General features: G+C 62.7%; 50 protein-coding genes and 2 pseudogenes (1 of these 52 only partly in view). 24 read left to right on the forward strand and 28 right to left on the reverse strand.

From position 1 onward, the window contains the following. Positions 1–147 precede the first annotated feature (147 nt). The gene (rssB, locus tag CWR53_RS07775) at positions 148–1,332 is read left to right on the forward strand and encodes a two-component system response regulator RssB (RefSeq protein ID WP_100852599.1); all 1,185 of its coding nucleotides are present in this window, start codon (positions 148–150) and stop codon (positions 1,330–1,332) included. Beyond that, complete coding sequence (gene rssC / locus CWR53_RS07780; protein WP_023534190.1) at positions 1,329–1,811, forward strand: anti-sigma factor antagonist RssC; 483 nt, start codon at positions 1,329–1,331, stop codon at positions 1,809–1,811. The genes rssB and rssC overlap by 4 nt, the downstream gene beginning before the upstream one ends. 226 nt (positions 1,812–2,037) lie before the next feature. On the opposite strand, the gene CWR53_RS07785 is transcribed toward rssC, so the two are convergent. Continuing rightward, complete coding sequence (locus CWR53_RS07785; RefSeq protein ID WP_100851179.1) at positions 2,038–3,621, reverse strand: rhodanese-related sulfurtransferase; 1,584 nt, start codon at positions 3,619–3,621, stop codon at positions 2,038–2,040. Further along, complete coding sequence (locus CWR53_RS07790) at positions 3,618–4,226, reverse strand: cysteine dioxygenase (protein ID WP_058605695.1); 609 nt, start codon at positions 4,224–4,226, stop codon at positions 3,618–3,620. Before CWR53_RS07790 ends, CWR53_RS07785 begins: the two co-directional genes overlap by 4 nt. 297 nt (positions 4,227–4,523) lie before the next feature. Here CWR53_RS07790 and CWR53_RS07795 point away from each other — a divergent pair, with 297 nt between their 5' ends. Then, entirely contained in the window at positions 4,524–5,480 is a 957-nt protein-coding gene (locus tag CWR53_RS07795) for an ABC transporter substrate-binding protein (RefSeq protein WP_058605694.1), read from the forward strand. Between the two features lie 9 nt (positions 5,481–5,489). Then, positions 5,490–6,809 carry an LLM class flavin-dependent oxidoreductase gene (locus tag CWR53_RS07800; RefSeq protein WP_058605693.1) on the forward strand — a complete coding sequence of 440 codons (1,320 nt, stop codon included), beginning with the start codon at positions 5,490–5,492 and terminating at the stop codon, positions 6,807–6,809. A gap of 82 nt (positions 6,810–6,891) precedes the next feature. Here CWR53_RS07800 and CWR53_RS07805 read toward each other — a convergent pair whose 3' ends face one another. The 9 genes from CWR53_RS07805 to CWR53_RS07845 all read right to left on the reverse strand — a co-directional run bounded on the left by CWR53_RS07805 (position 6,892) and on the right by CWR53_RS07845 (position 17,303). Next, positions 6,892–7,992 carry an LLM class flavin-dependent oxidoreductase gene (locus CWR53_RS07805; RefSeq protein WP_058605692.1) on the reverse strand — a complete coding sequence of 367 codons (1,101 nt, stop codon included), beginning with the start codon at positions 7,990–7,992 and terminating at the stop codon, positions 6,892–6,894. A gap of 92 nt (positions 7,993–8,084) precedes the next feature. Further along, positions 8,085–9,704 (reverse strand): ABC transporter ATP-binding protein, encoded by a 1,620-nt coding sequence (locus CWR53_RS07810; RefSeq protein WP_100851180.1) that lies wholly within the window; start codon positions 9,702–9,704, stop codon positions 8,085–8,087. Beyond that, the gene (locus tag CWR53_RS07815) at positions 9,701–10,615 is read right to left on the reverse strand and encodes an ABC transporter permease (RefSeq protein WP_058605690.1); all 915 of its coding nucleotides are present in this window, start codon (positions 10,613–10,615) and stop codon (positions 9,701–9,703) included. The genes CWR53_RS07810 and CWR53_RS07815 overlap by 4 nt, the downstream gene beginning before the upstream one ends. 1 nt (position 10,616) lies before the next feature. Further along, positions 10,617–11,567 (reverse strand): ABC transporter permease, encoded by a 951-nt coding sequence (locus tag CWR53_RS07820; protein WP_078478275.1) that lies wholly within the window; start codon positions 11,565–11,567, stop codon positions 10,617–10,619. Continuing rightward, positions 11,564–13,183, reverse strand: a complete 1,620-nt coding sequence (locus tag CWR53_RS07825) for an ABC transporter substrate-binding protein (RefSeq protein WP_100851181.1) — start codon at positions 13,181–13,183, stop codon at positions 11,564–11,566. Before CWR53_RS07825 ends, CWR53_RS07820 begins: the two co-directional genes overlap by 4 nt. 149 nt (positions 13,184–13,332) lie before the next feature. Beyond that, positions 13,333–14,127 (reverse strand): class II aldolase/adducin family protein, encoded by a 795-nt coding sequence (locus tag CWR53_RS07830; RefSeq protein ID WP_100851182.1) that lies wholly within the window; start codon positions 14,125–14,127, stop codon positions 13,333–13,335. Positions 14,128–14,145: 18 nt separating this feature from the next. Further along, a complete protein-coding gene (locus CWR53_RS07835) occupies positions 14,146–15,090 on the reverse strand; it encodes a D-isomer specific 2-hydroxyacid dehydrogenase family protein (RefSeq protein ID WP_100851183.1) in 945 nt (314 codons plus the stop codon). Beyond that, entirely contained in the window at positions 15,087–16,220 is a 1,134-nt protein-coding gene (locus CWR53_RS07840; RefSeq protein WP_100851184.1) for an acyl-CoA dehydrogenase family protein, read from the reverse strand. Before CWR53_RS07840 ends, CWR53_RS07835 begins: the two co-directional genes overlap by 4 nt. A gap of 177 nt (positions 16,221–16,397) precedes the next feature. After that, positions 16,398–17,303: a LysR family transcriptional regulator gene (locus tag CWR53_RS07845; protein ID WP_100851185.1), complete on the reverse strand. Its 906-nt coding sequence runs from the start codon at positions 17,301–17,303 to the stop codon at positions 16,398–16,400. Between the two features lie 198 nt (positions 17,304–17,501). Between CWR53_RS07845 and CWR53_RS07850 the strand changes: the two genes are divergently transcribed. Then, a complete protein-coding gene (locus CWR53_RS07850; RefSeq protein WP_100851186.1) occupies positions 17,502–18,467 on the forward strand; it encodes an ABC transporter substrate-binding protein in 966 nt (321 codons plus the stop codon). Positions 18,468–18,482: 15 nt separating this feature from the next. Beyond that, complete coding sequence (locus CWR53_RS07855; protein WP_058605682.1) at positions 18,483–19,439, forward strand: aliphatic sulfonate ABC transporter substrate-binding protein; 957 nt, start codon at positions 18,483–18,485, stop codon at positions 19,437–19,439. Between the two features lie 301 nt (positions 19,440–19,740). Here the strand turns inward: CWR53_RS07855 and tal are convergent, their stop codons facing one another. Continuing rightward, on the reverse strand, positions 19,741–20,667 hold the full coding sequence (tal, locus tag CWR53_RS07860; RefSeq protein WP_100851187.1) for a transaldolase: 927 nt from the start codon (positions 20,665–20,667) through the stop codon (positions 19,741–19,743). A gap of 177 nt (positions 20,668–20,844) precedes the next feature. Next, positions 20,845–21,855 carry a tRNA dihydrouridine(20/20a) synthase DusA gene (gene dusA, locus CWR53_RS07865; protein WP_375335475.1) on the reverse strand — a complete coding sequence of 337 codons (1,011 nt, stop codon included), beginning with the start codon at positions 21,853–21,855 and terminating at the stop codon, positions 20,845–20,847. Positions 21,856–22,155: 300 nt separating this feature from the next. On the opposite strand from dusA, the gene CWR53_RS07870 reads away from it, so the two are divergent. Next, positions 22,156–23,034, forward strand: a complete 879-nt coding sequence (locus CWR53_RS07870; RefSeq protein ID WP_100851189.1) for an EthD domain-containing protein — start codon at positions 22,156–22,158, stop codon at positions 23,032–23,034. Positions 23,035–23,168: 134 nt separating this feature from the next. Here CWR53_RS07870 and CWR53_RS07875 read toward each other — a convergent pair whose 3' ends face one another. The 6 genes from CWR53_RS07875 to CWR53_RS07900 all read right to left on the reverse strand — a co-directional run bounded on the left by CWR53_RS07875 (position 23,169) and on the right by CWR53_RS07900 (position 28,484). Further along, entirely contained in the window at positions 23,169–23,939 is a 771-nt protein-coding gene (locus CWR53_RS07875; RefSeq protein WP_100851190.1) for an amino acid ABC transporter ATP-binding protein, read from the reverse strand. An 88-nt stretch (positions 23,940–24,027) separates the two neighbouring features. Beyond that, positions 24,028–24,768 carry an amino acid ABC transporter ATP-binding protein gene (locus CWR53_RS07880; protein ID WP_100851191.1) on the reverse strand — a complete coding sequence of 247 codons (741 nt, stop codon included), beginning with the start codon at positions 24,766–24,768 and terminating at the stop codon, positions 24,028–24,030. Continuing rightward, positions 24,765–26,267: an argininosuccinate lyase gene (gene argH / locus CWR53_RS07885; protein WP_058605677.1), complete on the reverse strand. Its 1,503-nt coding sequence runs from the start codon at positions 26,265–26,267 to the stop codon at positions 24,765–24,767. The genes CWR53_RS07880 and argH overlap by 4 nt, the downstream gene beginning before the upstream one ends. Beyond that, complete coding sequence (locus CWR53_RS07890) at positions 26,237–26,956, reverse strand: amino acid ABC transporter permease (protein ID WP_058605676.1); 720 nt, start codon at positions 26,954–26,956, stop codon at positions 26,237–26,239. The genes argH and CWR53_RS07890 overlap by 31 nt, the downstream gene beginning before the upstream one ends. Before the next feature lie 7 nt (positions 26,957–26,963). Continuing rightward, on the reverse strand, positions 26,964–27,626 hold the full coding sequence (locus tag CWR53_RS07895; RefSeq protein ID WP_023534227.1) for an amino acid ABC transporter permease: 663 nt from the start codon (positions 27,624–27,626) through the stop codon (positions 26,964–26,966). Between the two features lie 12 nt (positions 27,627–27,638). Continuing rightward, positions 27,639–28,484, reverse strand: a complete 846-nt coding sequence (locus tag CWR53_RS07900; protein ID WP_100851192.1) for a transporter substrate-binding domain-containing protein — start codon at positions 28,482–28,484, stop codon at positions 27,639–27,641. A 228-nt stretch (positions 28,485–28,712) separates the two neighbouring features. Between CWR53_RS07900 and CWR53_RS07905 the strand changes: the two genes are divergently transcribed. Further along, a complete protein-coding gene (locus CWR53_RS07905; protein ID WP_309147993.1) occupies positions 28,713–29,636 on the forward strand; it encodes a LysR substrate-binding domain-containing protein in 924 nt (307 codons plus the stop codon). 42 nt (positions 29,637–29,678) lie between these two features. Here the strand turns inward: CWR53_RS07905 and CWR53_RS07910 are convergent, their stop codons facing one another. Next, entirely contained in the window at positions 29,679–29,996 is a 318-nt protein-coding gene (locus CWR53_RS07910) for a chorismate mutase (protein ID WP_100851193.1), read from the reverse strand. Between the two features lie 833 nt (positions 29,997–30,829). On the opposite strand from CWR53_RS07910, the pseudogene CWR53_RS23460 reads away from it, so the two are divergent. From CWR53_RS23460 to CWR53_RS07920, 3 genes and pseudogenes are all read left to right on the forward strand, one after another. Further along, a pseudogene (locus CWR53_RS23460) lies at positions 30,830–31,432 on the forward strand (PAS domain-containing protein); the annotation flags it as partial. A gap of 171 nt (positions 31,433–31,603) precedes the next feature. Further along, positions 31,604–31,750, forward strand: a pseudogene (locus CWR53_RS23465) (methyl-accepting chemotaxis protein); the annotation flags it as partial. Positions 31,751–31,813: 63 nt separating this feature from the next. Beyond that, on the forward strand, positions 31,814–33,454 hold the full coding sequence (locus CWR53_RS07920; protein ID WP_100851195.1) for a methyl-accepting chemotaxis protein: 1,641 nt from the start codon (positions 31,814–31,816) through the stop codon (positions 33,452–33,454). Positions 33,455–33,536: 82 nt separating this feature from the next. On the opposite strand, the gene CWR53_RS07925 is transcribed toward CWR53_RS07920, so the two are convergent. Beyond that, positions 33,537–33,866 (reverse strand): hypothetical protein, encoded by a 330-nt coding sequence (locus CWR53_RS07925; RefSeq protein ID WP_058605671.1) that lies wholly within the window; start codon positions 33,864–33,866, stop codon positions 33,537–33,539. Then, the gene (locus tag CWR53_RS07930; RefSeq protein WP_100852602.1) at positions 33,859–34,284 is read right to left on the reverse strand and encodes a GFA family protein; all 426 of its coding nucleotides are present in this window, start codon (positions 34,282–34,284) and stop codon (positions 33,859–33,861) included. Before CWR53_RS07930 ends, CWR53_RS07925 begins: the two co-directional genes overlap by 8 nt. A 403-nt stretch (positions 34,285–34,687) precedes the next feature. Here CWR53_RS07930 and CWR53_RS07935 point away from each other — a divergent pair, with 403 nt between their 5' ends. From CWR53_RS07935 to CWR53_RS07950, 4 genes are read left to right on the forward strand one after another with little or no spacing between them, the layout of a single operon-like run. Beyond that, a complete protein-coding gene (locus CWR53_RS07935) occupies positions 34,688–35,170 on the forward strand; it encodes a formate dehydrogenase subunit gamma (RefSeq protein WP_100852603.1) in 483 nt (160 codons plus the stop codon). Further along, positions 35,164–36,723 carry an NADH-quinone oxidoreductase subunit NuoF gene (locus tag CWR53_RS07940; protein WP_100851196.1) on the forward strand — a complete coding sequence of 520 codons (1,560 nt, stop codon included), beginning with the start codon at positions 35,164–35,166 and terminating at the stop codon, positions 36,721–36,723. The genes CWR53_RS07935 and CWR53_RS07940 overlap by 7 nt, the downstream gene beginning before the upstream one ends. Beyond that, entirely contained in the window at positions 36,720–39,590 is a 2,871-nt protein-coding gene (gene fdhF, locus CWR53_RS07945) for a formate dehydrogenase subunit alpha (protein ID WP_100851197.1), read from the forward strand. The genes CWR53_RS07940 and fdhF overlap by 4 nt, the downstream gene beginning before the upstream one ends. Beyond that, positions 39,587–39,790: a formate dehydrogenase subunit delta gene (locus CWR53_RS07950; protein ID WP_058639388.1), complete on the forward strand. Its 204-nt coding sequence runs from the start codon at positions 39,587–39,589 to the stop codon at positions 39,788–39,790. Before fdhF ends, CWR53_RS07950 begins: the two co-directional genes overlap by 4 nt. A gap of 188 nt (positions 39,791–39,978) precedes the next feature. Here CWR53_RS07950 and CWR53_RS07955 read toward each other — a convergent pair whose 3' ends face one another. Further along, positions 39,979–40,839, reverse strand: coding sequence for a universal stress protein (locus tag CWR53_RS07955; protein ID WP_100851198.1), 861 nt, complete (start codon positions 40,837–40,839; stop codon positions 39,979–39,981). A gap of 156 nt (positions 40,840–40,995) precedes the next feature. Here CWR53_RS07955 and CWR53_RS07960 point away from each other — a divergent pair, with 156 nt between their 5' ends. Next, on the forward strand, positions 40,996–41,613 hold the full coding sequence (locus CWR53_RS07960) for a tRNA-(ms[2]io[6]A)-hydroxylase (protein ID WP_058605665.1): 618 nt from the start codon (positions 40,996–40,998) through the stop codon (positions 41,611–41,613). A 24-nt stretch (positions 41,614–41,637) separates the two neighbouring features. On the opposite strand, the gene CWR53_RS07965 is transcribed toward CWR53_RS07960, so the two are convergent. Further along, positions 41,638–41,958, reverse strand: coding sequence for a YqjD family protein (locus tag CWR53_RS07965; RefSeq protein ID WP_027914998.1), 321 nt, complete (start codon positions 41,956–41,958; stop codon positions 41,638–41,640). A 122-nt stretch (positions 41,959–42,080) separates the two neighbouring features. On the opposite strand from CWR53_RS07965, the gene CWR53_RS07970 reads away from it, so the two are divergent. Beyond that, entirely contained in the window at positions 42,081–42,344 is a 264-nt protein-coding gene (locus tag CWR53_RS07970; RefSeq protein ID WP_058605664.1) for a hypothetical protein, read from the forward strand. Between the two features lie 18 nt (positions 42,345–42,362). On the opposite strand, the gene CWR53_RS07975 is transcribed toward CWR53_RS07970, so the two are convergent. Beyond that, a complete protein-coding gene (locus CWR53_RS07975) occupies positions 42,363–42,845 on the reverse strand; it encodes an LEA type 2 family protein (RefSeq protein WP_100851199.1) in 483 nt (160 codons plus the stop codon). Between the two features lie 132 nt (positions 42,846–42,977). Here CWR53_RS07975 and CWR53_RS07980 point away from each other — a divergent pair, with 132 nt between their 5' ends. From CWR53_RS07980 to zapE, 5 genes are all read left to right on the forward strand, one after another. Next, entirely contained in the window at positions 42,978–44,102 is a 1,125-nt protein-coding gene (locus CWR53_RS07980) for a sigma-70 family RNA polymerase sigma factor (protein ID WP_100851200.1), read from the forward strand. A gap of 141 nt (positions 44,103–44,243) precedes the next feature. After that, a complete protein-coding gene (locus CWR53_RS07985) occupies positions 44,244–46,670 on the forward strand; it encodes a TonB-dependent receptor (protein WP_100851201.1) in 2,427 nt (808 codons plus the stop codon). Positions 46,671–46,831: 161 nt separating this feature from the next. Then, positions 46,832–47,149, forward strand: a complete 318-nt coding sequence (locus CWR53_RS07990; RefSeq protein WP_058605660.1) for a hypothetical protein — start codon at positions 46,832–46,834, stop codon at positions 47,147–47,149. A 34-nt stretch (positions 47,150–47,183) separates the two neighbouring features. Next, positions 47,184–48,335 (forward strand): PQQ-dependent sugar dehydrogenase, encoded by a 1,152-nt coding sequence (locus CWR53_RS07995; RefSeq protein ID WP_100851202.1) that lies wholly within the window; start codon positions 47,184–47,186, stop codon positions 48,333–48,335. Positions 48,336–48,378: 43 nt separating this feature from the next. Further along, positions 48,379–49,482: a cell division protein ZapE gene (gene zapE, locus CWR53_RS08000; protein WP_100851203.1), complete on the forward strand. Its 1,104-nt coding sequence runs from the start codon at positions 48,379–48,381 to the stop codon at positions 49,480–49,482. A 15-nt stretch (positions 49,483–49,497) separates the two neighbouring features. Here the strand turns inward: zapE and CWR53_RS08005 are convergent, their stop codons facing one another. The 3 genes from CWR53_RS08005 to yegQ all read right to left on the reverse strand — a co-directional run bounded on the left by CWR53_RS08005 (position 49,498) and on the right by yegQ (position 52,483). Beyond that, complete coding sequence (locus tag CWR53_RS08005; protein ID WP_100851204.1) at positions 49,498–50,496, reverse strand: alpha/beta fold hydrolase; 999 nt, start codon at positions 50,494–50,496, stop codon at positions 49,498–49,500. A gap of 100 nt (positions 50,497–50,596) precedes the next feature. Beyond that, on the reverse strand, positions 50,597–51,025 hold the full coding sequence (locus CWR53_RS08010) for a DUF411 domain-containing protein (RefSeq protein ID WP_100851205.1): 429 nt from the start codon (positions 51,023–51,025) through the stop codon (positions 50,597–50,599). Between the two features lie 123 nt (positions 51,026–51,148). Further along, a complete protein-coding gene (yegQ, locus tag CWR53_RS08015) occupies positions 51,149–52,483 on the reverse strand; it encodes a tRNA 5-hydroxyuridine modification protein YegQ (protein ID WP_100851206.1) in 1,335 nt (444 codons plus the stop codon). A 132-nt stretch (positions 52,484–52,615) separates the two neighbouring features. On the opposite strand from yegQ, the gene CWR53_RS08020 reads away from it, so the two are divergent. Together CWR53_RS08020 and CWR53_RS08025 are read left to right on the forward strand one after the other, a co-directional pair. Next, positions 52,616–53,680, forward strand: a complete 1,065-nt coding sequence (locus CWR53_RS08020) for an AI-2E family transporter (protein ID WP_058605654.1) — start codon at positions 52,616–52,618, stop codon at positions 53,678–53,680. Positions 53,681–53,851: 171 nt separating this feature from the next. Further along, a protein-coding gene (locus CWR53_RS08025) for an NEL-type E3 ubiquitin ligase domain-containing protein (RefSeq protein WP_100851207.1) crosses the window boundary here: on the forward strand, positions 53,852–56,703 show its 5' portion. 1,621 nt of this gene lie beyond the right edge of the window; 2,852 of the gene's 4,473 nt are visible here — the first part of the coding sequence; its start codon is at positions 53,852–53,854; its stop codon lies beyond the right edge, outside the window.

Consider the following 56,703-nt stretch of genomic DNA (forward strand, 5'->3'; position numbering starts at 1 on the left):
GCGCCTTACACCGCATATCTCGCAGTTGCCGGGTAGGCTTTCTTGCCCTACAACTGCAAAGAGCCTGCGACCTGTTCAGTATTCCCGCAGCTGTTGGTCTGCCTTACCGGCTCGCTGCACAAACCCCAATCGGCGCCGTTCGCCCACATGCAGAAAACCAGTGCAACGCTGCTGATCATCGATGACGACGACGTGGTCCGTGCAAGCCTCGCCGCGTATCTTGAAGACAGTGGCTTCAGCGTTCTCCAGGCTGGCAATGGCCAGCAGGGGCTTCAGGTCTTCGAAGAACACCAGCCTGATCTTGTGATCTGCGATTTGCGCATGCCGCAAATGGGCGGGCTCGAACTGATTCGTCAAATCAGCGCGCGTGCACCGCAGTTACCCGTGATCGTGGTGTCGGGTGCCGGTGTCATGGCCGATGCGGTGGATGCATTGCGCCTGGGCGCTGCGGACTACCTGATCAAGCCACTCGAAGACCTGGCGGTGCTGGAGCACTCGGTACGCCGTGCGCTGGATCGCGCCCACCTTGTGCTGGAAAACCAGCGCTACCGCGAGAAGCTCGAGGCTGCCAACCGCGAGCTGGAGGCCAGCCTGCACCTGTTGCAGGAAGACCAGACCGCCGGTCGGCAAGTGCAGATGAACATGTTGCCCCAGAGCCCTTGGCATGCGGGTAATTTTGCCTTCGAGCACCAGATCATCCCGTCGCTGTATCTGTCAGGTGACTTCGCCGACTACTTCCGTGTGGATGAGCGGCGCATTGTTTTTTACCTGGCCGACGTATCCGGGCACGGTGCTTCTTCGGCCTTTGTCACCGTGCTGCTGAAGTTCATGACCACCCGCCTTCTTTTCGAATTCAAGCGTGGCGGGAACATGCGCGAGTTCCAGCCTTCTGAAGTGCTCAGCCATATCAACCGTGGGTTGATCAACTGCAAGCTGGGCAAGCATGTGACCATGGTGGGCGGGGTGATCGATGAGGACACCGGGTTGCTGACCTATGCCGTAGGTGGGCACCTGCCGCTGCCGGTGCTGCACACGCCCGAGCACACCCGCTACCTTGAAGGCCGCGGCTTGCCAGTGGGGCTGTTCGAGGAGGCCCGCTACCAGGACCTGGTGATCGAACTGCCACCGCGTTTTAGCCTGAGCCTGATGTCCGATGGCATCCTGGACCTTTTGCCAGGTGATACGCTCAAAGATAAAGAAGCCGCGTTGCCTGAAATCGTCAGGGCGGCAGAGGGTAGCCTGGATGGGCTGCGTCAACGTTTTGGATTGGCTACGCTAGGGGAGATGCCGGATGATATCGCCCTATTGGTGTTGAGCAGGAACCTTCAATGAGTACCGGTAGAATCCAGTTCGCCGAGCAGGACGGTACCTTCGTACTGAAATTCGTCGGTGAAGTGCGCCTGACTTTGTGTTCGGCGCTCGATGCAACGATCGAGCGAATATTCACCGCGCTGAATTTCTCGACCATCGTGATCGACCTGACCGAAACCGAAAGCATCGACAGCACCACCCTTGGCTTGCTCGCCAAGCTGTCGATCCTGTCGCGACAGAAAGTGGGTCTGCTGCCGACCGTTGTGACCACCAACCCGGATATTTCCCGCCTATTGCAATCGATGGGGTTCGATCAGGTATTCAACATCGTCGACCGCCCCATCCCGTGCCCTGAATGCTTATCTGACCTGCCATCCCAGGACCAGAGCGAGGAGGTGGTGCGTTCCAAGGTGTTGGAAGCGCACCGCATTCTGATGGGGTTGAATGAGTCCAATCGCGAGGCGTTTCATGACCTGGTGAGTGCGCTGGAGCGCAGTTGACCCCTTCGCTGCATTGTGACGGGCCAATGGCCGCTTCACCAGAAGTGACCAACGACGCGGTAGCTGTAAGCGTGCGCTGATGGCAGTGCCATCAGGCAACATTGAGCAGGTGGCGCCTCTTTTTGACTGACAGCAGCCGGTGAACACGTGTCGTTTAGCTGCTGCGCTACCTGTATCCCGGTGCAAGCCTACGAGGCACAGGCTGCAGGCCAATGCCTGCGGCAGATCAAACCACCCTGAACCGGTGGGTGCCATCGCGGCCGAGCTGATCGACCAAGCCAAATTCCCAATCCAGATACCCCTGCATGGCCTCCCGCGGATTGTCCGTGCCTTCGTAAGGTCGTCGGTAGCGATCGCTACGCGGCACGGCAAGCCGTGACTCACCGCTCTCCAGCGGATTCCCGGCAGCGATCCACTGTGCAGTGCCGCCTTCAAGCAGGTAGACGGGCGTGCGCGTGAGGGCTTCGAGGTCATGGGCGGCGAAGCGTGCCAGCAGGCCGCTGCCGCAGGTCAGTACAAACCGGCTGCCTTGTGGCACGTTTTCCAGTACCTTCGGCAGTTGGGCACGGATGGCCCAATGGGCACCTGGGATGTGGCGATTGACGTAGTTGGCGCTGGTGGTGAAATCGAGCAATACGGTATCGCCTTCTTCCAACCAGGTTGCCAGTTGCTCCACCTCAACCGTGCTGACCGGTGGTAACGCTGGCAACGGTGGCTGCCACTGGCCGGTGGCGGTGAAGTCAGCAGCGTGCAAACCGTCGAGTACTGCCACCTGCCAGCCCATCTGTGCCAGCCACGAGGCCGTCATGTTCGCGCGCACGCCGTCGTCATCGACCAGCGCGACTCTCGCGCCACGTACACTGGCGACGTGGTCGGTTTCCTGTACCAGCTGGCCACCTGGCACCGAGCGGCTACCTGGCAGGTGGCCTGCGCCATATTCCTCGGGCGTGCGCACATCGAACAGGTAAGTGGTGCGGCTGGTATCAGCCTGCCATTGGGCAAGCCCGGCGCGGTCGATCCTCAGGACACCGGCACGGTCGGCCACTGCGCGAGCCTTGCCTCCAGCCTGGGCCTGGGTGCCTGCCTCGACTTCGCTGAAGCGTCGCTGCTGGCCGTGGGCCAACTGCTGGCCGGCCAGCGTCCAGCCGATGGTACCGTTGCGCAGCGCTGCCACGGGGTTGGGGATGCCCGCATTGACCAATGATTGAGTGCCGATGATGCTGCGAGTACGGCCAGCACAATTGACGATCACCTGGGTGCTCGGGTCCGGCGCCAGCTCAGCCACCCGCAGCACCAGCTCGGCGCCAGGTACGCTGACACTGCCAGGGATGCTCATGGTCTGGTATTCATCGAAGCGGCGCGCGTCCAGCACCACCACGTTGGCTTCTTGCTCCAGCAACGCCTGTACCTGCTCGGCGCTCAGCGATGGCGTGTGCCGCACACTTTCCACCAGTTCACCGAAGGCCTTGCTCGGTACATTCACGTCGCGGAACAGCTCCCCACCGGCAGCCTCCCAGCCAGCCAGTCCCCCTTCAAGAAGCGCCACGTCGCTGTAGCCCAGTGACCGTAGCCGCTGCAAGGCTTCTGCTGCCAGGCCCTCGCCGTTGTCGTATACGGTGATGGCGGTGTCTGCCCGCGGCACTCTGGCCAGCACTTCCAACTCCAGTTTTGACAGGGGAATGTTGGCGGCAAACAGGGGATGGGCTTGGGCAAAGGGGTCTTCTTCGCGCACGTCGATCAGGGCTAGCTCTTCTTGCGCCAGGAGGGCACGGCGGATGTCTTGGTAGTGGCGTGTGCTGACGGTGCTCATCGGGCAGGGTTCTCTTTGGACAGGTCCCAGATATTGGGCAGGTGGGCATTGGAGTAGCCGGAGATGAAGGGTTTTTCGCTTCCGTCCACGGCGTACACGGCGCGCGTGACGGCCCCGATGTTGGCGCCGTAGACGTGGATGCTGATCGACACCTGGTCGGCGAAGGCATTGCTGACTTGATGGATGTCCCCAATGGCCGGCGATACCGCTTCGACCTGGCCAGGCTCCAGGCGTACCGGCGCGCCCTCGGTCTGCAACGCACCGTTTGCCCCGCGCGCGAAGCCTTGAGCGAGCTCAGCGCCACGCAGCATGCCGATCAGGCCCCAGACGCGATGGTCATGGATGGGGGTACGCTGCCCGGGGCCCCAGACGAAGCTGACCACCGAGAAGCGTTGGCGTGAGTCACAGTGCAGCAGGTATTGCTGATAGCGCTCTGGATCGGGTTGGGCAAGATCGACTGGCAGCCAGTCGTCATGGGCTAACAGTTCAGCCAGCAGATGCTTGCCCCGATCAAGCAGGGTTATCTCGTCAGGCTGTTGGTCGAGCAATGTGGCGAATTGGTCGATAAAGCGGCGCAGGCGCTCCGGGCGAAGGGGGTGGGGCATGGGTCAGGCTCGGTGGTCCAGGATTTGAAAGACCCTAACAAATCGGTAATATATTCTCAAAATGCAAAATAGTAATAACCTAATATGTAAATTGAGAATATAAAGATTAGGGGTGTTGCGCTTGCGCAACAGATGAATCTTGCATGAGGTTATGCCTAAAGCGCATTTCACAAGCTGATATTTGCGCATTAGATTATAAAAAACTGAATGTTAATGCTTTGAAGCTATAACCTGACCATCGGCCAGACCGCACGCGCGGATCGCCTCACATCCCCTAATGGGTCTACGGAGACGAACGTGCGCTATCTCAAACACCTGGCAGCCACCGTGCTGGCCACAACCTTCAGCCTCGCCGCCGCTGCCCAGGCGCTGGTCGTGGGTGATCAAAGCTACAACGCCCGCGCCGTCATGGAAGCCGCAGGGGTGCTGGACAATCTGCCCTATTCACTGGAGTGGAAGCAGTTCACCGCAGGCTCGCCGGTGGCCGAGGCGCTCAATGTTGGCAGCCTGGACATCGGCTTGCTCGGCGATGCGCCGCCGCTGTTTCTGGGCGCCCTGGGGGCGCCGATCAAGGTGATCGCCGTCAGTCGGCAGAACCTTGCGGGCGTGGCCATCCTGGTGCGCAAGGGCTCGCCGATACATAGCCTCCAGGACCTGCGCGGCAAACGCGCCGCGATCTGGAAGGGCTCGTGGAGCCAGCAACTGCTGTTCAGCGCCTTGGACAAGGCCGGCGTGCCCCGCGATACCCTCCAGCTGCGCTACCTCAGTGCATTGGACGCCTCCCATGCGTTGGATGGCGGAGCCGTGGATGTGATCGCCACCTGGGAGCCCTATGTCACCCAGCAGGAGCGCCAAGGTGCTCGGGTACTGGCTACCGCCGAGGGTGTGATACCGGCGCAAAGTTTCGTGGTCGCCAATAGCCAGGCCGTGGAGCACAAGCGTGCGCAGATAGCCGACTTCCTCGAGCGCCTGAAAAAAGCCCGGGATTGGGCCCTGAGCGACCCTGCGCATACCGAAGCCTATGCCGACGCCTGGGCTCAGCGCACCCGCGCCGACCGAGACATCGCCCGCGCATGGTTCGCCCGCGCGCGCACTGACCTTGCGCCACTGGACCAGCAGGTGATCGCCGACGCGCAGAAGACCGTGGAGTTCTTCGCAGGATTGGGCCTGATCAAGGCCTATCCGGCGGCAGACCTGTTCGATACCTCGTTTGGTGCGGCCTTGGCGGGCCACGCTTCGACCGCAATTGACTGAAGGTTCCCCATGAGCAAACGACAGATCAAACTCGGCGCGCTGACCATGGGATGCGGTGGTCCGGGTCGGCATAACCTGTGGCTTGACCCCGAGCTGCCCGCAGACGCCAGCGTCAATATTGATTGGTACATCGACATCGCTCGTCAGGCAGAGGCCGCGCTGTTCGACCTGATGTTCATTGTCGACAGCCAGTTCATCACCGAAGGTTCACCCTCGCACTACCTCAATCGCCTGGAGCCGCTGACGCTTCTGTCCGCGCTGGCGGTCAGCACTCGCCACATCGGCCTGGTCGGCACGCTTACCACGTCCTACAACGCGCCATTCAACGTCGCCCGCCGGCTCGCCTCCCTGGATCTGATCAGCAAAGGCCGAGCCGGCTGGAACGTGGTCACCAGCGGCGATGCCGGCACGGCAGGCAACTACGGCCTGGATGAGCACTATGACTACGACACCCGCTACGCCCGCGCCCAGGAGCATGTAGAGGTGGTGCAAGGCCTGTGGCATTCCTATGAGGAGGATGCCTTCCCACGCGAGCGGGCCAGTGGTCGTTTTCTGGACCCCTCGAAGCTGCATCGTCTGGATCACAAAGGGGAACACTTCTCGGTCGAGGGCCCTTTGAACATTCAGCGCTCGCCCCAGGGGCAGCCGGTGATTTTCCAGGCGGGCGATTCCGAGCAGGGCCGCGACCTGGGCGCCGCCACTGCCGATGTGGTATTCACCCACGCCGCCAGCATCGAGCAGGGGCAGGCGTTCTACCGGGACATCAAGGGCCGTGCCCAGCGCTTGGGGCGGGACCCGGAGCAATTGCTGGTGTTGCCCGGGGCGGAGATCTACGTAGGTGATACCGACGAAGACGCCCGAGAGATCGAACGTCACTACCACCAAGTCGACCACAGCTTCGAACTGGCCCTCAAAGAGTTCGGGCGCAATTTCGGGTGGCATGATTTCAGTCAGTACGACCTGGACGCACCCTTCCCCCAGCAGAGTCTGGACTACGCGCGCAGCAGCTTTTATACCAACGCCAAGCGCATTGCCGACCAAGCCCGTGAAAAAGGCTTCAGCTTGCGCCAGGCGGTGGAATTCGGGCGTCAGCTGCGCCCGGGCGCGTTCGTGGGGTCGCCCTCGACCGTAGCCGCCAAGATGGCCGAGTGGTTCGAAGCCAGGGCCCTGGACGGTTTCAACATCTACATCGGGCACCCTGGGCAATTTCGCCGCTTTACCCAGCAGGTGGTGCCGTTGCTGCAAGAGCGCGGGATCTATCGCACGGCTTATGAAGGCAGCACGTTGCGCGAGAGCCTTGGGCTGACCATCCCGCGGTTCAACCGGTAGACCCCAGACACCCACACGCGGGTCTGGCATGACGCCCAGGCGGGTCGGGCACTGTTTGACAGCGCTCGAACCCGCGTACACCCTAGCCCAAGCGTGCCTGGCGCTGCGCCTCGAATCGCTCCACCTGCTGACGAATGCGCGGAATCAGGTCCTGGCCGTATTCCACTGCATCGCGCAGCTGCTCGAACCCCCGAAACAGGAACGTGCTCACGCCCAATTCGTAGTAGGCCAGCGCTGCTTCGGCCACTTGCTCGGCGGTGCCCACCAATGACGTGGAATTGCCGGCCCCGCCGCCCAGGGCTGCGATCTCGGTCCACAGCCGGGTGTCATGCACTTTGCGTTCCTTGGCGAGCTGAACCAGGCGCTCGGACCCTGCATTGCTCTTGCCGAAGTTCTTTTCGCGGCGGTTGCCTTGACGGATGCCGATGGTGTTCTGGGCGTCGGCCAGAATGCGCTCGGCACGCGCCCAGGCTTCTGCTTCCGTGGCGCCGAGGATCGGGCGCAGCGACAGGCTGAAACGAATGTGATGTTCTCGCCCGTAGCGGGCTGCAGCCTTGCGCACCTGTCTAATGCGCTCGCGCACTTGCGCCAGTGGCTCGCCCCACATCATGTACACATCGGCGTGCTTGGCCGCGACCTCCACCGCTGCCTCCGAGGCGCCCGAGAAGTAGACGGGCAATTTGCCGACGGGCTTGACTAGTGTGAGGTTGTCTTCAACTTGGTAATGGGTGCCGTGATGATCGAAGGCAGTGCGCTGCGTCCAGGTGTTGTGCATCACCTCCAGGTACTCGTCGGTGCGGGCGTAGCGGGCATCCTTGTCCAGATAGTCGCCGTCGCGCTGCAGGTCACCGCTGTCGCCGCCCGTGATCACGTTGATCGCGGCGCGGCCACCGCTCAACTGGTCGAGGGTGGCGAACTGCCGGGCGGCGAAGGTGGGCGCCTGAAAACCAGGCCGATGCGCCACCAGAAGGCCAATGCGGTCGGTCAGCGCAGCGACGTAGCTGGCCAGGATCATCGAGTCCGGCGCACTGGTGCTGACCGCCAGCAGCGCTTTGTCGAAACCGGCGTATTCCTGCGCCTGGGCGAATGCCTTGATAAACGCCAGATCGACAAGCGGGCCACGGGGCGCTTGCGATTCACTGCTTTCCTGAGGGCCGATCAGGCCGATGAATTCGAGGGTCATTGGGGTGATACTCCTGCTCCAGTGGGGGAAGACGCCAAGCCATGTGGCTTGACAGGCGTTAGGTAGTGCAGTGGACGGGCGCGGCGCAGTGGTCAGATCGCTACCGGCAGCACGCTGCGCGAGTGCCCTGGTATGGCCTGGATCAGTGCCCGCGTGTAGGCGCTGGCGGGTCGGCCGAACACCTCTGCGGCCGGGCCCTGTTCGACGACCTGCCCGTGTTGCAGCACCAGCACGTGGTCGGCCATGCTTGCCACCACTGCCAGGTCGTGAGAGACCAGCACGTAGGCCATGCCCAGGTCGCGCTGTAGTTCTGAGAGCAGGGCAAGAATCTGTGCCTGCACCGACACATCCAAGGCACTGACCGGTTCGTCCAGCAGCAGTAGATCCGGCTCCAGTGCCAGGGCTCGGGCAATGGCCACGCGCTGGCGCTGGCCACCTGACAGCTCATGCGGCAGGCGATCGAAGAAATGCACAGGCAGGTGCACCTTGGCGATCAACTCCCGCGCCCTGCGCTCCAGTGCCTCACCCTTGCCCAGGCCGAACGACACCAGCGGCTCGACGATGCTGTCGTACACGGTGAAGCGTGGATCCAGCGCGGCAAACGGGTTCTGTTGCACCAGCTGGATGCGCCTGCGTAAGGGACGCAACTGCTGCCAACTCAATGCGCTGACAGGTTGCCCTGCCAATTCCACATGGCCTTGGCTCGGCGTTTCCAGCCCCAAGGCAATACGCAGCGCTGTGCTTTTACCCGAGCCAGACTCGCCTACGATGGCCAAGGTCTGGCCCGCGTGCACGGTAAGGTTCAGGTCATGCAGGGCGGTGAACGGGCTGGGCTGCCCAGGCAAGACAAAGCGTTTGCAGATGTTGTGCAGACGAAGCAGGGGAGGCTTATCGGTTGGCAAGACGGCGCTGCGTCGCGCCACGAAGGCGGGCGCTGCCGCCAGCAGTTCACGGGTGTAGGGCTGCTGCGCACCCCAGAGGATCTGCCTGGGCGAGGCGTGCTCGATGAGCTTGCCGTGCTTCATTACCAGCAGGCGGTCAGCACGGTCGCACGCCATGCCCAGGTCATGGGTGATGATTAGCAGCGAGATGCCGCGCTCGGCCGTCAGGTGTTGCAGGTGGTCGAGGATCCGCCGCTGCACCGTGACATCCAGGGCGCTGGTGGGTTCGTCAGCCACGATCAACTTGGGCTCGCCGGCCAGCGCGATGGCAATCAGTACCCGCTGACGCATGCCACCGGACAACTCGTGGGGGTACTGGCGAGCGCGCAGCGCGGGCTGGTCCAGACCTACCTGGGCCAGCAGAGCCTGAATGTCTGTGGCCAGGCCGGGATAACGACGGCCTCGGGCCAACACCAGTGCTTCACCGATCTGCTGGCCGATGCGCAGGGTAGGGTTGAGGCTGACCATTGGATCCTGCGGCACCAAGGCAATGGTGCGCCCCCGCAAGCGGCGCCTGGTGCGCTCGTCAGCCTGGGCCACATCGACCCCGTCCACCCACAACTGACCTTGTTCGATCTGGGCGCTGATCGGCAGCAGACCGAGCAGGGCGTTGGCGAGGGTCGACTTGCCGGAGCCGGACTCCCCGACAATGGCCAGTGTTTCGCCTTTGGCCAGGCTGAACGAAAGCTGGCTCACGGCCTGGGTGCGCTGCCCTGCAACGGCGTAGCTGATGGTCAGGTTGCGCACCTTGACCAAGGGTTGCTGGTTCATCGGGCATGCTCCTCGGCGCTGCGCGCCAGGTGATTGAGGCTGAACACCACGGCCACCACGAACAGCCCCGGCAGCAGGGATACCCACGGCGCTGTGACGAGAAAATGGCGCCCGTTGGCGATCAGCGTGCCCCATTCAGCAGCGGGCGGCGCTGCGCCGAAGCCCAGAAAGCTGAGCCCAGCGGTGGCCAGGATCGCGGCGCCAAAGTCCAGGGTGGCCAGTACCGCCACCGGGCCCCACGCATTGGGCAGTACGTGGCGCATCAGGGTGCGCGACCAACTGGCGCCGGCTAGGCGCGCCGCTTCGACGTACGCCAGCGATTTGATGCGCAGCACCTCGGCGCGGGTCGTGCGGGCGAAGCCTGGAATGATCCCGACGCCCACCGCAACGGCCACGGGCACCGTGCCAAAGCCGATGGCCGTGACGATCGCCAGCGCCAACAGCAAGCCGGGTAAGGCAAGCAAGACGTCGATCAGGCGCATCAGGGCTGCATCCAGGTGCCCTCCGGCAAACCCCGCCAGTACGCCAAGGCCAAGGCCGCCCACCAGGGCGATGGCCACTGCCAGCAATGCCGCCATCACCGACAGGCGCGCGCCATACACCACCCGCGTGTACAGGTCGCGGCCCAACTCGTCGGTACCGAACCAATGCACCAGGTTTGGGGGGGTGAGCTTGTCGGCGGGTGCCGTGGCGTAGGGGTCGAAACTGGTGAGCAGCTGAGGTGCCAGTGCGGCGAATAAAGCGAACAAGACGATCAGCAGCGCCAGGCTGAAGCCAGGGCGGCGCAACAGCGGCGTCAAGGCGCGATGGACGCGCTGATACCGCGTGCGTCGTTTCCAGATGCGGGGTGTGCACGGCTCATCGCTGGTTGAGGCGGCGTCGGGTGCGATCAGGGGAATATCCATGGTCATCTCAGTTCACCTTGGCCGTAGGGGTGATGCGAGGGTCGAGGTAGGGGTAGAGCAGATCGACGATCAGGTTGACCAGCACGAAAGCGGCCGCCGATACCGCGACAATCGCCAGCACTACCGGTATGTCCTGACGCAGCACGGCTTCCTGGGCCAACCGGCCTACGCCATTGCGCGAGAAGATGGTCTCGACCAGCACGGCACCGGACACCGTGTTGCCGACCTGCAGGCCGATCAGGGTCAGCAGCGGCAGCGTGGCGTTGCGCAGGCCGTGGCGGGCCTGGACCTGGGCGCGGCTGAGCCCTTTGGCGAAGGCGGTGGTGATGTAGGGTTCCTGCCACACCCCTTGAAAGCCCCGCTGCAACACTTGGGCATACACAGCGGCGCTGGGGATCGCCAAGGTGATTGCCGGCAGCACCAAACTGGCGAAACCTTGGCTGCCAGTGGCCGGGAACCAGCCCAGCGCGAAGGCGAAGACCTGGATCAGCAACAGGCCCATCCAGAACACGGGGATGGAAAAGCCCAGCGAAGGCACCCGGGCGAGTGCTGTCTTGAGCGGTCGCCATTGCAGGTAGGCGGTCAGGTAGGCAAGGCCGACCCCACCCACCACCGACAGCACGATGGCAGAGCCCGCCAGCGCCAAGGTTTGCGGCAAGCGTTCGGCCAGCAGCGCGGTAACGGGTCGCCCCAGCGACAGCGACTGCCCCAGATCACCGTGCAGGGCACGCCACAGCAGATCGATGTATTGCTCGAACAGGCCTTTGTCTAGCCCATAGAAAGCACGGGCCTTGGCCAATGCTTCGGGTGACAGGCCATCGGCCTCCATGCCGGACGCACTGAGCATGATCGTCAGGGTGTCGCCAGGCAAAAGGTAGAGGATGAAATACGTGATGGTGTACGCGCCCCACAGTACCAGCAGCGCCTGACCCAAGCGGGTGATCAGATAGCGCTTCATGGCTGGCTGACCTCGATGTCGCTGAACAGCGCAAAGCCCTCGGCGGTCCAGCGGAAATCCCTGACCCGAGGTGCGGTGGCGGCTTGCCAGACGCGCTCGTACAGCGGGAAGGCGGAGGCTTCGTCGATCAGCAGGTCTTGCAGCTGCCCGTAGGCTTGGGCCCGTTGTGCATCGTTAGTCGCGGTGATGCCTGTGTCGAACAGCGCCTGTGCCCGGGTCAGGGTCTGCGGCTCGTAGGTATTGGTGGCCAGCGTGGCGCTGTTGGCCGAACGTGGGTCAAGAATCGTCTGCAAAATGATCGGGTCGGCACGGGTCATGTAGGTGGAAGTCAGGTCATAGCTGCCTGCTGCGTTACCCGCGACCCATTCGGCGCGGGTCAGTACATTGAGTTTCAGGTCGATGCCGACCTTGCGCAGTTGGTCCTGCACCAACACGTCACCGGCGCTTTCGGCCGGGGTGAGGTTGTAGCGCAATGTCAGGCGCTTGCCGTTCTTGTACCGGTAACCGTCTTCGCCCTTGGGCCAACCGGCAGCGTCGAGCAACTGTTCGGCGCCAGCCGGGTCATAGACGAGCTTGTTGGCCTGGGGCTTGAAGTACGGCGTGGTGACGTCGTACACGCCGCTAACGACGGGGAACTGCGCGTTGTACACGGTATGCGCATAGCTGGTGCGATCGATGGCTTTTTGCAGCGCAAGGCGAACCTGTCGGTCAGCCAGCAAGCGGTTGTCACGGGTGTTGGGGTAGAGGTTCAACGCGGGGCCTGGCAAGGACCGGCTCTGGATGGTGGCGCCCTTGGCCTGGAACAGTTTGAGATCGACTTCCGAGAAGGGGTTGCGCGGCCACAGGATGTCGGCCTTGCCCTGAAGGAACAGGCCATTTCGCACACTTTCTTCAGGGATGTAGCTGATGTTGATGGCGTCCACATGCGCAGCGCCCCGGTTATGTACGTTGGCCGAGGGCCATGCGTAGTCGCTGCGCTTGACCAGGCGGGCGCCCACTTCGGGTGTGTAGTGGTCGAGGGTGAACGGTCCCGTCCCGATGATGTTGCCCAATGAGCGCGCTTTGGCGGTCAGCTGGTACGAAGCTGGGGCGAGGATAGCCAGGTTGGTGGTGGACGTGGCCTGCAGAAAGCCTGCATTGGGTCGCGATAGCACCAGGCGCACGGTGAAGTCATCGACCACCTCGGCATGGTCGTAGCCTGCCAGGTAGGTAGCGCCGAAGGTGGCAGGCAACTGAGCCGCGAATGCCTTGTTGCTGTCGAAGGCTGCTTTGACGGCGTGCGCGTCAAAGCGCTCGCCATTGCTGAACGTGACGTCCCGACGCAGGTGGAAGGTGTAGCTCAAGGCGTCGGCACTGACTTCCCAGCTTTTGGCCAGCCAAGGGATGATCTGCCCGCTATCGGGGTCTTGATCCGTGAGGGACTCGGCCACGTTGCGCAGCAGCACACGGTGCTCCAACCAATAGACCTGGAAGGGATCGAGGCTGACCAGGGTGGTGTTGTCGCCCCAGAAGGCGATGTTGAGTGTTTTGCCAGCACTGGCTTCATTGCCGGGGGAGCAGGCAGTGAGGGCCAGGGTCAGGGCGCCGAAGGCAAACAGGTGGTGCAGTGGGGGCATTGCGTGGTCCTTCAAGGAGATGAGTGCGTCGGTGTCCGGCCACGCGCAAGGCGAGCCGGTCGCCACTGACAACGTGTCGATCGTCGGAACATGGAGGCGCCTGAGCGGGCGAGCTTGCCCCTAGCGCAGGCACATCCAGCCTGGAGCGTTCAGTTCTGGTAGTCGCGGCTCTCGCGATCCAGTTGCCGGATCAACGCGTCCCAATGCCGCTGGATGCCTTCCCCCTTGCCATCGGAAAAGCGCTTGGATTGCTCATGCACCTTGGCAATGGCCGCCTGCGATGCATGCAGCAATTGATCGTTGCCCCCGGCCTGGGCGGCCACCTGAATATTGCAGGCACGCTCTAGCCCATGCAGTTCGCGAAATGCATGTTCCACGCTGATGCCCCCGGTCAGCAGCCCGTGGTTGCGCAGGATGAGGATGTTGCTGTCACCGAGGTTGGCCACCAGTCGCTGCTGCTCGTCCAGGTCCAGGGCCACGCCCTCGTAATCGTGGTAAACCACCCGGCTGTAGTACGCCAGGGCATGCTGGGAAATGGGCAGCAGGCCGTCGCGCTGGGCTGACACCGCTGCGCCGTCACGGGTGTGGGTGTGCAGCACAGCCTTGAGGTCGGGCCGGGCGCGGTGAATGGCGCTGTGAATTACATAGCCGGCCTGGTTGATGCCCAGGCCTAGCGGGTCGTCGATAAGGGTGCCATCGACGTCCACCTTGACCAGGTTCGATGCGCTGATTTCGTCGAACAGCAAGCCAAAGGCATTGATCAGGAAATGTTCCTCCGGCCCCGGTACGCGGGCGGAGAAATGCGTGTAGATATGGTCAGTCCAGCGGAACAGGGCCGCCAGGCGGTAGGCGGCGGCCAGCTTGACACGCACCTCCCATTCTTCGGTGCTGACCCGGTCGCGCACGTTGTTGGCGGTGGGCTTGACGGCAGACAGTGAACTCATTGAGGTGTTCTCCGGTGATCAGTAACCACGGGCGGTGTCGACCAGATTGGTCAGGGGTGCTCGCTCGCGGTAGCGGTGGAAATTGGCGATGAAGGCTTCGAGAAACGCCGGGTAACCTTCATCGGAAATGGCCGAGGTGTGGGGCGACAGGAACACGCGTGGGTGGTGATAAAGCGGGTGGTCAGCGGGCAGCGGCTCGGGATCGGTCACATCCAGGCTGGCGCGGGCGATTACACCGCTGTCCAGCGCCTCCAGCAGCGCCTGCTGATCGACCAGCCCGCCACGGGCGACATTGATCAGGTGCAAGCCTGGGCGGGCCTCGTTCAGTACGTGCCGATCGATCAGCCCACGGGTGTCACGGGTGAGTGGGGCGGCCAGCACGAGGTGGTCGCTCTGTGCGAACAACTGTCGTAGATCGTTGGCGCGCTCCACGCCGCGCACCTGGGCAATGGGCTGTCCTGGGCGGCTCAGGGCCGTTACCCGCATGCCGAGCGCCACGGCCTTGTGAGCAAGGCTCTGGCCAATACTGCCGAAGCCCAGAATGCCTAAAGTGCGCCCGCGCAAAGGCGCCAGTGCAGTGAGGCGCCAGTCGGCGTCCTTGACCCAGAGGCTTGGCAATTGCTTTGCCGCGGCGAACATCAGTGCCAGCGCGAACTCGGCCACTTGTTCGGCATTGGCGCCCTTGCCGCTGGTGACAGGGGGCCCGCCAAAGATCCATTCGGGGTAAAGGTCGATGCCCGAAGACACCAGTTGCACCCACTTCAACCCCCAGGGCCACTGAACCGGCGGGCTGTCGATGCGCTGGCCGCGCACATTGATCGGGCGCAGGATGAACACGTCGGCGGCCACTTCAAGGCTCAGCTGACCGGGAGGAACATCGATGACTCGATGACCCGGTAACTGCTTGCGCAGGTAGTGATTGGCCTGGGCGTCGAGGTGGCTGGCAATCGTTGAATGGCTCATGCCTGCACCTGTGCCAGTGCGGCTCGGCCGGCCTGGCTGAAGACGACGTCGTCCTGGGGGGTGTGGATGCGGCTGCAGAGCACGTCGCGGTAGTGCCGTTCCAGGGCATTGTGCCGCGAAAGCCCAGGGTTGCCCGCCGCTTCGACCGCCAGCGTCACGGCCTCGATGGCATTGGCGCTGACCAGCTGCTTCAGTTGCCCGGCATGGTGGGCTGCGGTGTGCCCGGCGACAGCGCCATCGAGCAGGCTCTGGTTGGCAAAGAGCAGGGTATCGATGCGCCCGATCGTCTGCTGAAAACGCGGCAGACTCGCCAGAGGTGCACCCAGGTTCGACGGTGTGCGCTGCGTGAGAAATGCCACCAACCAATCGCGCGCCGCCTGTGCCACCGCGTCGTAGACCGCTGGCAGCAGTACGCTCATCCACAGCAGGCCGTCTTCATCGAGTTCGGCTTTCGGGGCGTTGGTCGGGCTGACGCTGACGGCATGATCAAGCGGGATCAGCACGTCCTCGAAATGCACCTGATGGCTGCAGGTGGCACGCATGCCCAAGTGGTCCCAGTCCTCGACGATGCTGATGCCGGGTGTGTCGCGGTGTACCAGAAAGCCGCCTACCAAAGGGACAGCGTCGTCGCTGCGGCCCCAGACCAGGAACCAGGTCAGACCATGGCTGCCCGTGGAGTAGATCTTGCGCCCGCTCAGGCGCCAGCCCTGCGCCGTGCGGCGCGCCACGGTGGCGGGCAAGCCGCCGCGGGTCGGGGTGCCGAGTTCGGGCTCGACGCGCAGCGCATTGATCAGTGCACCGTGTTCCACGGCGTCGCGGGCGATGCGGTGACGCAGGCGTTCCGGCCAGTCTGCTGCCCGATGCGCACGGACATGCTGCAAGTACTGCATCACCAGGATAAGCCCGGTGGCCGGGTCGCCCTTGGAAACTGCGCTGATCACGCGGCGCGCGCTCGCCAGGTCCGCACCGCCACCGCCAAGGTGGCGCGGCACTGTGTAGGCGAGCAGCCCGTGGCGGTGCAGCAGGTCGAAATTGTCCTGAGGGAACCGAGCGCTGCGGTCATAGCGCTCGGCATTGGCCGCAAGGGCCTGCGTCAGCTCGGCGAGCGCGCTGCCTGAGGGGTGACTCATGGGTTTCATCCCTGAATGACGGTGTGTTCCTTAAGACCGTATTCGTATGGATGAACGCTGTAAAAGTCTTTTTGGTTCTATGCTAATTATCAGATAATCGAATTTAATCCAAATTCAGTTATGCGATTTACGTATATCGTGCGCTGAGTTTCATCACCCTGATGATTCAGGTTTAGATCAGCCAGGGTGATAGCAGCCCTGCAAACGTTGCCCGGCCACGTTGCCGAACAACTCTACCGGCTCCTGAAGATTACCCAGGTAGCGAGGATGAAAAAGCCACAGGTCTACCTGTGGCTTGAAATCACTGACGGTGAGTACATCGAGCGCATCGCGGTGCCGGCTGGCTTGCAGCAAGGGCTCCGGAACCAGTCCCAGCCCCTGGCCATTGGCAACCAACCCCAGCTGTAACTCAGTGCCGAATGTCTCCAGGTTGATCGACAGGCTCAGCCCTTGCTCGCTCAGGGCGCGTTGCAGCCCCGCGCGAAAGCCGCAGCCATCGGGGTTAAGTACCCAGCCGCGGGTGTAACAATCCTTGAGTTTGTAACTGCGTTTGCCCGCGCTACCCTTGGCCGCCACCACCTTCAGCGGCATACGTGCGATGGATTGGCTGGCGATCCCGTCGGGAAAGATCTTGCCAGGGGGAAACAATGCGGCGGCGGCGTCCAGTTCGCCGTTGTCCATACGTGCGATCAGGCTGCTACCCCAGCCGCTGGTGACCTGGGTGCGCAGTTGTGGGTAGGCCTGGCGGATCTGCGCCAAGGCGTCGAGCAGCACCACGTCCCCCAGGGTCTGCGGAACGCCCAGGCGCAACGTCCCGGACGGGGCGCCGTCGTTGGCCACCAGTTCGCGCAACGAGTCGATCTCGCGCAGGATCGCTTTGCATTGTTCATAGACCCGCAGCCCCATGGGGGTAGGTTTGAGGGGCTTGGTGTTGCGGTCGAGCAGGGTCGCGCCAAGGTCTTGTTCGAAGTTCTGCACACGCCGGGTGATGGCCGGTTGGGTGACTTGCAGCGCCTCGGCAGCCAGGTTGGTCGACTGGCAACGCATGACGGCGACGAACGCGTCCATGTCATCGATTTTCATGATTCGGCTCTTGCCTGAACGGTAAAAAAATAAGGCATTAGCATAATCCCGATCAGCAGAAATGCCATGACCGACACTCAATAATCCAAAAATGCATATTAGGTTATTCCTAAAATCAATTTAAGTTATTAAAAAATAGTCGCTAGAGTCGTCCGCTCGGGCTGCACGACGCCGCCCCACAGGACGAAGAGGCGTTCCATGTCCATTCGAATGAAAGTATTGACCCTGGCGACAGCCATCCTGTTGATGGGCCAGGCCAGCGCCTCGGAGCGCCTGACCCTGCGCATCGGTGATCAAAAGGGCAACATGCGGGCCCAGCTGGAGGCGGCTGATGCGCTGCGCGATCTACCCTACGACATTCAGTGGGCGGAATTCCCCGCAGCTGCGCCCCTTGCCGAAGCGCTCAATGCCGGTGCGATCGATGCTGGCATCATTGGTGATGCGCCGCTGTTGTTCGTGCTCGCCTCAGGGGCGCCGGTCAAGGCGGTGGCGGTTGACAAGTCTGACCCTTACGGCACCGCGCTGCTGGTCAGGCCCGATTCGCCGGTGCGCACCGCGGCTGAACTCAAGGGCAAGCGCATTGCAACCGGGCGGGGTTCCATCGGGCATCATCTGGCACTCAAGGCCTTGGCCCAGGTCGGGCTGAGCGAAAAGGATGTGCAGTTGCGGTTTCTCGGGCCGGTGGATGCCAAGATCGCTCTGGCCAATGGGTCGGTAGACGCCTGGGCTACCTGGGAGCCTTACACCGCGCTGGCTGAACTCAGTGGGCAGGGAAGGGTGCTGGTCAACGGGCGGGGTCTTTCCAGTGGGAACAGCTTCCTCGCCGCTACCGACAAGGCGTTGAGCGAGCCTGCACGGCAGGCTGCATTGCAGGACTACCTCAACCGCCTGGCCGAGGCGCAGGTCTGGGCCAACCAGCACTTGGACAGTTACTCGAAAACCCTTGCCGCCATCATCGGCTTCCCCCAGGACGCGGCCCGTCTGCAATTTGAGCGTCGCCACTTGCGCTGGCAGGTGATCGACCCCCAAACCATCGCCACTCAGCAGGATACGGCCGATTTCTACCATGCCCACGGGCTGATGACTGAACGCCTTGAGGTGGCACCCACTTTCGCCAGCGGCTTTACCGTTCCCGAAAGCACCAAGCTGGCTGCGCAACCTTGACCCGGAGATATCCTGATGAGCGTGATCACACTACGCAGGCTTTGCCTGGCGCTATTGGCCAGCACGGTGCTGCCAAGCCTGGCTAACGCCGACCAAACGTTGCGCATCGGTTATCAGAAATCCTCGACCCTGCTGACACTGCTCAAGGCCCGTGGCAGCCTGGAGCAGCGCCTGCGGGCCGAGGGCATTCGCGTCACGTGGCATGAATTTCCAAGCGGACTGCCGCTTTTGGAAGCGCTGAACCTGGGCAATGTCGATATTTCGGCGGATGTTGCCGACACTGTGCCTGTGTTCACCCAGGCAGCAGGTGCAAAGCTTACGTACTTCGCCCGCGAGACACCGTCGCCGACCGCTCAGGCCATTCTGGTACCCGCCGATTCGACCCTCAAGACCTTGGCCGACCTCAAGGGCAAGCGCGTGGCCGTGACCAAGGCAGCAGGCAGCCATTACCTGCTGATCCAGGCGCTGGCCCAGGCGGGGCTCACGTTCAAGGACATCAGCCCCGCCTACCTGATACCGGCCGATGGCCGCGCCGCGTTCGAGAACCGCAAGGTCGATGCCTGGGTGACGTGGGACCCTTATGTGGCCAGCGCCCAACGTCAGCAAAATGCACGCATACTTGCCGATGGGAGTGAGTTGGCCAGCTATCAGCGCTACTACCTGGCGGGCAGCGACTATGCCAAGGCTCATCCTGAGGTGCTGCAGCAGGTGTACCTCGCCTTGCGTGAGGCCGGCACCTGGACCAAAGCCCACCCGGCCCAGGCCGCGCGCATTCTCGGCCCACTGTGGGGCAACCTGGACAGTGCCACGGTGCAACAGGCCAACGCCCGGCGCAGTTACGACGTACAGCCGGTCAAGCCAGAGAACCTGGGCGAGCAGCAGCGCATCGCCGATGCCTTCTATCGTGAAGGGCTGTTGCCGAAAAAGGTGGATGCGAGTGCCGTGAGCCTTTATGAGCCGGTTCAGAAGTAGTGCAAACAGGGCGGTAGCCCGATGGTAGGACCGCGACGTTGAAGTCCTGGGCCTGCTGCGCCGCCCAGCACGGCCGGGAATGCTCCCAGGCAAAACTCAAGCATCCAGATGCAGTGCAAGTGCTCCGAACGGCCAAAGCTGTCCTGAGCATTACGCGTTACCTGTAGGAGCGGTCTCGTGCCGCGATGGCCCGCGCAGCGGGCCCGGCGATATGAGCTCAAACGTATAAAGTTCGGGCTACCCCGCCGCATCGCGGCCCAGAGAGCCCCCGGCAAAGCTGTCTCGCCCCAACATGGCTGGATCAGCCTTTTTCAGCCATGACCTTCTCAAGCTTCTCCTGATCGCGCGCAAACTGGCGAATCCCCTCGGCCAGCTTCTCGGTAGCCATGGCGTCTTCGTTCATGTCCCAGCGGAACTCGCTCTCACTCAGTTGACGCTTGGGCTCCCCGGCATTGCCTGGCTTCAGTACCTGCGGCAGGTCGCCCTGGTCTTCACTCAACTGCTGCAGCAGCTCTGGGCTGATGGTCAGGCGATCGCAACCGGCGAGCTGTTCGATCTGGTTGGTGTTGCGGAAGCTGGCGCCCATGACCACGGTGTCGTAGCCGTTGGCCTTGTAGTAGTTGTAGATCCGCGTGACGGACTGTACGCCTGGATCATCGGCACCGGTGTACTCATTGCCCGTGCTTTTCTTGTACCAGTCGTAGATCCGGCCCACGAACGGCGAAATCAGGAACACACCGGCGTCGGCGCAGGCCTGGGCCTGGGCGAAGGAGAACAGCAAGGTCAGGTTGGTCTGGATGCCTTCCTTCTCCAGCTTTTCGGCGGCGCGAATACCTTCCCAGGTAGACGCCAGCTTGATCAGCACACGGTCACGGCCAACACCGGCCTTGTCGTACAGCTCGATCAGCGAGCGCGCCTTGGCCAGCAGGGCAGGCTCGTCGAACGACAGCCGCGCATCCACTTCGGTCGAGATACGCCCGGGGATGGCTTTCAAAATGCCCGAACCCACCGCCACCGCGAACATGTCGCAGGCCTGGTCCACATCACCGTTGGCCTCGCCCTTTACGCGCTTGAGCAACTCGGCATAGGCCGGGATGGCAGCAGCCTTGAGCAGCAGCGACGGGTTGGTGGTGGCATCTACCGGTTTCAGGCGCGTGATGGCGTCCAGGTCACCGGTGTCGGCGACCACGGTAGTGAACTGCTTGAGTTGTTCCAGCTTGGAAGTCATGGGCGTGCTCTGTCCTGTGCAATGGGCTCGACATTACCCCAGCCCCCACGGTCGCTCAAGGGCCCGGCTGTACGAGAGGTGAATGTTCGAGTACCCACCGTCTCCCAGGTTCCCTTCAAGCCGGGCCCTGCATCGTGTCGCGCAACCGGCAGGCGCTTGCGTGACACGCCAGCGCCCTCAACGACCCTGCAACAACTCGACGGCCTGGTCGAACACGGCCAGCGGCTCGGCCGCCTTGTGGATGTCTGCCGAAAGCAGCTGGCGGAACCGGCGAGCGCCCTTGAAGCCCTGGGCCAGGCCGAGAATATGCCGGGTCACGTGATGCATCGCACCCCCCGCCTGCATATGCGCCACGATGTAAGGCCGTAACTGCGCCAGCACTTCGGTGCGGGTGACCACCGGTGCAACGCTGCCGAACAGCTGTTGATCCACCTCGGCCAGCAGGTACGGGTTGTGATAGGCCTCGCGGCCCAGCATCACGCCATCGAAGGTCTGAAGGTGGGTATGGCAGTCGGCCAAGGTCTTGATACCGCCGTTGAGCACGATCTCAAGGTCCGGGAAATCAGCTTTCAGTTGCGCGGCGACGTCATAGCGCAGCGGCGGCACTTCGCGGTTTTCCTTGGGCGACAACCCTTCGAGAATGGCGATGCGTGCGTGCACGGTGAAACTGCGGCAACCCGCCTCGCGCACCTGCCCGACGAAGTCACACAGCTCTGCATAGCTGTCGCGGCCATTGATACCGATGCGGTGCTTGACCGTCACCGGTATCGAGACGGCGTCGCGCATGGCCTTCACGCAATCGGCCACCAGCGCCGGGTGCGCCATCAGGCAGGCACCGATCATGTTGTTCTGCACCCGGTCGCTGGGGCAGCCGACATTGAGGTTGACCTCATCATAGCCATCGGCCTCAGCCAGCCGCGCACATGCCGCCAGGTCCGCCGACACACTGCCGCCCAGTTGCAGGGCCAGCGGGTGCTCGGAGGCATCGTGGCGCAGGAAACGCTGGGCGTCGTTGTGCAGCAGGGCACCGGTGGTGACCATTTCGGTGTAGAGCAGGGTGTGCTTGGAGAGTAGGCGCAGGAAGAACCGGCAGTGGCGGTCTGTCCAGTCCATCATGGGGGCAACAGAAAACCGCCTCACTACCGTATCCATTGGGCGGGCCGCGTTTTCTGGCGTTTCGGGGGGCATTCGAAAATCTCTCGGTTACGGATGTTTAGCGCTTTCTGCTGACAGGTCACTGCCGTTACCGCCTCAGAGAGGAGGCCTAGTTAGCCAGGTCTAGTGCTCAGACCACGATCAAGCGCAAAAACGTGAATTCTATCAGGTCTGCTACTCCGTAAGTCCCTGTTGACTGCACCTCTCGGCCGGGAAACCTCTCGATCTGTTAAGCCAAATTACTTCTTGCCAAGTCACGACGAGCTTGACTGAACGCCATCCCCACAGGCGGCTCTGACTCTAAACATCCCGCAAGCTCAACTAGGTCAAGCCATGACGATCACCCTCAACAGCTACACCACCGTCAAAAGGCGCGAGCGCGTCCCACACGCCATCTTCGCCCACTACTGGCGAGACGTGCATGGGCCGCTGTGCTCCCGGTTACCAGGGCTGGGCTTGTACATCCAGCACCACTTCTCGCGCACCCAGGACGCACACCTCTGGCCATTGGCCGAGGGCGTGCGAGAGATCGCAGACTACGAACTCGATGGCGGTGTGGAGATCGGCTTCAAGTCCGCCGACCAGCAGGCGCGCTTCAAGCAAGCCAGCCCTATCCTGTTTTCTGACGAACAGAACATGTTCGACGAAACGCTGGCGTACGATCTCCCGCAAGGGTCAACGATGGTGGTCAATCGGCTGGCGGACGAGCGCCTCAATGGGCTCGATCATGCCGACCGGATTCATGTGCACATGAGCCCGCGACAAAGCCTTGAAGATCTGCAAGCGTATGTGCGCGACAAACTCGCGCCGACCCTGGCGCAGGATGCCTCGGTATTGAAAGTGCAAGTGCACCTGTGTGCCCCCTTCCAGAACGATGGGAATCATCCGCCGGCACCAGACGTTGCGCACACGGCCACGCAGGAGCGTGCCGAACTGGTAATCATGGAAGTCGCCTTCGGAAACCCTGTGGCCCGGCGCCGTTTTTTCGAGGGGCAGGTGTTCAAGGGGACGCTGGCGGATCAGGCCCGGCACATTGGAAGTTTGAAGGCGTTCGCGGTCAGTGGCGTGTACAGCTACGTGGTCGATGGGGAAATGACTACGGCCGGGCTGCGCGGCAGCCGGGCGGCGGAATTGATCGAGTACCTCGGCGCGATCAATCAACTGGAAAGTGAAGTAGAGGCAGTATTCAAAAACGTGGAAGCAGCAGGTTAAGCTGCTCCAACATCCAATACGTGCGGGGCATGCCTGCGGGAAAAGCGCGGCTCGGTCCAATCGCTGAGAGCCAGAGCGGGCCGTCGCTGATATTCCCGTTTGCTGCACAGTCGGCGCCCAAGGGGCGCCCCTGTTCAATGCAGCACCTGACTCAAGAACAACCGCCCTCGCTCACTCTGAGGCCGTTCGAAAAACACCGCCGGCGCGGCCTGCTCGACCACCTCGCCCTGGTCCATGAACACCACCCGGTGCGCCACGGTCCTGGCGAAGCCCATTTCATGGGTCACGCACACCATGGTCATGCCGTCCTCGGCCAGGCTGACCATGGTGTCGAGCACCTCCTTGACCATTTCCGGGTCCAGTGCCGAGGTGGGTTCGTCAAACAGCATGATCTTGGGTTTCATGCACAGCGCCCGGGCAATCGCCACGCGCTGCTGCTGGCCGCCGGACAATTGGCCAGGGTACTTGTGCGCCTGTTCGGGAATACGTACCCGCTCCAGGTAATGCATCGCCAAGGCTTGCGCTTCGTGGCGCGGCATCTTGCGCGCCCACGTGGGCGCCAAGGTGCAGTTCTGCAGGATGGTCAAATGCGGAAACAGATTGAAGTGCTGGAACACCATGCCGATTTCGCGGCGGATGGTCTCGACTTGCCTCGCGTCGTGGGTCAGCTCGACGCCCTCGACCACGATGCGGCCCTGCTGGTGTTCTTCAAGGCGGTTCAGGCAGCGAATGGTGGTCGACTTGCCTGAGCCGGACGGGCCGCACAGCACGATGCGCTCACCTGGCTGCACGCTGAGGTTGATGTTCTTGAGCACCTGGAAGTTGCCGTACCACTTGTTGACGTTCTCCATCTGGATCATGGGTTGGATGCCCGGTGTATCCAGGGCTTGGGTCGTTTCGTTCATCTGAAATACTCCTGGCTGACGCGCAGACACGCTCGGCCGGTGCAGCGGGCGCTGGCTGCGGGAAGATAGGGTTGAACACGCTGTTCGTTCAGTGCAGAACGCTTTGCAGAAACTGCCGGGTGCGAGCCTCTTTCGGCGCGCTGAAGAGCTGCGACGGCGGCCCGGTCTCGATGACCTTGCCGGCATCGAAGAACACCACGCGGTCGGCCACTTCGCGTGCGAAGCCCATTTCGTGGGTGACAACGATCATGGTCATGCCCTCGGCCGCCAGGCCCTTCATGACATTGAGCACGTCGCCAACGGTTTCCGGGTCGAGCGCAGAGGTGGGCTCGTCGAACAGCATCAACTTGGGTTTCATCGCCAAGGCGCGAACGATCGCCACCCGCTGCTGCTGGCCGCCTGACAGCTCGGCCGGGTAATGCCCGGCCTTGTGCCGCAGGCCGACGCGCTCGAGCAAGGCCAGGGCGTGGGCCTGGGCTTGCGCTTTGGTCGCGCGCTTGAGCTTGACCGGGGCGAGCATCATGTTGGCCAGCACCGTCATGTGCGGGAACAGCGTGTAGTCCTGGAACACCATGCCCACGTCCTCGCGTAGCCGGGCCAAGGCCTTGCGGTCTGCCGCACGCGCCTGATCGCCATCGCCAACCACCACGGTGCCCTTGGAGGGCGGTTCCAGGCTGTTCAGGCAGCGGATGAAGGTGGACTTGCCCGAGCCGCTGGGGCCGATGATGACCACCACCTCGCCTTGGCGCACGTCCATGTCGACGCCCTTGACCACTTCATGGGGGCCAAAGCTTTTGTGCAGGTCGCGAACCGTCAGGATTGTGCTCATAGGCCCGCCTGTGCCCGGGTCAGGGCTTGCAGGTTGAGGTCGGCCGCGCTCATGCGCTCGCGACGCTGCTGGTTGGCCGTACGCTCTGCGCCCAGGCGCTTGCTGGCGCGCGCCAGGCTCGGCATCAAGGACCCAAGCGAGGGGCCGCCGGCGGAGCTGCGGCCCTGCACGTTGCTGGCCGGGTCCAGGCAATCACGCACCTTCTGCTCGGGTAGGTGCAGGGCGTGGCCCAGCTGATCGAGGGCGCAGGCGTCGATCATCTGGGTGGTTATCCGATGGGCCGGCAGGCCCTGGTCCATGGCCATGCGCACCACGCCGCCGACCACATGGTGGGCTTCGCGGAACGACAGGTCGACCTCGCGCACCATCAGGTCGGCCAAGCCGGTGGCGGTGGAAAAATCCTCACCGGCGCGGCGTGCCGCCAGGTCACTGTTGGGGGTGGCGGTGCGCAACACCAGGTCCAGCAGTTTCAGGCAGCGCAGGCTTTCTTCGGCAGCCTCCCAGAAGCCCCGTGTCCCTTCGCGATTGCCGTCGCCGGTATGGGAAAAGTTGGTGCCTTTGATGGTCACGCTCGCACCCATCAGCAGGCCGACGATATGGCCACTGCGCCCCTTGAGGTACTCCAGCACGGTGGGGTTCTTCTTTTGCGGCATGATGCTGGAAGTGGCAGCGACGCTGTCGGGGAAGTCGATGAGGTTGAACTCATGGGTACTCCACACGAAGTAGTCCTGCGCCACGCGGCTCCAGAACACCGCCAGGTTGCTCAGGTGCGACAGGCTTTCGAGCAGAAAATCCCGCGAGCCTATGGCATCCAGGGCATTGTCCAGGTAGCCGTCGAAGCCCAGCAGCTCGGCGGTGCGCGCGCGGTCGATGTCGAACGGCGTGCCGGCGAAGGCGGCTGCTCCAAGCGGGCACTGGTTCATCGACTCCAGGGTCTGGGTCAGGCGTTTGCTGTCGCGCTCCAGGGCCTGTTCCACCGCACTCAGGTAATAGCCGTAGGTGATCGGCTGCGCCGGCTGAAGGTGCGTGTAGCCAGGCATCACCACTTCGGCGTACCGCTCGGCGCAGTCAAGGGCCGTGGCGCGTACCGTTGCCAACTCGTCGATCAGGTCCATCAGCAGGTCGCGGCAGCGCAGGCGGTCGAGGGTGGCCAGGATGTCGTTGCGGCTGCGACCGGTGTGCAGGCGACCGCCAATGTCAGCGCCAATCTGCTCGATCAGGTGCGCCTCGTAGTTGAAGTAGGCGTCCTCGCGCGAAGGGTCCAGCTCGACCGCATCCGGACCTGCCTGCTCCATGTCCAGCACACCCTTGGCCAGCACGCTGGCATGGTCGCCGCGGATCAGGCCTTGTTCGGCCAGCATCAGAATGTGCGCCTTGTTGACGTTACCCAGGTTCGCGAAGCCGCTGGCAAAGCCTTCCAGGCGCGGGCGGTAGATGTACTCGTTCACTTGCGGCGCGGTGCTTTCCTTCAGGCGCCGACTGACTTTGGATGCTTGCATGCTGGAACCTCTTCAGTGGAAGTACGTGCCGCCGGACGACCCAGACGACGTTCGAGATAACGGCTGAGCCAGGTCAGCGCCGAACAGATGACGAAGTACACCAACAGCACCACGCCGTAGACCGCGAAGGCGGGGCTCACGCCGGTCATGACGGTTTCCCGCTCGATGATGATCTGACCGACCTTGAGAAACTCCCCCACACCCACAAGGGCGCCCAGGGACGTGGCTTGCACCAGGATCGTCAGCAACCCGGTGTAGGCCGGCAGGATGGCTTTCATCGACTGCGGCACAACCACATGCAGGTAGATCTGCCAGGGGCGCAGGCCCAGGGCCCAGGCACTTTTCCACTGATGCCTGGACACCGACTCCAGCCCGCCACGCACGATCTCGATGCCGTTGGCGCTTCCCCACAAGGTCAGGCCCACGGTAACGGCGGCGAAAGGGCTCAGGTCCACACCGAACATCGGCGCACCGAAGAAGATGAAGAACACGTTGACGATCAGCGGAATGGAGCGAAATAGCTCCACGTAGCCATGGATCGTCCACCCCAACAGGCGGTTCTTGACCGTGGCCAGCACGCCGAGCACGGCCGAGATCAGCGTGGTGAACAGCAACACCACCAATGCCAGGTACAGGGTCATCAACAACCCTTTGCACACGAAGCTCCAGTTTTCGAGTAGGAAATTCATGGTCGCCTCACTGCCGGAAAGGGCGTTGCAGGTGGGCGGACAGCCGCGCAGTCATCAACGCGAGTACCCCCACCAGCACCAGGTACATGACGCAGATGGCCGTGAACATCTCGATGGCGCGAAAGTCCGTGGCGATGCGGTCCACTGCGACGAAGGTCAATTCCGCAAGGCCGATGGCCTGTAGGTAGGAAGAGTTCTTCAGCAGGGAAATCGCGGTGTTGAGCATCGCCGGCAGGCTGGTGCGAAACGCGATGGGCATGGCGATCAGGGCAAAGTACTGCACGGGCTTGAGGCTCAGTGCCAGGCTCGCCTCGCGCATGCCACGCTCCACCGTGGCCAGCCCGCCGCGGATGTTCTCGATCTGGTACGCACCGGCCCACAGCGACAGGCACACCACACCCGACCAGAACAGCGATAACCCAAGCCCAATGGCCGGCAGGCCGTAGAAGATGAAGAACAACTGCACCAGGATCGGCGTATTGCGGATCAGCTCCACGTACAGCGCCACTGCCTGGGACAGCACCGGGATCTTCATGACGCGCACCGCCCCGCCCAGCACCCCGATCAACAGCGAGCAGAGGATGGCCAGGGCTGTGATGCGCAGTGTCATCAGCACACCGTCGAGCAGGGCAGGCCATTGCTCGACCAGATAATGGACGTCGAACTCCATGATGGCGGCCGATCAAAGCGCTTCGGCAGGCTTGGCCTGCTCGAAGACGCTGATGTAGTAGCTTTGGATGTTTTCGGGTACGAACTGCTGCACCCAGTCTCGGAACAGGTGTTCCTCGCGCATGCGCAATACCGCCGCGCTCAGGAAGTCGCGCCACTGCGCTTCGTTCTTGCGCACGCCGATGGCCGCGTCAGAGATCTGGAACGGTTGGCCTATCAGGCGGGCATCCTGGTCGTTGTCGGCGACCACCACGAGGGTGGCGGCATCGTGGGTGTAGGCGTCGGCGCGGCCCTGGCGAAAGGCTTGCAAGGCATCGGCGGCGCTGTTCATGCGCAGGGTCTTGACGTCGGGCATGTGGTCTTCGAACCATTTGGCCTGCACCGACCCTTTGAGTGTGGCGAGGGTCTTGCCCTTGAGGTCGGCAATCGTGCGGGCCGGGCTGTCCTTCTTCACCACCACGTCACTGGCGCCCCACCGGTAGGGCGTGGTGAAGTCGATCACCCGTTGGCGTTCTGGAGTGACGCCCAGGGTGGCGATCAGCAAGTCCACCTTGCGCCCCAGCAGCTGCGGCACACGGTTTTCGGCGGTCACGCAGGTGAAGCTGACCTTGTCCTTCGAGCCCAGGGCCCATAGCGAAATCTGCTTGGCCATCTCGACCTCGACGCCGGCGAATTCACCCTTGTTGTCCTGGTAGCCATACGGTGGCTGGTCGCAGCGCACGCCAGCGCGCAGGTGGTCCGCCTCCTTGATGGCTGCGGGGACGGCGGGCAGATCGGTGGCCTGAACGGTGGATACCGCCGCCAACGATACGCACGCCAGGGCCAGTGCAGCACTTAGTTTTTTGTACGAGAACGACATGATGCCTCCTGATTACCGGGCTGCATCGCGCCACTGTGCGGGGGCGATGCGTGAGTACAAGGGCAGAGCTGAAGTGACGCTGGAGCACCGGTTTTTATGGGTGTTGTTGCCGGTAGGCGCTCGGGGGTATCGCGCTGCTTCGGGGCAGACGTCGATGTGGTTGTAGTTATAAAATCTGCGCGTCATGCAATCAAATGACAATACATCAACCCGTCATGCAGAAATGATATGGCCATCAATTTCAAGCAGATCGAAACCTTCCGCGCGGTCATGCTCAGCGGCTCCATGACAGCAGCGGCGCAGGCGCTGCATACCTCCCAGCCCAATGTCAGCCGGCTGATCGCGCAACTGGAACGGGCCAATGGATTCAAGTTGTTCGAACGGGTAGGGGGGCGTTTGCTGCCAACCGATGAGGGCGCGCAGTTCTTCGCCGACGTGGAGCGCGCCTTCATTGGGCTGCACAGCCTGGAAACCTCCGCAGAGCACCTCAAGCGCGGCGGTACCGGGCAGTTGCGGATCGGTGCGGTGCCGTCCCTGACCCATGGTCTGCTGCCCAAGATCATCCAGCGCTTTCGCCAGCAGAACCCGCACGTTCATATCTCCATCCACACCAACGACTCGCCGAACGTGGCGCATTGGGCCGCGACCCGGTTTTGTGATGTGTGCCTGGTGTCCTATGTGGCCGAGGACATGGCGGGCGTGCAGTCCCAGATCATCTGCGATGTACCTGGCGTGTGTATCTTCCCCAAGGGCCACCGGCTCGGTGCCTTGCAGGCCGTTACCCCCGCAGACCTCAAGGGCGAAGAATTCATTTCGCTGTCGCATACCGACGGCTCCCGCACGCGGCTCGACCGGCTGTTCGCCGAGGATGACCCGCGGGTGCTCAACCTGGACGCCACCCATGCCGCCACCGTGTGCTCACTTGTCGGGCTAGGGCTGGGGGTGAGCGTGGTCAGTCCGCTAGTGGCGGCAGAATACTTGCACACCGGCATCGACATACGGCCGTTTGCGCCGCAGTTGCGGTTCTACACGTATCTGCTGCTCTCATCCGACCGGCCTGAGAACGTGCTGACTCGACGGTTTCGGGTGTTGGCGGGAGAGATGTTGGGGGAGGCGGCGCAGGCGTGCATCGCGGGCGGCTATCGGCATTAAGCTGGTTGCCCGTGGCCAGGATCGACCCGCGGGCACTCGCTGTCAGGGCACAGGGCTCGCTGCGGCATTTGCCTGCAGCCTGGCATGTTCCTTGAGTTCCTGTTCAATGAATGCGCCGATCATGGAGCGGTAGACGCTTTCCACGACGTCAGGGCAAGCGCCGCTTTCGTGCGCCAGGTTCCGTACCTTGGTAATGACCTGCTCAACACGCGCCGGGGCGCGGACATCGGTGGAGGTTTTCTTGAAGGTGGCCGCCTGGGCCACGTAGTTACCACGACGTGCTACTAACGCAACGATTTGCCGGTCTATGTCATCTATGTGGGCGCGAACGTCTTCGATCGATGTACACCGTACTTCCATGTCATGCACCTCTTGCTGATGAACAGGCTGTTGGAGTGTTTGGCAGACCATGACCAGGGTCTTAGCCCCGTTCAGCGGGCTTGGGGCGACTATAACGTGATGAGGTCGCTACCGATGGTTTCTTTTTGGGGGGCGGTCTTGCGGGCACGCGTGACTACCGTCGGCACCAGAGCCGAAAGCGCGCGGCCGCTGAACTGGCTGGCAAAAGGGCGCAGGACGGCAAGCGTCCTTGATCGTTCCTGCTGATGTGACTGTATAGGTTGCCGGCGCAAGCGGCCTGCAGGGGGCTTGCCCAGCACCCTCCCATAACTGATATCGTAATGATGGCATTGTTGCGCAACCTTTGTCGTTGTGCCGCTGTCGTAGTACGCACTACCGGTCCGGCAGCAGTGGTCGCTCCCTGCGATTGCCGTGCGTGACCCGGTAGCGAAGCCAGGGATTGGTCTTTTTTGTCTTCCTCCGAGTACCGACCCATGCTTCATCTTTTTCGTAACCGCGGCGAGCGCCAGGCGCTCACACAGCTGGCTGCCTCCCTCCCGCAAACACATACTGACGGTGGCCGCACTGCCGCCAGTTGGATAAACGTGCAACGTGAATGGACCTCGCGTGAGTTGCATGCCACTGAGCGTGAAAGCCGTATAGCCGAGCTTGAGCGCGAGCTGGAAAACGCCCGGTTGATGCTGGCCGAAGCCGACGCCAATGCGCGCGCCTCGGAAACCCGCTTTGACCTGGTCAATCGTGCGTCCAGTGAAGGCCTGTGGGACATGGAAGTGGTGGCAGGTGACCCGGTCAACCCGCGCAACCGCTTCTGGTGGTCGCAGCAATTTCGCGAAATGCTGGGGTTTCGCGACGAGCGCGATTTTCCCAATGTCCTGGCCAGCTGGGCTGACCGCCTGCACCCGGAAGACAAGGCCGCTACGCTGGAGGCCTTCGCTCGCCACCTGAACGACAAATCAGGCATGACTCCTTACCGGGTGCGCAACCGTCTGGCCATGAAGGACGGCAGCTACCGCTGGTTCATCGCCCAGGGCGAAACCCTGCGCGATGCACGGGGCGTGCCTTTGCGCGTTGCAGGCGCCTTGCGCGACATCCACGACGAGTTGCAGCGCGAACAAGAGCACGACGTGATCATCACCCGTTTCGAACTGGCGCGGGAAATGCTCTCGGACGGGCTGTGGGACATGGAAGTGATCGCCGGTGACCCGGTCAATCCCAAGAACCCCTTCTGGTGGTCGCCGCAGTTCCGCCGTTTGCTGGGCTTCGAAACCGTCGAAGAATTCCCGGACGTGTTGGACAGCTGGGCCTCACGCCTGCACCCGGAGGACAAGGCCTATAGCCTGGAAGCCTTCCAGGCGCACCTGAACGACCGTACGGGCAAGACGCCGTTCGACATCGAGTACCGATTGAAAATGAAAAGCGGGGAGTACCGCTGGTTCCGCGCCCGTGGCCAGACCAAACGCGACCCCTACGGCGCGCCGTTACGTGTGGTCGGGGCATTGGTGGACGTTGATCTGGAGCACCAGCAGTCTGCCATGCGTGAGACCGAAGCTGCGCACCAGCGCACCCTGGAATCCAACATCACCAAGCTTACCCAGATCGTCGGCACCATTCAGAGCATTGCCAGCCAGACCAACCTGCTGGCGCTTAATGCCGCTATCGAGGCAGCACGTGCCGGGGAGGCGGGCAGGGGGTTTGCGGTGGTGGCCGATGAAGTACGCAAGTTGGCCACGCGCACGACGGAGGCCACCGAGCAGGCGGCCGACATGATGCGCGGCTGACAGCTGGTTTTTCTCTCACTTCGTTCCAGGGTTTAACTCATGAATTGGTTCTATGACGCCAGGTTGTCGGTCAAGCTGTACCTCGCTTTCGTGCTGTGCGCACTGATCACCTTGAGTGTAGGAGTTGTCGGTAGCCAAGGAATCGGCTCGCTCTCGTCCAGCTTGCAGCTGGTGTTTTCCAACAACCTCGTGTCAGTGGCACAAGTTGCAGAGGCGCGCTCCAGTGCCATTGCCCAGAGCCGGGACCTTTACCGGCTTGTAGCGGCTACCGCAATCAATGCGCCCGAAGCTGAACGCGCTGCCATTCTTGCGTCCATGAAAGAAAACCGGCAGAGCAGCGAGCAGGCATTCGCGATCTATCGAGCAACGCCCTTGGCCGATGATGAACGCCTTGCCGGCGATCGCATGGAAAAGGACTGGCCAGCCTACCAGGCCGTCATGGATCGGACGGTGGCCACCATCGCACGAGGTGACTTGGCCGAAGCCAGGCAATTGATGGCCGGCGAATTGCACCAGGCATTTCGTACCGTGCTCGACGAATTGACCACCATGGTCGAGTCCAATAACCGGCAGATCGATGAAGGTGCGCGAGCTGCAAAACACAACGAGGCGGCGGCCAAGTTCAACCTGTACCTGGGTATCGGTGCGGCGTTCGTAGCCGCCATTTTGCTGGGTATGTTCATTAGCCGGGTCATCAGCAAACCGATCGCGCTGGCGGTCAATACGGCCGAGCGCATCGCAGGCGGCGACCTGAGCAAACCCGTGGCGACAGGTCACGCCGACGAGACCGGCCAACTGCTAAACGCCCTGGGGGTCATGCAGCAAGGCCTCAAGCGCACCCTGGAGCAAATCGCCAACGCAGCGGATCAGCTCGCCTCCGCGGCCGAAGAGCTCAACGCCGTCACCGATGAAAGCACCCGCGGGCTCACGCGCCAGAATGATGAAATTCAGCTGGCCGCCACGGCTGTCACGCAAATGAGTGCGGCGGTCGAGGAAGTGGCACGCAACGCCACCTCCACCTCCGAAGCCTCCCGGCAGACGTCCGCGGAAGCGGCCAGTGGCCGTGACCAGACGCGCGAAGCCGTGCAGGCCATAACCAGCGTGAACAGCGAAATCGGACAGTCCACGGTCATCGTTGGGGAGTTGGCCGGTAGCGTGCGCGACATCGCCAAGGTGGTCGATGTGATCCGCGGCATTGCCGAACAGACCAATCTGCTGGCGCTCAACGCGGCCATCGAGGCGGCGCGGGCTGGCGAGCAGGGCCGAGGTTTTGCGGTGGTGGCAGACGAAGTGCGGGCATTGGCGGCGCGTACCCAGGCCTCAACGGGCGAGATCGAAGCCATGATCACAGGCGTTCAGGCCCGTGCCGACGATGCGGTCAAGGCCATGGGCAACAGCCGAAACCTGGCCGATAGCACCCAGGCCTTGGCCCAGGCGACCGGGGAATCGCTGGAGCGGATCGCCCGGAACATCGCCCAGATCAACGACCGCAACCTGCTGATCGCCACGGCGTCCGAAGAACAGGCCAATGTGGCCCGCGAGGTGGACCGCAACCTGATCAACATCCAGGACCTGTCGACCCAGACCTCGGCCGGTGCGCATCAAACCAGCGCATCCAGCCAGGAACTGTCCCGCCTGGCCATCTCGTTCAACGACATGGTCAGCACCTTCAAGCTCTGAACAGGGCTTAGACGGTCTGTAGCGTGTCATGCCCCGCCCACCGCAGTGGTGCACTTACCTGCGGAGGGCGGCGCGAGGGCTTTCAGTCGACGCGCACGAAGACGTTCTTGGCCATGTCGCTACCGCCGACGGCCTCCAGGCGCTTGCCGCCGTCGAGCACGCGTACGTTGATCAGCGCCATGCCATCTTTGTTGCGCGCGGTGACCACGTCATCCTTGCGCTCCCATTCATCCACCTTCAGCTTGTTGCCGTTGGTGATGATGTAGTCCTTGGAAAACTCCCAGGTCTGTTTCGGGCTCTGGATACCCATCACGGTCGTGGTTTGCTCGTAGGTGCCTTCCAGGGCGTCGTTCCCGCAACCGGCGATGACGAAGAACGGCAGGGCGGCGAGGGCGAGTTTGAGTTTACGCATTGGGCTTCCTTTTCAGTGGGTCGATCTCGTTCGACAGGGTCGATGGCAGGTGCCAGGGCGCCGCGACGTCGAGATGCAGGTGGGTATCACGTGTGGGTACGAAGGGGGTATCGAGCGTGCCAAGGGCGATTGAGATCCAATCGGCGTATTGGCCTGCATTGCGTGACCAGAACAGGCTCGAGCCGCAGGCTGCACAGAATTGCCGTAGGACCGTGGGGGACGAGGCATAGGCCGCAAGCTGGTCAGCGCCGCGCAGCATGCGCAGCGCCTCACGCGGCACACTGCCGTATGAGGCATAGGCAGCCCCATGGCCTTTGCGGCACTGGCTGCAATGACAGTGGCTGACGGCCCTGGGCGGGCCGAGCAGTTCATAACCGATTGCCGCGCAAAGGCAGCTTCCCTGGTATGTGCTAGACAAACGCGATTCCATGCGTAGGAAAAGGCGCCAGCTTAAACGTAGCGCCAAGGGGAGTCGAGCCGGTTCTGGCCACACGTGTCGGTGGCAGGTGCCTGGGAAGCGGTTTTCGCACGTCCTTGACCGTCAGGGGGCACAAGCGCGTGCTGGCGAGCCCGAAGCTCGATCAGCCCGTAAAGCCGTGGGACGTCGGTTTCAGAATGCGGCTGGTCGTTCGCGCGCAACCTTCCGGTGCAGCAAGTGCCATGCTTGCAGGATGCCATTGGACCCGCGCGCAGACGCATGGACGATGGCAAGGAGGCCGCCTGCTCCACGCAACCGTGACGTGGCTGGCGCGCCGCAGCAGAACACGCCGGAACCCGCCAATACAACAACAGGGGCGGGCCGTGATGCCGAGGTCCGCTGTATGCCTGATCAAATGCTCCACCTGCCCGCTGTCCAACGTATCGTGGCCGATCACCAAGAAACGCCTGGTGCGCTGCTACCGATACTGCACGCCATCCAGCATGCTGTCGGCTACATTCCCGATGCCGCCGTCGGCGAGGTCGCCCACGCACTCAACCTGAGCCGGGCCGAGGTCCATGGCGTCATCAGCTTCTATCATGATTTCCGCACTGCCGCGCCAGCCCGGCACACCCTGCGCCTGTGCCGGGCCGAGTCGTGCCAGAGCCGTGGCGCCGAGGCCCTGGCCGCGCAGCTGCGCGAGCAATTGGCGCTCGATGACCATGGCACCAGCGCCGACGGTGCCATCAGCCTGCGCCCGGTCTATTGCCTGGGCGCCTGTGCCTGTTCGCCAGCCCTTGAACTGGACGGTCAGGTGCACGCCCGGCTCACGCCCGAGCGGCTACGCGAGTTGGTCAAGGGTTGCCAGGAGGGCGCCACATGCTGAAGGTCCATGTCCCCCGCGATTCGGTGGCCCGTGCCGTCGGCGCAGACCAGGTGGTCGAGGCGTTGCAGCGCGAGGCCGAGCGGCGCAATGTGCAGCTGGACATTCGGCGTACCAGTTCCCGTGGCCTCTATTGGCTCGAGCCGCTGCTCGAGTGCGACAGCGAGCAGGGCCGGCAGGGTTTCGGGCCGGTGACGCCGCAGGATGTACCCGGCCTGCTGGACGCCATGATCGGTGGGCAGGCAGACCATCCGCTGGCGTTGGGGCCTGTGGAGGACATGCCTTACCTCAAGACCCAGCAGCGCCTGCTGTTCGCGCGTGCTGGCATTACTCGCCCCTTGTCCTTGGACGATTACCGTGCCCATGGCGGCTTTGCCGGCCTGGAAGCGGCCGTTGCCATGGACGGCGCCGAGGTGGTGGCTGCCGTGCTCGATTCCGGCCTGCGTGGTCGTGGCGGGGCTGCGTTTCCTGCCGGCATCAAGTGGCGCACCGTGCGCGACGCCAAGCCTGCCCAGAAGTACGTGGTGTGCAACGCCGACGAAGGCGACTCCGGCACCTTCGCCGACCGCATGTTGATGGAAGGCGACCCGTACCTGTTGATCGAGGGCATGATCATCGCTGGCCTGGCGGTGGGTGCCGACAAGGGCTACATCTATGTGCGCTCGGAGTACCCGGACGCCATCGCCACACTCGACCAGGCATTCGTCATCGCACGCCAGGCAGGCTACCTGGGTACCAATGTGGCCGGTAGCGGCAAGGCGTTCGACCTCGAAGTGCGCGTGGGCGCAGGCGCCTACATTTGCGGTGAAGAAACCGCGCTGCTCGAATCCATCGAAGGCAAGCGCGGCATCGTTCGCGCCAAGCCGCCGCTCCCGGCGCTGGAAGGCCTGTTCGGCCTGCCGACCTTGGTGCACAACGTGCTGACCCTGGCCTCGGTGCCTCTCATCCTGGCCAAGGGGGCGCCGTTCTACCGCGATTTCGGCATGGGCCGCTCGCTGGGCACCATGCCGTTCCAGCTGGCCGGCAATGTTCGCCACGGCGGCCTGGTGGAGCGCGCCTTCGGCTTGACGCTGCGTGAACTGGTGGAGGGCTACGGCGGCGGCACGGCCAGTGGCCGGCCGCTGAAGGCGGCCCAGGTGGGTGGGCCGTTGGGCGCCTGGGTACCCCCCAGCCATTTCGACACGCCGCTGGACTACGAGGCCTTCGCGGCCGTGGGCGCCATGCTCGGCCACGGCGGTGTGGTGGTGGCCGACGACACCTTGAACATGGCCAGCATGGCCCGCTTCGCCTTGCAGTTTTGTGCCGAGGAGTCCTGCGGCAAGTGCACCCCGTGCCGTATCGGCTCGACCCGTGGCATGGAAGTGGTGGACCGGCTGATTGCCAGCGATGACATCACCGAGCGCCATGACCAGGCACTGCTGCTTCGCGATTTGTGCGACACCATGCAGTACGGCTCGCTGTGCGCCATGGGCGGCATGACCGCTTACCCGGTCGCCAGCGCCCTCAAGTATTTCCCTGCCGATTTCGGGCTGACCCAAGCGGAGGCCGCGCAATGATCCATATCTTCGATCCGCAAACCGACCTGGGCACGCCAGCCCGTGACAGCGAAGTGCAGGTCAGCCTGAACATCGACGGCCGCGCGATCAGCGTTCCTGCTGGTACGTCGGTGATGCGTGCAGCCGCCCTGCTTGGCACGACCATTCCAAAGCTGTGCGCCACCGATAGCCTCGAAGCCTTCGGCTCCTGCCGCATGTGCATGGTGGAAATCGAGGGCATGCGCGGTTACCCGGCCTCCTGCACCACGCCCGTCACCGAAGGCATGGTCGTGCGCACCGAAACGCCGCGCCTGGCGGGCTTGCGTCGTAACGTGATGGAACTGTACATCTCCGATCACCCCCTCGATTGCCTGACCTGTTCGGCCAACGGCAACTGTGAACTGCAGAGCGTGGCCGGGCAGGTGGGGCTGCGCGAGGTGCGCTACGGCTATGACGGTGCCAACCATCTGGCCGAAAAGAAGGACATTTCCAACCCGTACTTCGACTACGAGCCCAGCAAGTGCATCGTCTGCAGCCGATGCGTGCGTGCCTGCGAAGACATCCAGGGCACCTTTGCCCTGACCATCACCGGACGTGGCTTCGAATCCCGGGTGGCGGCGGCAGGCGGCGATAATTTCCTGACGTCCGAGTGCGTGTCGTGCGGCGCCTGCGTGCAGGCCTGTCCGACCGCGACGCTGACCGAGAAAAGCCTGGTGCAACTGGGCCAGCCGGAACGTGCGGTGATCACCACTTGCGCCTATTGCGGGGTTGGCTGCTCGTTCCGTGCCGAAATGAAGGGCGACCAACTGGTGCGCATGGTCCCGGACAAGAACGGCGGAGCCAACCACGGCCATGCCTGTGTCAAGGGCCGCTTTGCCTGGGGCTACGCCACCCACCCGGACCGCATCACCAAGCCCATGATTCGCAAGCGCCTGGAAGATCCGTGGCAGGAAGTGAGCTGGGACGAGGCGGTGGCCTACGCCGCCAGCGAGTTGCGCCGCATCCAGCTCAAGTATGGCCGGGAATCCATTGGCGGTATCACCTCCAGCCGCTGCACCAACGAGGAGGCCTATCTGGTTCAGAAACTGGTGCGCACGGCCTTCGGCAACAACAACGTCGACACCTGCGCGCGTGTCTGCCATTCCCCCACCGGCTATGGCTTGAAACAGACGCTGGGCGAGTCGGCCGGTACGCAGAGCTTCGATTCGGTGATGAAGGCCGATGTGGTGCTGGTCATCGGCGCCAACCCGACCGATGCGCACCCGGTGTTCGGTTCACAGCTCAAGCGCCGTCTGCGCGAAGGTGCACGCCTGATCGTGATCGACCCTCGCCGCATCGACCTGGTGGATTCGCCCCATGCCCGGGCCGAGCTGCACCTGCAACTTCGTCCCGGCACCAACGTGGCCATGCTCAACGCCCTGGCCCATGTGATCGTGACCGAGGGGCTACTGGCCCAGGACTTTATCGACGAGCGCTGCGAAGCCGCAGAATTCGCCCGCTGGCGCGACTTCGTCAGCCTGCCGGAAAATGCCCCCGAAGTGCTGGGCGAGGTGTGTGGCGTTGCAGCGCAGCAGATTCGCGCCGCGGCCCGGTTGTATGCCACCGGCGGCAACGCGGCCATCTACTATGGCTTGGGCGTGACCGAGCACAGCCAAGGCAGCACCGCTGTAATGGGCATTGCCAACCTGGCCATGGCCACCGGCAACATTGGCCGTGAAGGGGTAGGGGTCAACCCGCTGCGTGGGCAGAACAACGTCCAGGGTTCCTGTGACATGGGCTCGTTCCCTCACGAGTTGCCGGGTTACCGGCACATTTCCAACGAAGGTGTACGGGCCGAGTTCGAGCAGGCCTGGGGTGTGACGCTGCACCCTGATCCGGGCCTGCGCATCCCCAACATGTTCGAAGCGGCCCTGGATGGCAGCTTCAAGGCGTTGTACTGCCAGGGCGAGGATATCGCCCAGAGCGATCCGAACACCCAGCACGTTACCGCCGCCCTGCTGGCCATGGAGTGCGTGGTGGTGCAGGACATTTTCCTCAACGAGACCGCCAAGTTCGCCCATGTGTTCCTGCCAGGTAGCTCGTTCCTGGAAAAGGACGGCACGTTCACCAACGCCGAGCGCCGTATCTCACGGGTTCGCAAGGTCATGGAGCCACTGGCGGGCAAGGCCGACTGGGAAGCGACCGTGGCATTGGCCAATGCGCTGGGCTACCCGATGAACTACCGTCACCCCGCCGAGATCATGGATGAGATCGCCCGCTTGACGCCGACCTTCCGCCGGGTGAGCTACGCCGAAATCGAGCGCCACGGCAGCCTGCAGTGGCCGTGCAACGATGCAGCGCCCGATGGCACGCCCACCATGCACATCGATCAGTTCGTCAGGGGCAAGGGGCGGTTCATGCTGACCGGGTACGTACCGACCGACGAGAAGGTCAACAGCCGCTATCCGCTGCTGCTGACCACCGGGCGCATTCTCAGCCAGTACAACGTCGGTGCCCAGACCCGGCGCACGGGCAACGTCGCCTGGCACGATGCCGATCGCCTCGAGATCCACCCGACCGATGCCGAAAGCCGTGGCATCCAGGACGGTGACTGGGTCGGTATCGGCAGCCGTGCCGGGCAGACCGTGCTGCGCGCCAAGGTCAGCAGCCGCGTGGCGCCAGGCGTCGTTTACACCACCTTCCACTTCCCGGAGTCGGGCGCGAACGTGATCACCACCGACAACTCCGACTGGGCGACCAACTGCCCCGAATACAAGGTAACGGCAGTGGAGGTGGTCAAAGTGTTCCAGCCGTCTGAGTGGCAAAAGCGTTACCAGGATTTCAGCGACGAACAGCGTCGGCTGTTGCAGGAGCGCCGATCCGCCGAGAAAGCCGAGGTACGCCAATGAGCCAGGACAGCTTGGTGAAGATGGCCAACCAGATTGCCCACTACTTCGACAGCGAGCCGAATCGGGACCTGGCTGTGCAGGGCGTTCGCCAGCATCTACACAACTTCTGGACGCCGGCCATGCGCCGGCAGCTGGGAGAATGGATCGAGGCCAATGCGGGGGAGGGGTTGGATCCTAAGGTGAAGGAGGCGTTGGGTTAGAAGGGGTTAGCTGTCATCTAGTACACGGCTGGCGAGGTGCCGTTTGGCGGCCTTGCTGGGGTACCGGACCGGCCGCGACAGGCTACGCAGCAGCCCCAGAATTTCAGCTTCGCAGCGCATATTGCCGGGGCCGCGCTGCGGCCCATCGCGGCACTAGGCCGCTCCTACAGGGGGCTGCATGCGGCTCACTACCGTGCTGCTTCCGCCAGATGCGCCATCGCCTCCTCACTCTTCAACACCAGTACATCCCCATCCAGTGCATCGAGTACCACCTCGCAGGTATTGCCAATCAACGCGCCGGTAAGCCCTGTGCGGCACACGGTACCGATCACCGTCACCACCGCATCCAGCTGTTTTTCGGTATGGGGAATCAGCACATCGGCCGGGCCTTCGGCCACGTGCAGGCAATCTTCGGCGATACCGTACTGTGCCTGGAAAGCCGCGCACGCCTGGCGATAACGCTGTTCGATGGTGTCGCTCAGTTGATAGACAGGGTCGGCCGCCGACAGCATCGGCGATGGGTGGGCGCTGATAACATGCAGCGCCCCCTTGGCCAGCCTGGCAATCTCGTAGCCGTGGTCGACGATGCTGGCATGCAGGCGCTGGTGGTCTTCGTCCTGGTTGCCCACATCCACCGCCGCCAGCACGTTGCCGCCGGTCCATGGGCGCTCGCTCTTGACCATCAGCACCGCGCACGGACAGGCGCGCAGCAGCTTCCAGTCGGCAGGGGTGAGCAGGGCCCTTTTGAGCGGATTGTCGGGGCGATGCTCCTTGATCACCAACTCGCAGCCTTCGCGCTGCTGCACGTGGATGATGGTGTGATGCAGGTTGTCTCGCCACGCCGCTTCATGGGTGACGTGGTCAAAGCCGTCTTCCTGCAACTGCTTGCTCAGCAGGCTCAACAGCGCACTGTGATCGCGGCGCTTGTGACACATCAACAAATGCAGGCGTGCGCCAGTGACGCTGGCGATCAGCTTGGCGCGCGTCAGCGCCCGGCTGTGGGCGTGCTCAGGGTCAAGGACGACGAGAATGCTGCGGACGGCTTGCATGGGCGTGTACTCCCTGGAACGTGGGCAGGCGGTGCCAGACTATAGGCCGCGCGCGTGGCGCTGACGCTTGATGCACATCAAGCATAGCCACTGACGCCGTTGCCTGCCGCCGCTATAATCGCCGCCCCTGTCTGTCTCTGTATGGTCGTATCGTTTATGTCCCTGATCCCTGAAATCGACGCCTTCCTGGGCTGCCCTACACCCGATGCCTGGATCGAGGCGGCGCTGGCCGATCAGGAAACACTGCTGATCGACCATAAGAATTGCGAGTTCAAGGCGGCCAGCACGGCATTGAGCCTGATCGCCAAGTACAACACCCATGTTGACCTGATCAACATGATGTCGCGCCTGGCGCGCGAGGAGCTGGTTCATCACGAACAGGTCTTGCGGCTGATGAAGCGCCGGGGCGTACCCCTGCGCCCTGTGTCGGCGGGTCGCTACGCCTCGGGCCTGCGTCGCCTGGTGCGTGCCCACGAGCCGGTCAAGCTGGTAGATACGCTGGTGGTCGGGGCATTCATCGAGGCACGCAGCTGCGAACGCTTCGCGGCCCTGGCGCCGCACCTGGATGAAGAACTGGGCCGTTTCTATCACGGCCTGCTCAAGAGTGAAGCGCGCCACTATCAGGGCTACCTCAAGTTGGCGCACCACTATGGCGATGAGGCGGACATCGCGCGCCGGGTTGAACTGGTACGCGCCGCTGAAGCGGAACTCATCGCCTCACCGGATCAAGAGCTGCGTTTCCACAGCGGTATACCGCTGGCACTGGCCGCCTGAGCGCAGCAGGCGGCAGGGTAGGTGTCAGTCGCGCCGGCCCAGCAGCAGGCCCACCACCAGGCCAACGCCCGCTGAAAGTGCCACGGTCTGCCACGGGTGGCCGCCAATGTAGTCCTGGGTGGCCGCGACCATGGGCTTTGCCTTGTCACGCAGGTTGCCGGCCGCTTCCCGGGCCTGACGCAGCTTGAGGCTGATCTGGGTGCGCAGGGTTTCGGCCTCTTCGCCAACCAGCGCAGCGCTGTCGTTGAGCAACCGCTCGGATTCTTCGATCAGCGCTTGCAGCTCGCTGAATACCTGGTCCTTGATCTGGTCGCTGTCGGGTACTGCGGCATTTTTACGGGCCATGCCATGCTCCTCTTGGACGGGTCGTTAGAACAATGGATACTCGTGCGCCAGAAAAGTTGCCTCGCAGTGGGCGCTGGCGCCTTGGTGTAAGATACCGGTCATTTCCATCAGGCAGGTGATTCATGAGTTTCAATCTGGCCAACATGAGCTACGAGGAACGGGCACAGATCGAGGCCGAGAAAGCCCGGCTGTTCGAGATGTGGCAGGCCAACCTGGGTAAGGCCAAGGGCGAGGCGGCCCGGCTTATCGCCGAAAAACCTCGGCGCAAGGGCAAGTGGGCCGAATGGGTGCGCAATGAGCTGGACAACATGACCCCGCCCGAATACGCCAGCATGGTGCGCAGCGAAGTCAACAAGCTGATGGCCGCTGCCAGCGCCGCTCGCTGAGCGGGTGCATGTGCCGCCTTACCACTCGCTGCCCTTGGGCAGGTCCAGCGTGCCTTTGTCACTGAACCGCACCGTGCCGAAAGGGCCGCTGGCCAGTTTACCGCGCAGCGTGTAGGGCAGGCCTTGCAGCGTGTTCAGCTTGCCTAGCCCATAGGCCTGGCGCAGAAACGCAAATGCGGTGATGCTCACCGGCACTTGGATCACCGCCTCGCCATACCGGCCAATCTGTCCGGCCTGGTCGCTGACGCCCGCTGCCAATGGCTGGCCGTTGACCTCCAGGTTCACTGCAATACCGTTGTACTCGATCGGTGTCTCATTGGGGTTCTGCACCCGTAGCTTTACCGCCATGCGCAACTCCAAGTCCTGTCCAGGCAAGGGCTCCAAGCCGATCACGCTGATTGAAACCGGATCCCGGGGTTGCAACAGCGCGCACGCGCTCAAGGTCGCCGACATCAGCAGGACAGTAAGCAGACGGGTGATGAGCAAAGGGCGAAGGGTCATGGGGCAAGGCCTTGGAAAGAATCGTCCGGCAGTGTGGCAAATGCTCGGCAGCGTTGAAAGTGTCGGTGGAGATGAAAGATACTGTTTCTCATTAACGCCCGATAATTCCTCTTACTGTGTAGTTGCCTAACCATGCTGACGTCTCACGTGCCGGGCCTGCTGGCAAGTTTCCAGGAACACTATGACGACTTGTTGCAGTTTCTGACCCGGCGCATGCGTGATCGCCAGCGCGCTGCGGACGTTGCCCACGAAACCTACTTGAGGCTTGCGCAGATCGATGCGCACGCTGTGCCGGTACTGCACCCGCGTAGCTTCATCTTTCGCGTGGCGGGAAACATTGCGATCGATGCCCTGCGTCGTGACCAGCGTCTTGCCGCCTGCCACGACGACAGTGAGGGCATGGTACACGTGGCCTGTGGCGCGCCGGCACCGGAGGCGGCGCTACTGGCCAGCGAGCGCCTGCAGATTCTCGATCAGGCTCTGCTACAACTGCCCCCCAAAGCGCGCCAGGCGCTGTTGCTCAATCGCGTGGAAGGGTTGACGCAAAGGCAGGTCGCGCAAAGGCTCGGCGTGTCCGAAAGCATGGTGGCCAAGTACATAGGACAGGCGCTGCGGCACTGCCGGGGATGGCTGCAGAAGGCCGGTGTCGCGGCGTGCATGGCGTTGATGCTGGGCAGTTGGTTGGCGTGGCAGCAGGCACCTGTATGGTTGTCCGACTATCACACCGGTACCGGCGAGCGGCGCATGCTCACCTTGCCCGATGGCACCCGCGTCACCCTCAACAGCGCCAGTGCCATAAAGGTGGAATTCGACGCGCACGCACGTCGGGTGGTGGTGGTGGCTGGCGAGGCGCTGTTCGAGACGTCCGCCGAGGCCCGTCCTTTCGTGGTCGAAACGGCAGGGCTGCCGGTAAACGGCACCGGGGCGAGGTTCAGCGTGCGGCGCGACGGGCATGTGGTCCTTGGCCAGGGTGCTGCGCGGCAGGGCGCTCAAGCCTTGAGCGTAGCGGCCGATGCCGATGCGCAGCTGGCCTGGCAACGGGGCAAGTTGATCTTCAATGGCAAGCCTCTAGGCCAGGTGCTGGCTGAGCTTGAGCGCTATCGCCTTGGGCGTATCGTGTTGTCGGATCAACAGCTAGCGGGCCTTGAGGTCAGTGGCGTGTTCGACCTGGATGATCCGCATGCCATGCTGCGCACCCTGGAGCAGCGGTATGGCCTGAAAGTCACCTACCTGCCGTGGCTCGCCGTGGTGTATTGATCTTCAAAGCGGCCCTGTCGAAACCTACCGAAAAAACTTTTCATCGGCACTGCAAGTTCTCGTGGGCTGGATCGTCGTAGTGGGGCTAAGCCGCAAACCATTCCCATTCACGACTCGCCTGGAAGCTTTCTCGTGCCTCTCATGCCCACGCTCTCGAATAGCCGCTGCCGTTTTCTGCCACCTGTGTTGATGTCGTGCGGCGCGTTGGCCGTATTGGCCGGCGCGCTGCCCGCTCACGTCGCTGCTGCAACACAGCAGGGATATGTGCAGACCTCGCAGGTACAGCTGGATGTCCCGGTGCAGCCGCTGGACCAGGCGTTGACGCGCTTTGCCGATCAGGCCGGCCTGCATTTGCTGTACACCACCGCTGACGTGGCTGGCCTGCAGAGCCCGACCCTGCAGGGCGCCTACAGTGTCGAGCAAGCCTTGCAGCGGTTGCTCGAAGGCAGCGGCTTGAGCTGGCAGTTCACCGATGCGCGTACGGTGACGCTGCGCAAGCACGATACCCCCCTGCAGGCCATCAACCTCAAGCCGATTGAAGTAAGCGTGGCCTCGCGCACCAGTACTGCCATCAGCGAGATCCCGGGCACCGTGTGGGTGGTCGATCAGCAGCAACTGCGCGAGCAGATCGACAGTGGCGTAAGCCTCAAGGAAGCCATCGGCAAACTGGTGCCTGGCCTTGACCTGGCGCCGGAGGGGCGCACCAACTACGGGCAGAACATGCGTGGGCGCAGCGTGCTGGTGATGATTGATGGCGTCAGCCAGAACAGCTCGCGAGGTCTGTCGCGCCAGTTCGACAGTATCTCGCCCTTCAACGTGCAGCGCGTCGAAGTGCTGTCCGGCGCCAGCGCCATCTACGGGGGCGGTGCGACCGGGGGCATCATCAACATCGTGACAAAAAAGGGCGAGGCGGGCCCTGCGCATTTCGAAACACAGCTGGGCGCCAGCAGCGGTTTCAACAACAGCGATGATCTGGCGACCCGCTTCGCCCAGTCGATCAGCGGTGGCAACGAGCGGTTCAATGCGCGTCTTGGTGTGTCCGGCGAGCAGAACGAGGCGTTCTACGATGGAGCAGGCGATCAGATCTTCATCGACAATACCCAGACCGACCTGCAATACAACCGCACCCTGGACCTGCTTGGCAGCCTGGGCATGCAGTTCGATGATCAACAGAGCCTTGACCTGCTGGCCCAGTACTACGATTCCGGCAACCATGGCAGCACCGGCATCTGGTTTCCCAACCTCAATTACAATGGCCCCTCCGACCTCGAAGAGGCCCAGTTGCGCAGTGGGTACTCGTCCGACCTGAACCCGCGCACCCGGCGCGTGCTGCTCAATGCCAATTACCACCACAATGATGTGCTGGGCCAGGATTTCTACCTGCAGGCTTCCTACCGCAAGGAAAACAACAACTTCTACCCGTTCCCGTACTACAACCGTGGTACACCGACCGGCTCGCGCGGTGTGTATTTTGCAGCCTCCCAGCAGAACTTCGAGGTCACCAGCCTCAAAGGGCTGTTCGCCAAGCAGTGGGACACGTTGAAATTCACCTATGGCGTAGACATTGACCGCGAACGTTTCAACGCTGACCAGACCGTGTTCGATGCGCGGGTGTCCTCTGAAAGCGGCGGGCTGGACCTGGACAAGGCCAGCAAGGCTGCGCGCTACCCCAGCTATGTGGTCGATGGGGTCTCGCTGTATGGCCAGCTTGAATGGCGCGCCACAGACAACCTGACGTTCTCCGGCGGCGCCCGGCGCCAGCAGATGGATGTGGAGGTGGGTGACTACAAGGGCGTTCCAGGTGGGAGTAACGACTATCAGGTCAATCTCTACAACCTGGGGGCGATCTACGACTTCAAGAACGGCCACCAGCTGTGGGCCAATTACGGCGAAGGCTTTGACCTGCCCGATCCGGCCAAGTACTACGGCAAGCCCGGCCTTAGTGTCGGGGACAACCCGCTGGCCGGGATCAAGAGCCGCCAGGTGGAGTTGGGCTGGCGCTACGCCGACGTGCAGTGGGACGCTCAAGCCGCGCTGTACTACATCTGGTCGGACAAGATCATCAATGTGGATTCGCAAACCCTCACCATTGACGTCGAGGACCAGAAGAGTCGCGACTTTGGCTTCGAAGGGGCACTCACCCGCCACTTCGACCGAGGTTGGGAAGCCGGCGGCACGCTGCACCTAACCCGTTCCGAGGAAGAGGCAGACGGCGGCGGGTGGCGCAAGCGCGATGCGCGTTATGCCTCCTTGTCCAAAGCCACCGCGTTCGTTGGCTGGAAGGATGACGGGCGCAGTGCGCGTTTGCAGGCTAATCGGGCCTTCAGCTTGAAGGACGATGCCCAACACAAGATCGATGGCTATACCACGCTCGATCTACTGGGCAGCCAGGACACCGACTACGGCACCTTCAGCGCAGGTATCCAGAACCTGCTGGACAAGCAATACAGCACCGTGTGGGGCCAGCGTGCGACGCTGTTCTACTCGCCCACCTACGGGCCTGCCTACCTCTACGATTACCAAGGGCGAGGCAGGACCTACACGCTGACCTGGAGCCTTGCGTACTAAGGCCTTTGCGCTCGGCCCAGGCAACACCAGCGCCCCGATCAAGGGGCGCTGGTTGAAACATCGTGAATCACCTGCGGCGTCGCCAAGCCTTTTGACTCGAACCCTTTGCGCCGTAGGCTATCAAAGCCACCAGGCCAGGCGTTTTCGTACGGAGGTGAAGCATGAAACTGACACTACCGTTGTTGGTAATAGGTATGGCGGTTTGGTTACCTACCCATGCGACCGCGCAGCCGTGGCTGCACATTGCCGCCAATGGCAACAACCCCTACAACAGCCCCGTGCAACGCGCCAACCCCAACAGCCGTCAGGGCAGCGTCCCGGCGACGCCGCCTGTGCGCGGCCCGTCTACCCAGCCCGTGCCGCGCACCCCGACGGTAGAGAACCGCGGCATCGGCAACGGTGAGAACCTGCGCCGTCAGCAGCAAACGCCCAATCTGGAACCTACGCGGCCCCCGCGGGACAACCCGCGCGCGCCCTGACTCCAGCACCCCGTATCTGTCAAAGGAACTTCGCATGTCCCGAGCAACCTGGCTGGTTACCCTGGCCGCTGCCGCACTAGCGTCTCTGTTGACCCATGCCGCTGCCCAGCAGACGTTCGAAAGTGAAGAAGGCACCCTTACCGTCGATACCGTGGCCAACGGTCTGCGTACGCCGTGGGCGCTGGCGTTCCTGCCTGGCGGCCAGGACATGCTGGTCACCGAACGCATCGGCAACCTGCGCGTGATCAATGCCGAGGGCAAGGTCAGCCCGCCCATCAATGGCGTGCCTAAAGTCTGGGCCGAGGGCCAGGGCGGCCTGCTGGATGTGGCCTTGTCGCCCGAGTTCGACAAGGACCGTACGGTGTACCTGTCCTATGCCGAGGAGGGCAGCGACGGCAAGGCCGGGACCGCTGTGGGCCGTGGCCAGCTGTCGACCGATCGCGCCCGCCTGGAAAACTTCACCGTTATCTTCCGCCAGCAACCCAAGCTGTCGGAGGGCAACCATTTTGGGTCGCGCCTGGTGTTCGACCGCAACGGGTATCTGTTCATCGCCCTGGGCGAGAACAATCAGCGCTCGACGGCTCAGGACCTGGATAAGCTGCAGGGCAAGGTCGTGCGCATCCTGCCAGATGGCGAGGTTCCCAAGGACAACCCATTTTATGGCCAGAAGAACGTGCGCCCCGAAATCTGGTCGTTTGGCCACCGTAACCAGCAGGGCGCTGTGTTGAATCCTTGGACGGGCGCGTTGTGGACCAACGAACACGGCCCCCGTGGCGGTGACGAAATCAACATCCCGAAGCCGGGCAAGAACTACGGTTGGCCCATCGCAACCCACGGCATCAACTATTCGATGCTGCCCATACCAGAGGCCAAGGGTAAACATGTAGATGGCATGGTCGATCCGTACCACGTGTGGGAGAAGTCGCCCGGTGTCAGCGGCATGGCGTTCTATGACAGCCCCGTGTTCACCGCATGGGATCACAACTTGTTCATCGGCGCGTTGGCCACGCAGGAGCTGATCCGCTTGCAGCTCAAGGACGACAAGGTGGTACACGAGGAGCGCCTGCTGGGCGACTTGAAAGCGCGCATTCGTGATGTTCGGGTAGGGCCGGACGGTTACCTGTACGTGTTGACCGATGCCAAGGATGGCGAGCTGTTGAAGGTGGGCCTGGCGCGGCCCGACTGAAGCCGCGCTGTCGTCGGCAAGGAGGCGACAGGTACAATGCGCCATGACCATCGATCCCTTGCAACGCTACCAGCAAGCCCTGGAAACCCAGGGCTTTGTCGTTGACCCCGCACAGCGCCTTGCCATCGAGGCGCTGCAGGCCTGCTTCGAGGCTGTCGAACGTGGGCGATCCACGCAGGGTCTCTACCTGTGGGGGCCAGTGGGGCGGGGCAAGACCTGGTTGATGGATCAGTTTCACCGTTGCCTGACCGTGCCGAGTCTCCGCCAGCATTTTCACCACTTCATGGCTTGGGTGCACCGTCGGTTGTTTCAGCTCAATGGCACGCCGGATCCGCTTATGGCGCTGGCGGAGGAGCTAGGAAGCGAAATCTGCGTGCTGTGCTTCGATGAGTTATTCGTCAGTGACATTGCCGACGCAATCATTCTCGGCCGTTTGTTCCAGGTACTGTTCGACCTGGGCGTGGTGGTGGTTGCCACGTCCAATCAGCCACCCGGGCAACTGTACCGCGATGGCTTCAACCGCGAACGTTTCCTGCCCGCCATCTCTGCCATCGAGCGGCACATGCGTGTACTGCCGGTAGCGGGTGAGCAAGACCACCGGCAACACCCGGGCCTGCCGTGCCAGCGCTACTGGGTCGCCGACGACCGGGGCAGTCACCTGGCCGCGGTCTTCAAGCGACTGAGCCCGGACGACCCAGGCACCGACCAGCCCCTCATGCTGGGCAGTCGGCAGGTGCAGGTGATGCGCCGAAGTGCGAAGGTCATCTGGTGCCGTTTCGACGCGTTGTGCGAACAACCGATGGCTACCCAGGAATTCATGGCGCTGTGCGACCGTTTCGCGGCGATCCTGGTCGCGGACATACCGGCGCTGAGTGGTCAGCAACAGGCCGGGCGTATCGCCCGTGGCACGGAGGACGGCGCCTCCCGTGTGCTAGCGGGCGACCGCGACTTGCCGGCACTCTCGCCCAAGGACGATGCCGTGCGCCGCTTCATCGCCCTGGTTGATGAATGCTACGACCGCCGTGTGGCGCTGTACCTGGAGGCGCAGGTGCCGCTCGAGGCGCTGTACACGCAGGGGTATCTCGCCTTCCCCTACCAGCGCACCCTCAGCCGGCTGCGTGAAATGCAGCTGCAGCGCTTCGCCTGAGGCAGCCACGCACGATTAGCGATCCAGCCACTGGATCAGTGTGCGATTGAAACGCTTGGGTTCCTCGATCTGCGGCGCGTGGCCCATGCCTTCGAAAGTGATCAGTTCGCCTTGGGGAATGAGCTTGGCCACCTGCGGGCCGAGCAAGGCGTAGTTGCCCAGCCTGGCCTTGACCTGCGGTGGTGCGATGTCACTGCCGATTGCCGTGGTGTCCTTGTCACCGATCAACAAAAGGGTTGGCATCTGCAGGTCCTTGAACTCGTGATAAACCGGTTGGGTGAAGATCATGTCGTAGATCAAGGCAGAGTTCCACGCCACCCGCTCGTGCCCTGGGCCCTGGTTCAGGCCCACCAGCATCTGCACCCAGCGCTCATATTCAGGTTTCCAGCGGCCGGCATAGTAGGTTTTGCGCTCATAATCACGCACCCCGGCCGCATCGAGCTTGAGTTCGCGGGCATACCACTGGTCAACGGTGCGGTAGGGCACCCCCAGGGCCTTCCAGTCCTCCAGGCCGATGGGGTTGACCATGGCCAGGCGCGTGACCTGCTGCGGGTACATCAAGGCGTAGCGGGTGGCTAGCATCCCCCCGGTCGAATGCCCCAGCACGATGCTCTGCTTCACCCCCAGGTGCTCGAGCAGTGCATGGGTGTTGCTGGCCAGTTGCTGGAAGCTGTACTGGTAGTGCGCAGGTTTACTGGATGTGCAGAAACCGATCTGGTCTGGGGCGATAACGCGGTAGCCTGCCTTGCTCAAGGCATCGATGCTGGTTTCCCAGGTGGCTGCGCAAAAATTCTTGCCGTGCATGAGTACGACCGTGCGGCCGTTGGCATTGCCCGACGCCGGGACGTCCATGTAACCCATTTGCAGCGATTGGCGCTGTGATTCGAAGTCGAAGTGCTTGAGCGTATGCGGGTAGTCAAACCCTTCGAGCTGTGCGCCGTAGGTAGGCGATTGGCCGGCAATGGCCGGGCCGCTGGCCAGGCACACCATGGCCAGGGCGGATGCACGCAGCATGAGGCACTCCATGTCAGATCAAGTAGGAAGACTCGACTGTAGCAGCAGGGCAGTGGCCATAGAGGCCCAAGGTGTTACCAACCGTGAAACCGGCGCCAGGTCAGTAATCGGCGACCACCGCGTCCTTGCCCTGAGCGTCGATACCGATAACCTGATAGGCATCCCTGCGCTCACCCATTTCCATGCCCGGCGAACCGGCTGGCATGCCTGGAACGGCCATGCCCTTGAGGTCACTGCGGCTAACCAGTTCACGCACGTGGGTAGCGGGGACATGGCCTTCGACGAACTTGCCAGCGATGACCCCGGTATGACACGACGCATGGCGCGGCGGTACTTGCAGGCGTTGCTTGACGACGCTCATGTCTGGTTCGACATGGTCGTTCACGGTAAAGCCGTTCTCTTCGAGGTGACCGATCCAGGCTTTGCAGCAACCACAGTTGGGGTCGCGGTAGACGTCGATGGTGTCGGTGGCCTGTGCAAGGGCGGTGAAGGTCAACAGGCCAAGGGCCAGGCAATTTGAACGCAGCATGGACAAGTTCCTTATAAACGTGTGACCTGCGGCCAGCATAGCGCACGGCCTGGTCCAAACGTGCAAGGCGGCAGGGTCGCCTCCTCTGGCTTTCAACCTGCTGACCGGCGCATTACAGTTTCGTCAGCCAGTGGCCTGGTCATTGTGCAGGTCGCGCATCAGTAGCCCGAACGCCAACGACACCTGTTCAGGGACTGGCAGGTACACCACATGGCCATCCCCAGGTGCGACTTCGATGGCCTGCTGCTGCCGGTCGTGCAGCTGATTCAGGTCGAAGTGGTAGTTGCCGCGAGGCGTCATCAGCTCCAGATGGTCGCCCAGGGCGAAGCGGTTCTTGACCTTGACCTCGGCCCAACCATTTACCCGCAGCCCGGTCAGTTCACCCACGAACTGCTGGCGCTCGGACACCGAGCTGCCGCGCTGATAATTCTGGTACTCATCGTGCACATGACGGCGCAAAAAGCCTTCGGTGTAGCCCCGTTGCGCCAGGGACTCGAGGTTGTCCATCAAGGTGCGGTCGAAAGGCTGCCCATTGGCCGCATCGTCGATGGCCTTGCGGTAGGACTGCACGGCCCGCGCGCAGTAGAAATGCGATTTGGTGCGGCCCTCGATCTTGAGCGAGTGCACGCCCATGCGCGCCAGTCGCTCGACGTGCTGAATGGCCCGCAGGTCCTTGGCGTTCATGATGTAGGTGCCGTGCTCGTCTTCGAACGCGGGCATTTCGGTACCGGGACGCTCGCTTTCCTGCAACAGGAACACCTGGTCGGTGGGCGCACCCTGGCCCAGCGTCGGCTGCACGTGGTGCACGATATCGCCGGTGACGCTCTCGGTCGCTGGCGTGACGTCATACTTCCAGCGGCAGGCGTTGGTACAGGTGCCCTGATTGGCATCACGCTTGTTCAGGTAGCCCGACAGCAGGCAGCGGCCTGAATAGGCCATGCACAGCGCCCCATGCACGAAGACTTCCAGCTCCATGTCAGGTACTTGCTGACCAATTTCCTCGATCTCTTCAAGTGACAGCTCCCGCGACAGGATCACGCGGCTGATGCCTTGCTGCTGCCAGAACTGCACGCTGGCCCAGTTGACCGTGTTGGCCTGCACCGAGAGGTGCACCGGCATCTGCGGGTAGTGCTGGCGTACCAGCATGATCAGGCCCGGGTCGGACATGATCAACGCGTCCGGTGCCATGGCGATCACAGGCGCCAGGTCCTTGAGAAAGGTCTTGAGCTTGGCATTGTGAGGCGCGATGTTGACCACCACATAGAAGCGCTTGCCCAGCGCATGAGCTTCCTGGATGCCCAACGCCAGATTGGCATGGTCGAAGGCATTGTTGCGCACCCGCAGGCTGTAGCGGGGCTGACCGGCATAGACCGCGTCAGCACCGTAGGCGAAGGCATAGCGCATGGTGTGGAGCGTGCCGGCAGGCGCCAGCAATTCGGGCTTGGCAACAGAATTCATGAATACACCGGGTAAAGGGCGCGGATGCTAAGCCGCTTGCGGTTCGGCCTTATTGATCTGAATCAAGGGGCAGGTGGCACTTTTACCCCAGCGCCACGCACTAATACCCCAGAACCCATCCGAGGACCGGAAATGAACGAAACTGCTTTGCAGAACAAGGCGCTGGCGGTGCTCCTGGCACTGGTGACCGTTGCCTTCGTCTGGATTTTGCTGCCTTACTACGGCGCCATCTTCTGGGCGGTAATCCTGGGCATCCTGTTCGCGCCGTTGCAACGCAACCTGCTCATGCGCTTCGGGCGCCGCCGCAACGTGGCCGCTGCCGTGACCACGCTGATCTGCTTGCTGGTGGCGGTATTGCCGGTGATCATCATCAGCGGCCTGCTGGTGCAGGAGGGGGCAACGCTGTATCAACGCATTCAGAGCGGCCAGCTGGACATCGCAGGGTATGTTGAGCGGGGCAAGGACATGCTGCCAACGTTTGCCCAGAACGCGCTGGATAACCTGGGCATGGGCAACCTTGAAGCCCTGCGTGACAAGATCACCACCTGGGCCTCCCAGGGCAGCCAGGTCCTGGCTACCCAGGCCTTCAGCTTTGGCCAGGGCACATTCGATTTCGTGGTGGGCTTCGGCATCATGATGTACCTGCTGTTCTTCTTCCTGCGTGAAGGTGCCGAGGTGGTGCGCAAGGTGCGCATGGCCGTGCCGCTGCCTGAACACCAGAAGCGCCGCCTGCAGTTGAAATTCAAGCGTGTGGTGCGCGCCACGGTCAAGGGCAACGTGCTAGTGGCCATCACTCAAGGAGCGCTGGGCGGCTTGATTTTCTGGATCCTGGGGATCCCCAGCGCGCTGGTCTGGGCGGTGATGATGGCTTTCCTTTCGCTGCTGCCCGCCGTTGGCGCAGGCATCGTCTGGGGGCCAGTGGCGATCTACTTCCTGATGACCGGCGCAATCCTGCAGGGCGTGATCCTGACCGCGTTCGGCGTGCTGGTGATCGGCCTTGTCGACAACGTGCTTAGGCCCATCCTGGTCGGCAAGGATACCCGCATGCCCGATTACCTGATCCTGGTCTCCACCTTGGGCGGCCTGTCGGTGTTCGGGCTCAACGGCTTTGTCATCGGCCCGCTGATCGCCGCGTTGTTCATCTCCAGCTGGGCGATTTTTGCGTCGAGCAAGCCTCAGGTGCAGCTGCCGCGATAACCGCAAGCCAAGTACCGGCTTTCGCTGAACGGAGGCAGGCCGCCAGGTCTGCCCTTCATCATCCGGCCTCGCACAAAAAGCAGGCCGGCTCAATGAGGTGGTCGAGTTCCCTCTGTCTTGGTTCGCAGGTTTCGGTAAAGGTGCGCGGCACCCTTTGACCCGGAGCCGATCATGGCCGTCCTCACTACGCCTTCCAACCACACCGACAGCTTCATTGCACAGCACTTGCCTGAATGGCTGCATGCGGCTTCCTTGGAGCAGATACGAGCCCTGCGCACGCGCGCGGAAGAAAACCGCCATATTGAGCAGCGCCTGGCGTCACTGTTCAAAAGCATGGTCTCGCCGCAGTGGTACGCACAGCAGATGTTGGGTGCCACGATAGCGCAGAAGCTGGGTGTGCAGGTGGATCTGGCGCATGCGCTCTGGCGGGAGCGCTGGGACAGCTACAGCTTGCTTGGCAGCGGCGTGCTGCATCATCACTACAGCTTTCACCCTGCCATGACTCACCTGATGCAGAACTTTCCATCCGGGTCGAGCTTCGACGCCCGCTCCGGTATCATCTCCGAGGCCCATGGCATGTCCTTTACCGCTCCGCTGCTGGTAGACAGTGCGAGCCTGGCCTCCGCCTGCCGCCTGTTGGACGCGGGCAAGCTCTATCAGGACTACCTGGGGACTTTCTTTGACGACGCCGCCTGCACGCTGCTCGCTGAGGGCCTGCGCAAGCGCCTCGCGTTGGCCTCGGGACTTGCGGGGCTGCGTGGAGACATTACGGAGGTGGATGCCGCTACTCTGGAGCACACCCTCGACGAAGTGATGGTGCCTGGTGCTAAGCATCCCTCAGTCGTGGTCAAGCACCTTCATGTGCTCGGGCATGCGTTGATCGGCGCACTGGTGATCGAACTTTCCGACGGTGGGGCAGGCGGCCTGGCCTACCCGGGTGCAGGAGTACTGCTCTACCTGCCTCATGGGCCCTTGAAGAAGTTTGGCGATCTGGACAGCTTGAAGTCCCACATGGTGAACCTGTTCGAAAAGCCTGAGCATGCCAGCGACCTACTGAAGCTGGTGGCGGTCGATGCCCGGGCAGCGTTTCAGGCAGTGCTGGAAAAGCGGCTGAGTGATGCAGCCCCTGACCTTGAAGTGACCGGCAAAACCGCCGGCGCATCACTGTTTACCGAGATGGCCCGGCTGCACGTGGCCCGTATCAAGGCGGACGCCCGCTTTCTTCTGGTGCCTGTCGAAGAGGTAGATCGGCTGCAAAGGCTTCAGCGGCTTGAGACGCTCGAACAGGTGGGTCTGAACCTGGCACAAATGGCAGCGATGTTTGTCCCACAACTCGGCGCGATGATGTTGGCTGCAACCGTGGTCGAGGTGCTGGGTGAAATTGGCGTAGCGGTGTATGACTGGTCACGGGGCCATCAGCATGAAGCGCTGGAGCATGTACTGGGTGTGGCCGAAACGGTAGCGGTTACCGCGCTGACGGCGGCGGGCGGTGCGGCAGTTGCACGGGGCTTCAGGCGCAGCGCCTTCGTCGACGAGATGGTGCCAGTCGAACTGGATAATGCAGTGCCTCGGCTTTGGGTCGAGGACTTGAGTCATTACCGAGCGCTGAGCGTGCCTCACAATGCCGTACGAGGCCAGAAGGGCCTTTTTCAGCACGGTGACAGTCACTGGTGGCTTCATGAGAGCGTTTATTACCCCGTCAGCCGCAAAAACCAAGCAAACCCTTGGCGCCTGGTGCGCCACGATGGCAAAGCCGACTTCGCGCCGGCGCTGTATTGGAACGGTGAGCATGGCTGGCGGTTGAACTGGCAACGACCGCAATTGTGGCGTGGTGAGCGAGCTTTGTTGGGGCATCTATGGCCCCTCACTTCCGACCTGGATTCGCAGCGTGTGACTCAGGTACTCAAAGTGGCCGACGTGGACCAGGCCCAGTTACGCCGGGCGGTCGCGGAGCAAAGGGCGCTGCCTGTAAGTCTGCGCGACACATTGGAACGGTTTGAAGCCGACAAGCGCATCGAAGACTTCTTCGCCACATTCGCGAGCCACCAGGGCGAGAACGACTCCCCTCTGCTGCAATGGTGCGTCGATCAGTTGACCGAGCAACAGCGCGCACCAGCCTCAGTATCTGCATCGATCCTCGCGCAGGCGCCTCGCTTGCGCGAAGGCCTGATGAACCACTTGACGCACACACTTGCCATAAGCCCCGAAGCAGCGGTAATCCAGCGTGATTTTCCAGGGTTACCCGCTGCCTATGCTGAAGAGGTGATTGCCAACGGCACGGCCGAGCAGCGTCAGCGATTGCTCGGGCAGGGTCGTCTTGATCTGGCGCTTGCCGAGAGAGCGCGTCTGGCATTACAGGAGGCCCGTGTCTGTCGCGCATTACAGGGCCTGTACCTTGAAAATGCCTATCACCCTGACCTGCCGTCGCTGGTCTTCGGGCTTTTGCGAAAAGAACCTGCCTGGCCCATGGCCCACAATGTTCAGGTTCGCGAAGCGTCACCCACAGGGCGGGTATTGGCAGAGCTATACCCGGTGACCAATCCCGCCAGTGTGAAGGTGCTGGTGTGGGAGCGTGGGCAGATGTCGGTCTATGAGGGTGGCAAACCCGTTGCACAAGACGCGGAGGGCGCCTGCGGCTTGCTCGAGCGGCTTTGGCAGTTTCTACCTGAAGCCGAACGTAGCCGCTTGGGATGGTCAGCAACCGATGACGTGCAAGCGCTGCGGGCAGGCTTGCAGGCGCGCATCCCGGCACAAAGAAAGGCTGTGCAGGAACTGATGGGCATGCAGGTGAGCCGGCCGACCTTCCGCGCACCCGCCCGCCTGCCTGACCATCGCTATGGCTACTTGCTAAGTGGTCGCGGCAGCGCCAACCACCTGGCCGAGCGTACGCTTCAGGATCGTATCCGCAGCCTGTATCCAGGTTTTAGCGCGCAACAACTCGAACTCTATCTTCAAGTGCTCGAGGAGCAGCCTGGTTCGCCGTTTACCCATTTGCTGGAGCTTGAGGGCCAATATACGCGTCT

Origin of the sequence: Pseudomonas sp. SGAir0191 (assembly GCF_002812565.2) — a bacterium.
Classification (GTDB): Bacteria; Pseudomonadota; Gammaproteobacteria; order Pseudomonadales; family Pseudomonadaceae; genus Aquipseudomonas; species Aquipseudomonas parafulva_B.

Bases quoted from the DNA above. Each gene is read 5' to 3' on its own strand.
- CWR53_RS07895 (WP_023534227.1), bottom strand. From the start codon at position 27,626: ATGGAGTTCGACGTCCATTATCTGGTCGAGCAATGGCCTGCCCTGCTC.
- CWR53_RS07830 (WP_100851182.1), bottom strand. From the start codon at position 14,127: ATGAGTTCACTGTCTGCCGTCAAGCCCACCGCCAACAACGTGCGCGAC.
- yegQ (WP_100851206.1), bottom strand. From the start codon at position 52,483: ATGAATTCTGTTGCCAAGCCCGAATTGCTGGCGCCTGCCGGCACGCTC.
- CWR53_RS07985 (WP_100851201.1), top strand. From the start codon at position 44,244: ATGCCCACGCTCTCGAATAGCCGCTGCCGTTTTCTGCCACCTGTGTTG.
- rssC (WP_023534190.1), top strand. From the start codon at position 1,329: ATGAGTACCGGTAGAATCCAGTTCGCCGAGCAGGACGGTACCTTCGTA.
- CWR53_RS07995 (WP_100851202.1), top strand. From the start codon at position 47,184: ATGTCCCGAGCAACCTGGCTGGTTACCCTGGCCGCTGCCGCACTAGCG.
- fdhF (WP_100851197.1), top strand. From the start codon at position 36,720: ATGATCCATATCTTCGATCCGCAAACCGACCTGGGCACGCCAGCCCGT.
- CWR53_RS07975 (WP_100851199.1), bottom strand. From the start codon at position 42,845: ATGACCCTTCGCCCTTTGCTCATCACCCGTCTGCTTACTGTCCTGCTG.
- argH (WP_058605677.1), bottom strand. From the start codon at position 26,267: ATGCAAGCATCCAAAGTCAGTCGGCGCCTGAAGGAAAGCACCGCGCCG.
- CWR53_RS07920 (WP_100851195.1), top strand. From the start codon at position 31,814: ATGAATTGGTTCTATGACGCCAGGTTGTCGGTCAAGCTGTACCTCGCT.
- CWR53_RS07970 (WP_058605664.1), top strand. From the start codon at position 42,081: ATGAGTTTCAATCTGGCCAACATGAGCTACGAGGAACGGGCACAGATC.
- CWR53_RS07815 (WP_058605690.1), bottom strand. From the start codon at position 10,615: ATGACCATGGATATTCCCCTGATCGCACCCGACGCCGCCTCAACCAGC.
- CWR53_RS07880 (WP_100851191.1), bottom strand. From the start codon at position 24,768: ATGAGCACAATCCTGACGGTTCGCGACCTGCACAAAAGCTTTGGCCCC.
- CWR53_RS07810 (WP_100851180.1), bottom strand. From the start codon at position 9,704: ATGAACCAGCAACCCTTGGTCAAGGTGCGCAACCTGACCATCAGCTAC.
- CWR53_RS07785 (WP_100851179.1), bottom strand. From the start codon at position 3,621: ATGAGCACCGTCAGCACACGCCACTACCAAGACATCCGCCGTGCCCTC.
- rssB (WP_100852599.1), top strand. From the start codon at position 148: ATGCAGAAAACCAGTGCAACGCTGCTGATCATCGATGACGACGACGTG.
- CWR53_RS07955 (WP_100851198.1), bottom strand. From the start codon at position 40,839: ATGCAAGCCGTCCGCAGCATTCTCGTCGTCCTTGACCCTGAGCACGCC.
- dusA (WP_375335475.1), bottom strand. From the start codon at position 21,855: ATGCCCCCCGAAACGCCAGAAAACGCGGCCCGCCCAATGGATACGGTA.
- CWR53_RS07840 (WP_100851184.1), bottom strand. From the start codon at position 16,220: ATGAGTCACCCCTCAGGCAGCGCGCTCGCCGAGCTGACGCAGGCCCTT.
- zapE (WP_100851203.1), top strand. From the start codon at position 48,379: ATGACCATCGATCCCTTGCAACGCTACCAGCAAGCCCTGGAAACCCAG.
- CWR53_RS07820 (WP_078478275.1), bottom strand. From the start codon at position 11,567: ATGAAGCGCTATCTGATCACCCGCTTGGGTCAGGCGCTGCTGGTACTG.
- CWR53_RS08010 (WP_100851205.1), bottom strand. From the start codon at position 51,025: ATGCTGCGTTCAAATTGCCTGGCCCTTGGCCTGTTGACCTTCACCGCC.
- CWR53_RS07925 (WP_058605671.1), bottom strand. From the start codon at position 33,866: ATGCGTAAACTCAAACTCGCCCTCGCCGCCCTGCCGTTCTTCGTCATC.
- CWR53_RS08005 (WP_100851204.1), bottom strand. From the start codon at position 50,496: ATGCTGCGTGCATCCGCCCTGGCCATGGTGTGCCTGGCCAGCGGCCCG.
- CWR53_RS07800 (WP_058605693.1), top strand. From the start codon at position 5,490: ATGAGCAAACGACAGATCAAACTCGGCGCGCTGACCATGGGATGCGGT.
- CWR53_RS07980 (WP_100851200.1), top strand. From the start codon at position 42,978: ATGCTGACGTCTCACGTGCCGGGCCTGCTGGCAAGTTTCCAGGAACAC.
- CWR53_RS07935 (WP_100852603.1), top strand. From the start codon at position 34,688: ATGCCTGATCAAATGCTCCACCTGCCCGCTGTCCAACGTATCGTGGCC.
- CWR53_RS07900 (WP_100851192.1), bottom strand. From the start codon at position 28,484: ATGTCGTTCTCGTACAAAAAACTAAGTGCTGCACTGGCCCTGGCGTGC.
- CWR53_RS07990 (WP_058605660.1), top strand. From the start codon at position 46,832: ATGAAACTGACACTACCGTTGTTGGTAATAGGTATGGCGGTTTGGTTA.
- CWR53_RS07965 (WP_027914998.1), bottom strand. From the start codon at position 41,958: ATGGCCCGTAAAAATGCCGCAGTACCCGACAGCGACCAGATCAAGGAC.
- CWR53_RS07950 (WP_058639388.1), top strand. From the start codon at position 39,587: ATGAGCCAGGACAGCTTGGTGAAGATGGCCAACCAGATTGCCCACTAC.
- CWR53_RS07825 (WP_100851181.1), bottom strand. From the start codon at position 13,183: ATGCCCCCACTGCACCACCTGTTTGCCTTCGGCGCCCTGACCCTGGCC.
- CWR53_RS07835 (WP_100851183.1), bottom strand. From the start codon at position 15,090: ATGAGCCATTCAACGATTGCCAGCCACCTCGACGCCCAGGCCAATCAC.
- CWR53_RS07845 (WP_100851185.1), bottom strand. From the start codon at position 17,303: ATGAAAATCGATGACATGGACGCGTTCGTCGCCGTCATGCGTTGCCAG.
- CWR53_RS07905 (WP_309147993.1), top strand. From the start codon at position 28,713: ATGGCCATCAATTTCAAGCAGATCGAAACCTTCCGCGCGGTCATGCTC.
- CWR53_RS07940 (WP_100851196.1), top strand. From the start codon at position 35,164: ATGCTGAAGGTCCATGTCCCCCGCGATTCGGTGGCCCGTGCCGTCGGC.
- CWR53_RS07890 (WP_058605676.1), bottom strand. From the start codon at position 26,956: ATGAATTTCCTACTCGAAAACTGGAGCTTCGTGTGCAAAGGGTTGTTG.
- CWR53_RS08020 (WP_058605654.1), top strand. From the start codon at position 52,616: ATGAACGAAACTGCTTTGCAGAACAAGGCGCTGGCGGTGCTCCTGGCA.
- CWR53_RS07805 (WP_058605692.1), bottom strand. From the start codon at position 7,992: ATGACCCTCGAATTCATCGGCCTGATCGGCCCTCAGGAAAGCAGTGAA.
- CWR53_RS07960 (WP_058605665.1), top strand. From the start codon at position 40,996: ATGTCCCTGATCCCTGAAATCGACGCCTTCCTGGGCTGCCCTACACCC.
- CWR53_RS07855 (WP_058605682.1), top strand. From the start codon at position 18,483: ATGAGCGTGATCACACTACGCAGGCTTTGCCTGGCGCTATTGGCCAGC.
- CWR53_RS07870 (WP_100851189.1), top strand. From the start codon at position 22,156: ATGACGATCACCCTCAACAGCTACACCACCGTCAAAAGGCGCGAGCGC.
- CWR53_RS07850 (WP_100851186.1), top strand. From the start codon at position 17,502: ATGTCCATTCGAATGAAAGTATTGACCCTGGCGACAGCCATCCTGTTG.
- tal (WP_100851187.1), bottom strand. From the start codon at position 20,667: ATGACTTCCAAGCTGGAACAACTCAAGCAGTTCACTACCGTGGTCGCC.
- CWR53_RS07790 (WP_058605695.1), bottom strand. From the start codon at position 4,226: ATGCCCCACCCCCTTCGCCCGGAGCGCCTGCGCCGCTTTATCGACCAA.
- CWR53_RS07875 (WP_100851190.1), bottom strand. From the start codon at position 23,939: ATGAACGAAACGACCCAAGCCCTGGATACACCGGGCATCCAACCCATG.
- CWR53_RS07910 (WP_100851193.1), bottom strand. From the start codon at position 29,996: ATGGAAGTACGGTGTACATCGATCGAAGACGTTCGCGCCCACATAGAT.